Origin of the sequence: Aeoliella straminimaris (genome assembly GCF_024054565.1) — a bacterium.
GTDB classification, from domain to species: Bacteria; Planctomycetota; Planctomycetia; order Pirellulales; family Lacipirellulaceae; genus Aeoliella; species Aeoliella straminimaris.
Genome location: NZ_JAMXLR010000089.1, coordinates 1 through 57671, shown reverse-complemented (window position 1 = coordinate 57671; position 57671 = coordinate 1). Strand labels below are relative to the sequence as shown.

General features: G+C 57.2%; 34 protein-coding genes (1 of these 34 running past the window's edge). 14 read left to right on the top strand and 20 right to left on the bottom strand.

Features of this window, described 5'->3' with window-relative positions; translation table 11 throughout:
• A protein-coding gene (locus NG895_RS24660; protein WP_252855215.1) for a serine hydrolase crosses the window boundary here: on the top strand, nt 1-832 show its end. It extends 2045 nt beyond the left edge of the window; 832 of the gene's 2877 nt are visible here — the last part of the coding sequence; its start codon lies beyond the left edge, outside the window; the stop codon is at nt 830-832.
• 7 nt (nt 833-839) lie between these two features.
• On the opposite strand, the gene NG895_RS24655 is transcribed toward NG895_RS24660, so the two are convergent.
• The 4 genes from NG895_RS24655 to NG895_RS24640 form a co-directional block, all read right to left on the bottom strand.
• Nucleotides 840-2141: a sigma-54-dependent transcriptional regulator gene (locus NG895_RS24655; protein WP_252855214.1), complete on the bottom strand. Its 1302-nt coding sequence runs from the start codon at nt 2139-2141 to the stop codon at nt 840-842.
• 303 nt (nt 2142-2444) lie between these two features.
• On the bottom strand, nt 2445-3587 hold the full coding sequence (locus NG895_RS24650) for a serine hydrolase domain-containing protein (protein WP_252855213.1): 1143 nt from the start codon (nt 3585-3587) through the stop codon (nt 2445-2447).
• Between the two features lie 100 nt (nt 3588-3687).
• Nucleotides 3688-5130, bottom strand: coding sequence for a mandelate racemase/muconate lactonizing enzyme family protein (locus NG895_RS24645; RefSeq protein WP_252855212.1), 1443 nt, complete (start codon nt 5128-5130; stop codon nt 3688-3690).
• Between the two features lie 173 nt (nt 5131-5303).
• Complete coding sequence (locus NG895_RS24640; RefSeq protein ID WP_252855211.1) at nt 5304-7541, bottom strand: glycoside hydrolase family 2 protein; 2238 nt, start codon at nt 7539-7541, stop codon at nt 5304-5306.
• 385 nt (nt 7542-7926) lie between these two features.
• Here NG895_RS24640 and NG895_RS24635 point away from each other — a divergent pair, with 385 nt between their 5' ends.
• The gene (locus tag NG895_RS24635) at nt 7927-8178 is read left to right on the top strand and encodes a hypothetical protein (protein ID WP_252855210.1); all 252 of its coding nucleotides are present in this window, start codon (nt 7927-7929) and stop codon (nt 8176-8178) included.
• A gap of 87 nt (nt 8179-8265) precedes the next feature.
• On the opposite strand, the gene NG895_RS24630 is transcribed toward NG895_RS24635, so the two are convergent.
• The 10 genes from NG895_RS24630 to NG895_RS24585 form a co-directional block, all read right to left on the bottom strand.
• Nucleotides 8266-8670, bottom strand: coding sequence for a carboxypeptidase-like regulatory domain-containing protein (locus NG895_RS24630; protein WP_252855209.1), 405 nt, complete (start codon nt 8668-8670; stop codon nt 8266-8268).
• 29 nt (nt 8671-8699) lie between these two features.
• Nucleotides 8700-9812 (bottom strand): DUF1559 domain-containing protein, encoded by a 1113-nt coding sequence (locus NG895_RS24625; RefSeq protein ID WP_252855208.1) that lies wholly within the window; start codon nt 9810-9812, stop codon nt 8700-8702.
• 171 nt (nt 9813-9983) lie between these two features.
• Nucleotides 9984-13025 (bottom strand): LamG domain-containing protein, encoded by a 3042-nt coding sequence (locus tag NG895_RS24620; protein WP_252855207.1) that lies wholly within the window; start codon nt 13023-13025, stop codon nt 9984-9986.
• 62 nt (nt 13026-13087) lie between these two features.
• Nucleotides 13088-14872: a FecR family protein gene (locus NG895_RS24615; protein WP_252855206.1), complete on the bottom strand. Its 1785-nt coding sequence runs from the start codon at nt 14870-14872 to the stop codon at nt 13088-13090.
• Nucleotides 14872-15417, bottom strand: a complete 546-nt coding sequence (locus NG895_RS24610) for a sigma-70 family RNA polymerase sigma factor (RefSeq protein ID WP_252855205.1) — start codon at nt 15415-15417, stop codon at nt 14872-14874. Before NG895_RS24610 ends, NG895_RS24615 begins: the two co-directional genes overlap by 1 nt.
• A 385-nt stretch (nt 15418-15802) precedes the next feature.
• A complete protein-coding gene (gene can, locus NG895_RS24605; protein ID WP_252855204.1) occupies nt 15803-16444 on the bottom strand; it encodes a carbonate dehydratase in 642 nt (213 codons plus the stop codon).
• A gap of 652 nt (nt 16445-17096) precedes the next feature.
• Nucleotides 17097-20147 (bottom strand): PEP-CTERM sorting domain-containing protein, encoded by a 3051-nt coding sequence (locus NG895_RS24600; RefSeq protein WP_252855203.1) that lies wholly within the window; start codon nt 20145-20147, stop codon nt 17097-17099.
• Between the two features lie 137 nt (nt 20148-20284).
• On the bottom strand, nt 20285-21313 hold the full coding sequence (locus NG895_RS24595) for a DUF1559 domain-containing protein (protein WP_252855202.1): 1029 nt from the start codon (nt 21311-21313) through the stop codon (nt 20285-20287).
• 671 nt (nt 21314-21984) lie between these two features.
• A complete protein-coding gene (locus NG895_RS24590; RefSeq protein ID WP_252855201.1) occupies nt 21985-23631 on the bottom strand; it encodes a hypothetical protein in 1647 nt (548 codons plus the stop codon).
• A 97-nt stretch (nt 23632-23728) separates the two neighbouring features.
• On the bottom strand, nt 23729-24277 hold the full coding sequence (locus NG895_RS24585; RefSeq protein ID WP_252855200.1) for a sigma-70 family RNA polymerase sigma factor: 549 nt from the start codon (nt 24275-24277) through the stop codon (nt 23729-23731).
• A 684-nt stretch (nt 24278-24961) separates the two neighbouring features.
• Between NG895_RS24585 and NG895_RS24580 the strand changes: the two genes are divergently transcribed.
• Nucleotides 24962-26362 carry an alpha/beta hydrolase family protein gene (locus tag NG895_RS24580; RefSeq protein WP_252855199.1) on the top strand — a complete coding sequence of 467 codons (1401 nt, stop codon included), beginning with the start codon at nt 24962-24964 and terminating at the stop codon, nt 26360-26362.
• A 47-nt stretch (nt 26363-26409) separates the two neighbouring features.
• Here the strand turns inward: NG895_RS24580 and NG895_RS24575 are convergent, their stop codons facing one another.
• The 4 genes from NG895_RS24575 to NG895_RS24560 all read right to left on the bottom strand — a co-directional run bounded on the left by NG895_RS24575 (nt 26410) and on the right by NG895_RS24560 (nt 35250).
• Nucleotides 26410-27882 carry a matrixin family metalloprotease gene (locus NG895_RS24575; protein WP_252855198.1) on the bottom strand — a complete coding sequence of 491 codons (1473 nt, stop codon included), beginning with the start codon at nt 27880-27882 and terminating at the stop codon, nt 26410-26412.
• Between the two features lie 456 nt (nt 27883-28338).
• Entirely contained in the window at nt 28339-30504 is a 2166-nt protein-coding gene (locus NG895_RS24570; protein WP_252855197.1) for a LamG-like jellyroll fold domain-containing protein, read from the bottom strand.
• A gap of 29 nt (nt 30505-30533) precedes the next feature.
• The gene (locus NG895_RS24565; protein ID WP_252855196.1) at nt 30534-34142 is read right to left on the bottom strand and encodes a LamG domain-containing protein; all 3609 of its coding nucleotides are present in this window, start codon (nt 34140-34142) and stop codon (nt 30534-30536) included.
• A gap of 112 nt (nt 34143-34254) precedes the next feature.
• Entirely contained in the window at nt 34255-35250 is a 996-nt protein-coding gene (locus NG895_RS24560; RefSeq protein WP_252855195.1) for a LamG-like jellyroll fold domain-containing protein, read from the bottom strand.
• A 306-nt stretch (nt 35251-35556) separates the two neighbouring features.
• Here NG895_RS24560 and NG895_RS24555 point away from each other — a divergent pair, with 306 nt between their 5' ends.
• From NG895_RS24555 to NG895_RS24525, 7 genes are read left to right on the top strand one after another with little or no spacing between them, the layout of a single operon-like run.
• A complete protein-coding gene (locus NG895_RS24555) occupies nt 35557-36204 on the top strand; it encodes a sigma-70 family RNA polymerase sigma factor (protein WP_252855194.1) in 648 nt (215 codons plus the stop codon).
• The gene (locus NG895_RS24550) at nt 36201-37787 is read left to right on the top strand and encodes a FecR domain-containing protein (RefSeq protein WP_252855193.1); all 1587 of its coding nucleotides are present in this window, start codon (nt 36201-36203) and stop codon (nt 37785-37787) included. The genes NG895_RS24555 and NG895_RS24550 overlap by 4 nt, the downstream gene beginning before the upstream one ends.
• A 47-nt stretch (nt 37788-37834) precedes the next feature.
• Nucleotides 37835-38866, top strand: a complete 1032-nt coding sequence (locus NG895_RS24545) for a DUF1559 family PulG-like putative transporter (RefSeq protein ID WP_425267260.1) — start codon at nt 37835-37837, stop codon at nt 38864-38866.
• A 26-nt stretch (nt 38867-38892) separates the two neighbouring features.
• Nucleotides 38893-39342 carry a carboxypeptidase-like regulatory domain-containing protein gene (locus NG895_RS24540; RefSeq protein ID WP_252855191.1) on the top strand — a complete coding sequence of 150 codons (450 nt, stop codon included), beginning with the start codon at nt 38893-38895 and terminating at the stop codon, nt 39340-39342.
• Nucleotides 39343-39373: 31 nt separating this feature from the next.
• Entirely contained in the window at nt 39374-40651 is a 1278-nt protein-coding gene (locus NG895_RS24535; RefSeq protein WP_252855190.1) for a twin-arginine translocation signal domain-containing protein, read from the top strand.
• Nucleotides 40652-40709: 58 nt separating this feature from the next.
• Nucleotides 40710-43109, top strand: coding sequence for a PSD1 and planctomycete cytochrome C domain-containing protein (locus tag NG895_RS24530; RefSeq protein WP_252855189.1), 2400 nt, complete (start codon nt 40710-40712; stop codon nt 43107-43109).
• Entirely contained in the window at nt 43096-44562 is a 1467-nt protein-coding gene (locus tag NG895_RS24525; RefSeq protein ID WP_252855188.1) for a DUF1501 domain-containing protein, read from the top strand. Before NG895_RS24530 ends, NG895_RS24525 begins: the two co-directional genes overlap by 14 nt.
• A 231-nt stretch (nt 44563-44793) precedes the next feature.
• Here NG895_RS24525 and NG895_RS24520 read toward each other — a convergent pair whose 3' ends face one another.
• Both NG895_RS24520 and NG895_RS24515 read right to left on the bottom strand, forming a co-directional pair.
• Complete coding sequence (locus NG895_RS24520; RefSeq protein WP_252855187.1) at nt 44794-47523, bottom strand: FecR family protein; 2730 nt, start codon at nt 47521-47523, stop codon at nt 44794-44796.
• Between the two features lie 32 nt (nt 47524-47555).
• Complete coding sequence (locus tag NG895_RS24515) at nt 47556-48101, bottom strand: sigma-70 family RNA polymerase sigma factor (protein ID WP_252855186.1); 546 nt, start codon at nt 48099-48101, stop codon at nt 47556-47558.
• 815 nt (nt 48102-48916) lie between these two features.
• Here NG895_RS24515 and NG895_RS30685 point away from each other — a divergent pair.
• From NG895_RS30685 to NG895_RS24495, 4 genes are all read left to right on the top strand, one after another.
• On the top strand, nt 48917-51541 hold the full coding sequence (locus tag NG895_RS30685) for a PEP-CTERM sorting domain-containing protein (RefSeq protein ID WP_252855185.1): 2625 nt from the start codon (nt 48917-48919) through the stop codon (nt 51539-51541).
• Nucleotides 51542-51745: 204 nt separating this feature from the next.
• Nucleotides 51746-52732 (top strand): DUF1559 domain-containing protein, encoded by a 987-nt coding sequence (locus NG895_RS24505; protein WP_252855184.1) that lies wholly within the window; start codon nt 51746-51748, stop codon nt 52730-52732.
• A gap of 105 nt (nt 52733-52837) precedes the next feature.
• Nucleotides 52838-56401, top strand: a complete 3564-nt coding sequence (locus NG895_RS24500) for a PQQ-dependent sugar dehydrogenase (protein WP_279676596.1) — start codon at nt 52838-52840, stop codon at nt 56399-56401.
• Nucleotides 56402-56677: 276 nt separating this feature from the next.
• Nucleotides 56678-57406, top strand: a complete 729-nt coding sequence (locus NG895_RS24495; protein WP_252855183.1) for a hypothetical protein — start codon at nt 56678-56680, stop codon at nt 57404-57406.
• Nucleotides 57407-57671: the final 265 nt, after the last annotated feature.

The window sequence follows — 57671 nt, the reverse complement described above, 5'->3', positions numbered from 1 at the left end:
CGGCGGCTGGGACCGCGATGAGTCGTTCGATGGGATGTTCCAGTCCGTACGATTTGCACGGGCGCTGGGCACACCTTCGCCGGCGGGCCACGACGAGATCATTCGCTCGATGCTGGGCCTACCACTCGACTTTGCTCCTGGCGAGCGGTACGCCTACTCCAACTATGGCTATTGCCTGTTGGGTCGCGTGATCGAAAAGCTGACCGGCATGCCCTACGAAGAGTACGTCCGCGAGCACGTGCTGGCGCCGATAGGCGTGAACGACATGGTGATCGGCGCAACGCACCTCGATGGCCGCAAGCAGGGCGAAGTTCGCTACTACTCGCCCACGGTCACCCGATCGGTTTACGCTGAGAACCTCTTCCAGCGTGTGCCCGCACCTTATGGAGCTTGGTACCTGGAATCGATGGACTCGCACGGGGCGTGGATTGCATCGGCGATTGATCTGGTACGGTTTGCGGATGCCTTGAACGATCCCAAGCACTGCCCCCTGCTGAAGCCTGAATCGGTGACGGAGATCCTTGCTCGTCCGGACGGACGGGCTGGATACGACAAGCAGGGAAATCCTCTCGACAGCTACTATGGCTTGGGGTGGCAGATTATTTGCGACGAGGAGGGTAAGCCGCTTTACCAGCAGCACGGCGGTGCTTTGGCTGGCACCAATACCAAGTTGGTACGGCGGGCGGATGGCCGGAACTTCGCCGTGCTGTTCAATTCGCGGAAGACAGCCACGTCGAGTAACTTGGTGAATGACGCCACCGGACTGCTAAACGCCGCAATCGACAAGGTGCCAGTGGCGACCGACACGGACCTGTATGAGAACTATGAGTAGTAGAAGTTCAGCCTGCCCCATCGGGTAGCTGGATGAACCCGTACTTGTGAAGCTTCTTGTACAGCGTCACACGGCTAATGCCGAGATCCGCGGCGGTTTTCGAGCGGTTGTTGCCGTTCTTGGCCAATGACTGGGAAATTGCCAGCATTTCGGCATTCTGGCGAGATGATTCCAAGTTCGAACCGTCTCGCGCCCTGCGAGCAGGGCGCGGCACCGAAAGCGATTTGGCCACCACGGCAGGAAGATTCTCCAGCTGGATTACGCCATCGCTGCAAAGCGCTACGGCGCGTTCAATCACGTTGCGAAGCTCCCGCAGATTCGAAGGCCAGCCGTAGGCGACCATTGCCCGCATGGCCAGTTGATCGACCTGCGGCGCTGCGCCGCCATGGCGTGAGCATGCCTGTTCGATGCTTTGTTCGACCGCGGGAGCGATCAATTCACGATGTTCGGTCAAGCTCGGCAAACCGAGCTTTGTCGCATTGAGGTGGTAGAACAGATCGTCGCGGAACTTGCCGGCCCGCCGCTTCAATTCCAGGCCACGGTGCGTGGTGGCGATAATGCGCGCCCGCAGTGGAACCAGTTCGGAGTTCTGTGTTTTACTGAAACGACGTTCGATGGCGCGAAACAGGTAGTCCTGCAGTTTCAGCGGCAATACGTCGATGTCTTCCAGTAGCAGCGTTCCATCACCGGCCGCTTGAAGTCGGTTGGCAAGATGATGTTCAACGCCTTGCGTGTCGGCCATAGCTTGGCCATGTTGTTCGCTGCCAAGCAGGGTAGGAGACAGCGACATACATTCGACCACGATCAACGGCTTGTTGCGGCGCGGTGAACGTGCATGTAACTCACGGGCGGCCTGTGTTCTTCCCGAACCTGTTTCACCCACAATCAGCACGGTGGTGTCTTGAGGTGCGAGCAGTTCTATTCGCTGGGCAACCTCATTCGGCCATCGGACCAACAGTTCACCTTTTGCGGGGCGCGGCGTCGTCTTGGAGGGCGGAGCACTGGCAGGTGGTGTTTGATAGCTCCGCCAGACTAGGTAGTCGGTCAGCATCGCCAGACGCGGCACATCAAGCGGCCAGGTCAAACAATCTGCAACACCTTGCTTAAGCAGAGACGATGCCTGGGCAGGCTGGAAGTCCTCGGTGATTGCTACTACCGCTGGTTGGGAAGGATGCGCGCGGGCGAACTGCAACGCCCTTGTCAGTTGCTCTTCCTTGCCACGAGCGTAGTCCGCGAAGACAATCGCCAGACGATTGTTCGTAAGGTGCGAGGTCTGCTCTATCGAGGTGAGCCACTCGAGGTGGAGCATCCCCCATTGTGAGATAGCTTCCTGAAGGCAACGACCTAGTGCCGGATCGGTAGTTAAAAGAACAGCGATAGCTGTCATATTGCGAGTCGGCTCCCCCGCTTGAGACCGCGTCGACGCACAGCGGCCGTAGCATTTCCCTATATACCCTAGTTTAACAGGAGGTTGAGTATAACCTCAATCGAAACTGCGGCAAGCCACCAGCTTGGATTGTTTTTGTGGAAAAACACCGCGAATAGTCGTAAATCCTTTGTGGGAAATACGTTGCGAATCTCATGGCGGTTCTCCCCCTCGGGGGCGGGGCGTCTAGTCGGAGGGGTTGGTCTCCTGATCTACGGCATTCAGCAGTTTCAAAGCTAGCGGGTACAACTCGGTGTTTTCCAGATTGCACATTACGGTCACGGTGTTGCCGGTCTTTGGATTCATCAGCAGCTGAGTCGATACACCGCACTGTCCACCACTGTGACCAGTCAGCTTGGTTTGGTCGTCGTCATAGAGGCGAAATCCCAGTCCATACGATGTCTTGTCGCCATCGCTGGTTTGTTGCTCGGTCCACATCTCCTGCATGGTCTCTTTGGTGACGAGCTTTCCACCGAGCAGAGCTTTAGCGAAATTAAACAAGTCTGTTGGTGTCGAAAGCATTCCTCCTCCAGGCACCTTCATACTGGTGTCGTGCAGTGCGGCGTTGCAGAGTTCGCCCCGTTTGAAGTCTCGTCGCAGCGACATGGGAGCGTTGTCCTCGCGCTGCATTCGCATGTATCCCGCGGAGCGGTGAGGGATAATGCGAAAGTGGTTGTCAACCTGCGTGTTGGGCATGCTGGCCCTCTTACCAATATGCTGGTCGATGTAGTCGGCGTAATCCTGACCCGATTGGCGTTCTACAATCGCTCCTAGCAGGTTGTAGCCGAACGTCGTGTACTTGTACTGCGAGCCTGGATCGTGCAACAGCGGATCGTTAACAAACGTGACCAACGCGGATTGAACGTCCGGAAAGTATCGAGTTGACCTGGGCTCGTTCGACGACTTGTAGTGCCGTACACCAGCCAGATGTCCCAGCAACTGTCGGGTGGTGAAAGTCCAGTCGTTCTTATCCAACTCGGGAAAGTAGCTGGCTACCGGTTCGTCCAGATCAAGCTTCTCCTGTTCAGCGAGTTGCAGGATAGCCACCGCCGTGAACATCTTGCAGATCGATGCGGTGCGGAACACGGTGTCGGTGGTGGCTGGTACCTCGTGTTCGACATTGGACAGACCGTAGGCTTTGGCCAGCAGGACCTCGTCGCTAGAACCCAGCGCCACCGAGATGCCGGGTACTCCACGGCGCTCGATGAACTGTTCCACCATTCGATCGATCTTGGCTTCACTTGGCGTTATGGGGTTTTCTGCCGCCCGGGAAGAACAGGCAACCGAAAGGCACAACAACAGTCCAGGCAAGGAGTAGCGTTTCTGCATCACGTGTCTCGCGGTCAAGAATGAAGGGGTATGTTCGGGCTCCGCTAAAAAGGGCAGAGACCGCCGGCCACGCATGGTGCCGGCTCAGGGGCGGTGCTTCTTACACGCTCTCGAAACAACAGGCAGGATCGGGCAGCGGGCGGGCTATCTCGTCGACACGGTACCCGAAACCTGTGCCGTTGGTGGTCGATAGATCCACGCGGCCGTTCTGCCGGCAATATATACCTGGATGCACCTGCGCCTCGATTTCTGAGGCCGCAGGATAGAACTGCATCGCGTTGGTCTCGACCCCTAACAGCGTATGGCAGTTGGCAGCCAGTTGCAAATGTGGAATCTGGGCCAACATCGGGTTGGTCAAGTCTTGAACCATCAGCCGCATGTCGTGTGCCCTGGCCCAGCACAGCGACAGCAGCGCACCGGTGAGTGTCTTGCAGGTCTTCAGGGCCACGCCGGTCCATCCGAGCGACCTTCCAAGTCGGATGAGCTGCCAGTTGTGCGCAGATTCGTCCATCAATAGCAGCTTGCGCTGCGACACCGGCCGCACGTCCAGCTGGTAACGCTCCAGGTCGTAAGGAAAGGGTTGTTCGATGTAGAGGATGGCTTCGTGGATTGCTGGCTCATCACGCTCGAGTCGATCGAGCACCTCGACGACGTATTGCGGATCCGTCACAGTGCAGTTGAAGTCCGCCGTCAGGCTTGTTGCACCATGTGTAAGTGCCACCTGGCCAACCTGTATCAGTCGACGATAGTCCCAATCGGCGTCGTTTCCTCGCAGCTTCACCTTCAGGGCCTGGAGTCCGTCATGATCGATCCATTCTGACAGCAGTACCGGGTACCCATCGTCAGGTTCGTTGCCGATCAGGTCGCTCGGCACAACGGGATCGAGTCCTCCCACTAAGTGCCAAGCGGTGAGCGACTGATCGGCAGGCTTCTTCAGAAAATCCGCTGGGTAGCGGCCGGAGAAACTGAGCTGTTCGCCCTCTGCGGCAGTGAGGAAACACCCCAGGTCGCTGCTCAAGTGAGCGGAGCCCAGCACGTCCCACACGGACGCATCGCACAGCTTGGCGTAGGCGTCGTAGACGGCCACATCGAACACCGAGCAGCACAACAGTCCCGCGAGCAGGGGAATTGCGGCTCCAGGTGGCGCGGTTTGTTGCTCGGATGCCAACTCGGGCTCGAGGACTTCTTGCTGGAATCGATGTCCCAATTCCAGCGGGTGGCCGACCGCGTCGTGCTCGACTAGTTGTTCCGCCAGGCGTTGGCAGAAACGCTGAATTGTTGCCAGTCGCTGTTGATACGACAGGCTCGAGGGCCACACCCATTGCACGCTGAGAGGCGTCTCGCCCCACCCAATGGCCCGCTGTCCACGTGCATCCTCCACGGTGACCTGGGCGCGTGCGCAGACAACCGAGGTGAGCGTTTCGCTACCGAACTTCAGTGGTACGCGTGTTTCAACGGGCAGATAGTAAAGCTCGACCGCAACAACACGGACATCGGTTGGCCGGGTTGAGTGGGTGTCGGTCGTGGAGCGTTTTAAGGACAAACTTGGGAACCAAAAAAGGGGAAACGAAATGGGCGATACGCAGGAGCCAGAACGCACGACGTCCATGCGGATGCCATTAGATGGTCGGCTGCCGCCGACTCCAATCCGATTCCCCAATTCTGTGTTCAGGATTTCAGAATTCTACAAAGGTCCGGCCGAGGGTTGCGCGTCGATCAGGGGGCAAAATCGACGATGCCCACGTCGATGAACTGGTCGCCCAGGCTCTGGTGACAATGTACCGCGATGGTTACCGGGCCACGTTTGAGCAACTCTACCACATCCTCATTTAGCGGAACGTGGACATACTCGGTGGTGTAGGCCACAAGCGATGCGACTTGTTTGCCCTGAATGTAGATTTCGGCATCCTCGTCGTGATACACCCTGAGGGTAGGTCGAGAGAGGTCCTTGGATGAGACATCGACACTGCGACGAATCCAAATGTCGCTTGTGGTCCATCCGGTGCGGGGTTGAGCGTTGTGAACCTCGTTGCCACCAAAGCCCCCCTGCCCAGCTCTCCAGGACGAGTCGTCGTAGTCGGGTTGCTGCCAGTCTTCTCCAGGATTACTAAACGTGTACCGCCAAGTTTGCGGCTTTTGTTCCGAGGTTGGTACGACGTCGACGATCTCGGCTGTCGATTTGTAGAGTAGTTCGGTGAGCGTTCTGACCGAATCGGGTAGTTTACACACCTCACGGTCATAAGTGAGGATGCCGGTAAGTTCGATCTCCACATCCGCGATCTGGGTGTAGACGGCCGCCGCCAGTCCTTTGCCAATGTGGTAGCGCACCTCCGTCAGAAGCTTGCGGTAACGCTCGAGTAATTCCTCCTCGTTCTCGACGGGCACGTAGCTCCAGTTTTGCACCTCGCGCCAGGTATGTTCGGGTACGCTAAGCCCAAGTCCGCCAAATTCGCCGAGTACGGAAGCTCGCAGTTCATCTTCTTCAGGTACGGCGGGGCCGGGATAACGGTGGATGTCATGCACGTCTCCCATGCCGCGGTCGGTCCAGCCGCTGGCGTTGTTCACCAGTCGCGTGTTGTCCCATTCATCGAGCAGTTGGCAAATGCGCACGGTGTCCCACTGTCCCCATCCCTCGTTGTACGGTACCCACATCACGACGGATGGATGGTTGTAGAGCGAATGTACCATGCGTCGCAGTTCGCGTTCGAAGTTGTCCGCCGAGGCGTCCGTGCGGGTGATATCGGGCTCGCTTCCCCCGATGTACCGATCGCCGCTGGGCATGTCTTGCCAGACCATAAGTCCCATTTTGTCGCACCAGTAGTACCATCGGGCGGGTTCAACCTTGACGTGCTTCCGAATCATGTTGAAGCCTAGTCGCTTCGCCACCTCCAGGTCGTAGCGAAGTGCTTCGTCCGTTGGCGCAGTGTATAATCCATCGGGCCACCACCCCTGATCGAGCACGCCAAATTGAAACAGCGGCTCGCCGTTGAGTGTCAGGCGATTGATGCCATCGCTATCCTTGGCAACGGAGACGTCGCGGAGCCCAAAGTACGATTCGACCCGGTCGCCACTGAGGGTGGTCAATTCGATGTCGTACAGATGCGGTTGCTGCGGACTCCAAAGGACTGGATTGGGCAGGTCGAGGGTGGCCGTAATTCCCATTCGCGTGGTGCTGGTGGCGACTTGGCGATCGCCGTCGCGGACGACGATGGTCACTACTTCGTCCGTTGGGCCTCGGGGAGTAATACTGACGCTGCCTTGCAGGGCGTGTGGGACAATCTTTATTTCGCTCAGGTAGGACTTGGGGACTTTTTCCAGCCAAACCGTTTGCCAGATGCCAGTGACCGAGGTGTACCAGATTCCGTGGGGGCGACGGAGCTGCTTGCCCCGCGGCTGCGCGCCGCCATCGGTGGGATCCCAGACGGCCACGGTAAGCTCGTTGTCGCCTTCGACCGTGGCATCGGTGATGTCGAAGGTAAAGGGATCGTAGCCACCCCGGTGTTCGCCGACCTTCTTGCCGTTGACCCATACTTCGCACAGCCAGTCGACAGCTCCGAAGTTCAGTAGCAACCGTTCGCCATCGTCCATCTCGGGTCGCGAGAAGCTGCGACGGTACCATAGCAACTCGGCATAGCCCACGTACTTCTCAACGCCGCTGAGCTGCGACTCGATGGCGAAAGGCACCAAAATCTCGCCGTCGTACTTCTGAGGTTGTTCGGCGTTGTCCGGCCGGACGGCGTACTCCCACGGGCCATTGAGATTCCACCACTGACCGCGGCGAAGTTGAGGGCGAGGGTACTCGGACAGGACGTTATCGGGCGTCACTTCGTCGGCCCAGCGAGTTCGCAGTTTCTTGACTTCCTCCGACCGGCAGACCGTAAGCTGGGTGAAGGGAACAGCCGCTAGCGCCAGTAGGCATGCCGGTTTCAAGAAGTTCGAATAGGTAATGTTCATGCTGTCCAACTCCAACCATCGGTTTGCTGCGACCGGTATTCGAGGTGTCCCACTGAACTCGATCCGAGACGAAACAGAGGGACACCCCCCGACGATCGACACACCATCCCGCCGACGATAAGTATTCTCGCCATCAGTATTATCGCATCTGGTGCGGATGCCGCCAACAGTCGGCTGAATGCTTCGGCACCGCGAGAATCGTTAAAAGCTTGCTTGACCGATCGAAGGTCGGTGTAATCGTTCTGGCCATCACCATCCAGGTCGCCGGCGAAGAGGATGACGGCAGTGAAAATTGTTCCATCGAATAGCTGCACGGTGACCTGCAGGCCGTTGGTGCATCCGGTGTTGAAGTCCGTCTAGAACTGTCGATTTGCTGAAAGTCGGGGTGCAACGTCACCGCCGGGAGCCCACCATCGCAGACATTGGTGCCCAGCAGGTCGAGAGAGGCACGCTGTCCCCTTGTCAGCTGATCTTGGGCGATGATCCGACCAAGCGGAACACCATCATCGTGGAGTTCGACGATGTAAAGGGTGTTGTTGTCGCCGGGCACTTATACCATGTGGACCGGTTGAAGGAGTCCGACAGCTACCGTCTGAACGTTGTACTCAGCCCACGCGGGACAGGGGGTGGTTGGTGAGCGAGATGGCAATGCAGAAGTTGATGAACCTCAATTGCCGCCTCTTACCTCAAGGGGGATGACGTCTCGCGAAATCAGCAGTGCGAATTAATAGTCGAAGTCGAGCGAATTTCTGCCGCCGACAATGTCGACAGTCTGTCCATTCTTGGGATGGCTCAGCGTGATAAGTTCCTTGGCAGCTTGGACACCACCCTGGCGTGCTTGTTCCGCAGTAACTTGCACCGGAGGGCCATCTTCCCCGGTAATGGTTACCTCGTACTTGCCTGGTGGCACCGACGGAATGGAATACTTCCCGTTGGAGATCTCCGCCCCAAATCGCTCCCCACCGCTCCCGCTGCCTTGCAGTCCAATGTGACCGTAAGGCAGTGGCTGGCCATCGACCGTCACGTTGCCAGAGACACCAACCGTGTCCGAACAACCGGCAACCGCGACGAGGGCCAGGACCGCCAGCAAGCTGACGGGGATGTGGAGCCATTTAGTTTTTATTGCCATCTGGTTTTGCCTGTCGACGGAATCAGGAACTATTGATCATTCACAATGTCGTTGGCTGCACGAGTGCCAAGCGAACGCCAGTAGCTGATGTCTATGCCGTTGGTGTAGAAGTCGATGCTGCCATCGGCTTTGGCTGCTATCACACCACCAGGATGGTAGCTGCGGGCAGCGACCCAAACATTGGTAGCACCAGGGCCGTTGGTCGGCACTGACGGTGTACCATTGCAGGGAGCCGATTCGATGGGGTAGGCGGAGTCGGGAGGATTCGTCTGATTGGGGCAGGGGCCTTGCAGACGATCCGCGACGGACGACTCGTTCGGCGCAGTGACGGTTGTCATCAACGCTCCGCCCATGTTGCCATACAGCACCGAACCAAGAGGGCCACCGTAGGCAACCACCTCCGTGGCGGTGATGCCTTCGGACAGTAGGATCGTGTTAGAGGTTCCGTCAGTGATCTGGGCCAGCCTGACCTGTTTGGGAGCCCCGCCATACGACATTGAAATCTGGGAATTGATGCCCTGGTAGCCCTGGTTGGGCTCGACTTGGAAAGCGCCCGGACCGAACACATTTAAGTTGGGAGCACTCTTGAATGCTTGCAGCGTGGTAGTGGTGTCGCCATACATGTTGATCTCGCTACCCATCGACGCGCGATAGTTGCCTCGCCAGAAGCTGTAGGGCGCTTGGTTCATTTCATTTGGTAGCGGTGTGTTGGCACTGGGGCAATAAAATCCGGGGATCTGTGCTTCGCGAGCCGAACGCTTCCTGGAATCGGTCCCCAACGGAGCCCAGCTAGTCCACTGGTCGCCACCACTCTTGGAGGTGTCGTCAATGTCGTAGTAGTTGTCGTAGACCTGCTGCTGCTCGATGTACGGCATGATCAACTGCGTCCACGTGTAGGAGTCCCACCGATCGACTTTTCGGGCATAAGGTAGTTTGCCGTGGGTCGATTCGTAATTCAGACACGCGAGTGCCAGTTGCTTCTGGTTGTTGGTGCACGTCGAACGGCGGGCAGCTTCGCGAGCTGATTGGACAGCGGGCAACAGCAACGCCACTAGGATGCCGATAATAGCGATCACTACCAGCAGTTCAACAAGGGTAAAGGCGGTTGAGCGGTTGCGACCGCATCGGGCAGACCCAGTCATTTCATTCCTCGGGTTTTCTAGCCAGGAGGCACGCGTTCGAATCTCGTGCATCACTGTGGTATTGGGCAGCGACCATCGTGGCCGATTGTTGGTAACAGTTAATTGGCAATCACACAAAACCGTGGTGGCGACGCTGCCCGTCGTCACCACCACGGAATGCTTGGCCGTAGCCTACCGCAGCGGGCGACGGCGTAACGTGATGATTCCGACAGTCGCCATCGAAGCGAGAGCCAGGAAGACACTACCGGGCTCGGGTACCTGAACACTGGAAACTGCGCCAGACATGACCACCACGCCTCGGCGAAGTACGCCGTCTTGCGAGTACATGAATTCCAGCGTCTCGGCTCCAGATCCTGTGTAGACCGTGCCAAGTTCCCAGGAGCTGCTGGCAGCGAGAGTCGAGCCCTCTTCACCCAGGAAGTACTCACGCAACTGCGTGTCGTTAGAAGCGCCTGTAAGTTCCGTCCAGCCAAGGCCTTCACCCGAGCCGGTGGCACCAAAATTGTCTTTCCACAATTCGTAGTAAGTGGAGTCCACAGTCCCGCCCAAGGCGGCGCTGTTTGGAAGTCCATTGGTGCTACCAAGATTATTTCGCCACACAGTGTAATCGGCAATATCAACAGTTCCATCTTCGTTGAAGTCACCGTCTGGATTGCCGGTATCCGTGTCGATTCCTTGGTCTTCTAGACTGGTCCAGTTCGAGGTGTTGAACGTACTTGCCGTGTTGCTGGTGATGAAGTACGCATCGATGTTGATGTCATCCGAAACGTTGGGGTTTTCAATGGACAGTGAGTTGTCGCCACCAACAACCATCTGCAGAGGTTGTAAACCTTCGCCCAGGAAACTGGACGCCTGATTGGCAATTTCCGTGGGACTCAAGCTCGCGCCGTAGAACTTGAGGCGAGCCATGTCGGCATCGGGCAGATAGCCATTGCCACCATCGCGACGAGCTCCGATTGCAAAGTCCGAGGCGGCAACCGCAGTAACAGGGCCGCCAAAGCTGAGGTCCAAATCGTTGGCCACCTCAACTCCGTCGAGGTACAGGCGCTGCTCGAACATGTTGCTGCCGAGGTCATTCACCACAAAGTGGACGGTGTGCCACATGTCGTCGTTGATAGCGGGGCCCAACGTGCCGACGTCTGTGGCCGCGAGGCCGGTGCCGGCGGCGATGTGGGCTTGCCCGTCGCCATCCTGCTGAACCAATCCCAGCACCCAGTCGCCGACGCCTGCGTTGCCAATTTCCTTGCCGACGAACCCATTGAACAGCCAGAATTGGTTCTCACCGACGTTCGGAGCCAGGGCACCCGCACTTTCAGGCACGCGCACAACAGCGGCAATCGTGAAGTCACGTAGCCCGGCGAGAGGATGTGCCGTGTTGTTGACGTCAAATGACTCGTACGAAAAGTCGATCCAGTTGGCATAAGGATCTAAGCCGATCTGACCCTCGGTCTTTACGGGAACGCCGCCGTTGTTCGATTCAGCCAGGTTACCTCCGGAGAAAGCCGGAATTCCCGCCGCAGAGTCGATCCAAGAATCGCCGTTCCAACCGCCACCCAAGTCTTCGCCATTGCCGCTCCAGGCTGACGCGTCCCAGTCCATGATTACCTGTGCCTGAGCGGACGGAGCGATGGCGAGCGACAGCAGGGCCGCAAAAAGGACAGTCAACTTGCTGCGATACACGGAAAGGTTGCTCCTCTTCGAAATAAGTAGGGCCGCCGCGGCCAAACCTGCCAGAGCGAGAGTCGACGGTTCGGGTACCGAGGCACCGCCAATGATTGCTTCCAGAGCACCCGCTCCGGCCAAGGCGTTGAACTGACTTTTGAAACTGCGGAAATCGTCATAGTCTTGCAGTCCGTCGAAGTTCAAATCGCCAACGCGGCGAGCTTGGGCTTCGGTCAGTCCGCTGATGTTGGTGTAGGCATTAGCTGCAAACACGAACCAGTCGTCTTCGTCCACAATGCCATCGGCGTTCAGGTCGATGGGAGAGAGGGCGTCGCCGGTGTAAACAACTTCCAATGCGGTCATGGTGCCGTCCGACATCTGGCCAATCGCCTGAATGTCCTCAACCGTCGACTGGAACCAAGCACTTCCGATACTGGCTCCATCGGAGTTGGCAGGCAGCGTCACGGCGGCTCCGCCGGTCTGCATCAGCTCGGTGGCTGATTCCGTGTTGGTTGTCCACGATCCATCGATCGTCACATTGTTGTCCGTATCCAGCCCACCGGCGTTGGAAGTAAGCGTGTAGGACGTAAGCTGAAGAGCCGAATCGGTCACATTGGTGAATTGCACTTCGCCTGTGCTGCGATCGATCGATACAACAGGGATCAGCGCCGCTACGGGGCCCTGAGCGTTGTTAGCGGTGACTTCGCTTTCGGTCAACGCGTGGTCGTAGATATTGATTTCATCATAGAGCCCGTCGAACAACGGGTCGCCGCCCCATTGGGCACGTCCGAACCAGTTATTGTTGTCAATCAGTTCGGAATTGCCGCCGGAAAGGATGTCGTTGTTGAGGTCCAGATCGGCCACGATCGCTTCCTGGCCGACCATTGTGCCGTTTAGGTACAGAGTTGCCGTACCATTGGGACGTTCTGCCGTAGTGGCCGAGTGGTCGAGAGTGAACACCACGTGGTGCTTCACGTTGGTTGGCAATGGTGGTTGTTCAGGATTGGGGGGAGCGGGAACGAACTGCTCGGCACCTGAGACATGGGTGGATCCACCGAAATGCCCGGAGCCGGACTGGCCGACGCCAATCACGTACGATGTGCTACTTCCGCTGTCGGAAACACCCGCTCCTCCCTCGCTGGTGCCGATGTCCCATAACCGAGCCCAGTTGCGATTCTGCGAGACCGTGACCCACATTTCGATGGAAGCGGCACCGTTGGCACCTCCAAACGCGGCGTTGGAGAAGGCAAAGTCGTCCAAGTCAAGAAAGATGCCCGCGGCATCGACACCGATGCCGTCGGCGCCAGAGCCCTGGCCGTTGTTGGCGCTCAGATCAACCTGCCCACCGACGATGCGTCCCATGTTGGTAGGGTCGACGTAGGTAAGCCCTGGGTTGCCTATCGAGTCGCCGGTTGCTTCGTCGGCGAACACAAGTCCGTTATTGGCAACTCCATCGTTGAATGTGTATTGGTAGACAAGTACCGCCTGCACATGGTCGGTCAGACACACTGCCACTGCCAGGCAAGTCAACCTGAGAAAGCTCTGTAACATCTTTTCTCTCCACCTTTAAATTGTCGACTACTGCTGAAGATTCTATTTGGCTAGACTTCGAATTATTCGCTCATTACCAATACCGGATCGATCATGACTACCTCGTCGTGATCGAGTTGCAGATCGCTGTCGGTAACTGCGACGGTTACAATCCGACTGTGCGTTCCAAGCTCAATTTCGATCTGCTGATCACCTTGATACCAATCGAGTCTTGGCACCGTGCACCGTTCGACTCCATCGACAAAAACATGCACGTCTACGATGCTGCCTCTTCCGCCTCTGCCGTTGAGCACCGTTCCGCAAGATGCGTCGACATTGGCCAGCGTGCAGCGAAAAGCGCGGACAGCGCGGCCTTCGACGGACTGAATGGTGTGGGCGTCGAACGAAATGCCCACGTTGGCGTGCATTCCCACAAGCCCCAGCCGGCATTCGGCCAGCCGCTCGCAGACATTGCGGGTTGCCCCCAGGCCCCACTGTTCTTCTTCGTCCCCCGATCGTTCTAATACCGCGTGCGACCAGTTAGGCACGGGACGCCGTGCCCAGATGGCACTCTCGGTGCGGCTCAAGTTGGCCGGGAAATCGACGGTGTTACCATACGAATCGATGCGAGTGGGCATGTCTCGGCGGTGGGGAATAAACACTCCGTCTACGAATTCGTTGTAGACTGCGAAACGGAACCCCAATTCGTCTGCCATCCGCGACTTCCGCAAAGGCTCTTCGTCGACTTTGCCGCTGTTGGGATCGAGCGCCCCATAAAGTCGATGAGACAATCCAACGCCGCCAATGATGGCATCCACCAGGCTGATCTCGTTGGGCGGCATGGAGCTGACAGTGCGCTCCGGCAAAGTTCGCAGAAACTGCTGATTGTCCACTCGAGAAGTCAGGTCGGGCACGCCGTCGGCCGACATTCGCAAGCTCATCCCCATGGTCAGCCGGATGGGTGATGCGGTGCGTCGGGAGGCGACCGATGGGTTGACCTCCACTTCGCCATCGAACACGCAGACGTCGGTGGCCGCAGTGTCGCTCACGGCCACACCGAACTCGGTGCCCAGGTCGATCACGTCGGCGCTGGGCGTAGTCAGTCGGAAGCTTGTCATTTCGCTGCCGGAGACGCGGCCAGTCAACTTGCCTGCTGCCAGGTGACCGCTGGACGGTCCAGTGGGCGTGAAGCTGGCAGGACCGTGTAGGATAATGGTGGCGCCCGTGAAGTACTGGAGCCGGAGCAGGCCTGACTCCACGGCGATGCGCTCACCAGTGCCGACTCGCAACCCAAAATCGAAGGGAGCGGAGTCGCCTACCCAGCGGACGTCGTCGGTGGCGTCGACCACCTGGGCAATGTATTCAGTCGCGACCACAGTGATTGGTGGCTGATACTGGTCGGATCTGGGGGGCAGAATTTTGTCGTGAGACGTGGCAGTCAGATTTCCTTGGCCCTGCCGCAGAGCAATCACGCCGACGGCCACGAGCAAGCAGGCCGCGATAGCGACGGCCAACGAAAGCCAGGGCTTGCGACGCGCAAACTGGGTGGCACTCGATTCGGCCCGAGTATTTCGAACAATCATCCGAGTGACTTCGTCTTTAGCCAACTGCAATGCAAGCGACTGGCAGGAGTCAACCGGTTGATCCAGAGCATGCCTATTGGCTTCATTCGCCTGCTGCGACCAGCTGTGCATCCCTACGGCGACGTACATCATTCGCACGTAGATTTTGCGAGCCTCCTCGCTGCAGTCCAGGTACTGGCGCAATTGCTCCTTCTGGGCATCGGTGGCCGCATCATCACACACATCGTGGACCAGTGACTTGACGGTCCGCACTTCGCTGATGGTCAATGGTCGATCGACAGCCATCAGAAGCCCTCCTGGCGGGTTGTCTGCTCGATGCAACGCATCAACACGTTCCGGATTCGCTTCAAGGATTTGTACACCGCCGACTTGGTCTTACCGGTCCAGGTGGCGAGTTCCTCAACGGTCTGTCCGCTGGTGTAACGACGCTGCACAAGGTCCTTGTCGTCGGACACCAGTTTCTCAATGCACCCCTTGAGTGCGGTACGCTGCACCTCGAGCAGAGGGGCTTCCTCCAGTTGGGTGGCGGTAAGTCGTTCGATGAGTGCATCGTCGAAGATCAGAGAGGTCCCCACCCGTTGCTGGTGAAGTCGGAGCGACTGGTAGCGGGCGATGGTGCAAACCCAGCGGACGAAAGATTCGTCGGGGGTCTCGTCGGTGTAGCTAAATTCCCCCAGCTTTTCCCAGGCCACGAGCAGCGAGTTTTGCACCACTTCGTCGATGTCGCTGGTCGAGGCGAGCATCGTGGCGACGAAACCACGGAATCGCCACTCGTATTTCACTACGAGTTGGACGAATTGACCCGCGGATATCGCCTGGCTTTGGGGCATGCGTACGCACCAATTCGAAAAAGTAAAAACCGAGGCAGCGCGCAGCTCGCCGCTTCGCCGCAGATCTTCGAAAAGTACCGACCTGTTCGACTGCGTTCAGGACGAGGGAAACCCTCTATGAGCAATACTAATGGGGGCTGCTTATTCGACTAGAATCTTCGAATTTTTAGAAATATGAAGGCTGATTGCCCGAAGCCTTCGGCATACCGGCGGAAATGCTGGGCATAATTCGCGGTAAACCGCTAGCTGCGCGGCCCGCTCAGTGGTGGCACCCCCGAAGAGGTGGTTTCGGGGCACCCAGGTGATCTTCGAATAGCCGATAGTTCCTTGAGCTTTCCATGCTGGCAGCGGCAGCCACAGCCAGTTGCAGTGGGGCCCGCGGCGGCTAGACAGTGCCGGTCGCTACGCGATAGGCCTGCGCAATTTCGCGTGGTTCGGTAATCGTCACGTCCATATCGTTAATCAGGCCGTCTTCCAGGCGATAAATCCAGCCATGAACGGCCAGCGATTGTCCCTGTTCCCAGGCGGCCTGCACCACCGATGTGTGGCATACATTGTGAACCTGCTCGATGACATTTAGCTCGCAGAGTCGATCGAGTCGAATGGCGTCGGGCTGGATCGTGGAGAGGAGCCCCTCGTGTTTCTGGCGAACATCGCGGACATGTCGCAGCCAGTTGTCGATGAGGCCCAGGTGGTGATTCTCGCTGGCAGCCTTCACGCCACCACACCCATAGTGGCCGCAAACAATAATATGTTTCACCTTTAGCACCGCCACGGCGTATTCGATGACGCTTAGGCAGTTGAAGTCCGTATGAACAACGACATTGGCGATGTTGCGATGTACGAACACCTCGCCCGGGTCGAGGCCCACGATCTGGTTGGCGGGCACCCGGCTATCTGAGCAGCCGATCCACAGGAACTCGGGGGACTGCGTCTTGCTAAGGCGTTCGAAGAAGGTCGGATCGGACTTCGTGACATGGTCAGCCCACTTGCGATTGTTGTCGACCAATTCGGGTAGTATGCGCATATCCTGCTCCGCCGTTAGTATTCAGCCAGTTGGTTCAAGCCCGCCATGAGCAGGCGGCTCTATAGGTTAACGGGCCCCATCATAGCAGATGAAGCTGCCGGTTCGCATCACGGGCTGGTTTGCGGCGTGTACATTGTACCGCAGTTGGAAACTTCTCCCAGTTTCGCGTCTCCCCCAGATTCCCGGTTGTTTGGATCGCTACAAGGCAGGCTTCCCGGTCGGCCAGTCCCGACTTGATCCCGTTGTCTGTTCCGTCGTACTCGGCCTGCGCAGCATCCAACATCGAGGCAGCGTCGGCGATCCTCGTCGCGGGGCGATCGACTGGAGGATCGCGGCAGCCGCCGCCGACGCCGATGTACTCGCTGCTTCCGTCTCGAGCATTGGGCCGAGGTGGACTGCATCGTGGAGAATCTTTGTGATGCGAGACGATCACGCGTGGCTGCGAGATGGCGAGAGTTGTGTTCTGTTCTCAAGGAAGGATTGCGAGACCGACGGTAAAGACAAGCAAAACGCCATCTCCACTAAAGCGTGAAGATGGCGTCAATAGCTTCCCGTTCGTCACTGGCCACGACAACTTGCTCGGGCTGCCCCTCCGAACGTATTGCCGTCACCATGCCACACGGGGAGATTTCTGTGACGAAGTGAGCGGTGACTAAGCGCGACGTCCGAAGCGAGTGCCGAAGGCTCCGATCACCACCAGGGCGATCATCGTCAAGGTCGAGGGCTCGGGCACTGCCACTGGGCTCGTAGAAGCACTTAGCGATCCGTAAGCGGTGCCGAAGTTGTCCTTCCAGATTTCGTAGTCGGCTGTCGTTACCACGCCACCTGCACCGTTGAAATTAATCGCAGCGGCATTGCCGCCCAAGTTGTTACGCCAAACGACGTAGTCAGCGATGTCGACGAATCCATCGGCATTGAAATCGCCGGGGTCCTTGACCGATGGGGGGCCGACGTAGCGGACGATGCCATCGTACATCGAGGGAACGCCATTGGGATTCGCCTCATTGCCGAGGTTCATTTCGGCGAAACGAATCAGCACGTCTTCCGTGGCAGCGTTGACATTGTAGCCGGTACCCAGCTCAATGCTGGCTCCAGCCGCAAGTAGAGTGGTGCCCGGGTAGGTTGCCTCGGTAATGTGGAACTCGTCCGAACCACCGCCCAACTGCCAGGATGGGAAGGGGTTGCCAGCCGCACCGGTCAGTCCGAGGTAGCCGGTGGTATTCAGCCCTCCCAGGGGGCTCTCGATCTCGATCGAACGCAGGTCAAACGCCTGGGCGCTCGTGCCATTATTTTTCAGCGTCATTACTCCCGTTTGGCGGTCGATTTCGAGCACAACTGGCGAAGGACCATAAGCGAAACGGAATTCGGCCCCGCCTATGTTGTTGAACTGCTGATCCACCGATACCTCGGAGATCGTGAACTGCATGGCTGCATACTGGAAGGTGAATTGGTCTTCCGTGGCGTTGCCGAGCGGATAGGGTCTTAGAAAGCTATCCAGCAGGCGCGAATCGTCGCCATCGATATGGAACGTGGCGTCAGGGGCGGTGGTGGGAAGCTCGTTGTTGTCATCACCGAACGGCGTGTCGCTAAACCAGAATTCCCACGTGCCCACGCGGTCGGCTTTAGGGAGGTCGCCATCGCGTTGAGCAAATGAAAACGCGTTAGCGGTTATTTGTGAACCGTAGTCCATGTAGACCTGCTGTGGGCCAACACCCTGGCCAGCGTAAGAACCGCCGTTAAAGACATCCGGATTGACGTTGTTGTAGTCGCGATTGAAATGTTGAATCGTCAAGTTGGGATAAATGGGGTCTTCGATGGTGAAGTCATCGAATAGGTTTTCCACGCCACGATTGACATTGTCAGGGGCGGAGCCCGAGTAGGTAGTGGGGATTCCCAGGCTGGTGTAGGTCTGAGCTTGCGATTCACTCACGACGAGCATGCTCAGTGCGGCCAAGCCAAACGCAACTGCGCTGCCTCGGAAGCGGCGTGCCGCCAGAACGAACCCACCGGCCAAAACGAATAGCAGGCCAGTGCCAGGCTCGGGCACTGTTGTGGAAGGAGAAAGCAATGCCTCCAGACCATTGGAAGCCCGGACAAGCATCCAGAAGTCGTCCAGGTCCGAATCGAAATCGCCATCCAGGTCGCCCTTCAAATAGGCTTCGGCAATCGAGTCGCCGGTAAACGTGCCACCATAGTTGGCGATGAACAGGTTGTAGTCGTCGAGGTTGATTCCCCCGGAGGAGTCGAGGTCGCCCAAGTTGGCAGCGGCGGGGGTAAGTTCCACATTCTCTGCCAGGAGGATTCCATTCTCATCGTAGAGTTTGAGACGCAAGTCATTGTAAGGTGTCGTTAGGAAGATGCTTCCCAAGCTCACGGATTGGCCAGTAGTGAGCGGAAGCCCGCCACCACCAATAGTCTCGGCAATCATCGAATTGGAGGGAGTTCCATCGAGAGTGCCGATGCCACTGAGTTCGCTGGGGTCAAGGCTGCCATAAATCTGCGACGTAATCTCGTAGCTTCCGATGGTGACATTGGCGTCAGCCTGGATGGTTACTTCACCGGACAACGCGTTCACCGAAAGAGTCACGGGGTCGCTCTCAAAAAACTCGACGTCAGCAATCTGCATCGCACCGGTGTTGTTGGGGTCACGCAGTGTTGGAAAGACCATCATATACGACGTGTAGGCATCGCCGTTTGGATTGTTAATGGAGATCTTCGGGCTGGGAGTGTACCGGGCCACAGGCAATCCGGTGTTGCCACTGAAGTCGCCCTGGTCGATCAGTGTCCAGTCTTCCAGGCCGCCGTTGCTATGGTTGGGACTCGTAACGGCATCGTTGGTGCCGTACAACTGCCAGGATGCTGGATCGCGTTCTTCGAAGTCGTTGGCCGTGGTGATACGGAAGGACTCCAGTACGGAGGATCCGTAAGCGGGTGTAACGATAAAGCCGCTATTAGTGTCACCCTGGTTCAGGTACTTGGTTCCCGAATCACCGTCCAGAATGTTCTCCGGCGCCTCGCCAGCGGGATAGGCGCTATCGCTCGTAAGGTTGGGGACAGGTGGCAGGCGAATGGCGAGTACGTTGCTCGGATTCGTTGCTACGTCGACCCCTGTTCCGTCGGTCGACGTGTAGAAGCTCATCTCTCCCATCTGCAGCGAATTGGCAGTGGCAGATTGAATGGTCGGAAAGATCATCCGGTAGGAACTGTAAGTGCTGGAGTTGGCAAACGAAACGGGATCCGAAAGCGTATAAGTGGTTGCGGGAACCGTCAGATCGCCCTCGGAAATGAACGTCCAATTCTCTTCGTTGCCAAGGCTGTTGTTGGTGCTGGTGATGAAGTCATTGGTGCCCCAGAGTTGGTACGAAGTGGGGCTTCGTCCCAGCTCATCGTTGGCCGTGGCCCAGACGAAACTGTGAATCTCGGAGGGAGACTGGGGAGTGACAATAAAGCCAGAATACTCCTTGCCAAAGTTGAGGTATTTGGCGGCGTAGCCAACGTAGTCGGCTTCGAGATAGAGGTCGTCAAATAGCTTTGGGGCGGTCTCTTCGGCGGGAGTGTTGCTACCCGAAGTGAAAGTGGCATCCAAGTCGGCAGCCTGAATGGCATCGCCCGGGGCCAGGATGTTCAGTGCCCAGGCGGTATTGCTGAATTGACAGGCACTTAGCAGCAGTGCACATGCGAGTAACCAATGATGCATCCTCATTGAAACCAACCTCTACTTATGTAGCCCAGAAGTGATGATATCTTTTACCGTTCCGCCCAGTTTGATTGCACGCAACATTCCCTAGCCTCCACTGTGAGGAGTGGTTGACGTGGCATCGAGGGAATTGAACTACCGGCTTACCAAATGTTGACTTTGAGTATCTCGCCACCATCGCTACGGTGACCCATCTGCCGGAAGACCTGAGGATCGATGTCGAATTCGACCATGTCCACCGATCCATCGCACATCGAGAAGAGACAACCACCAGCGTGGGGAGATCCAAAAAGTTCTCGGGGGATGGCGAGTGTCAGTGGATTGATGCTGCTATTGGTAGAAGACGCATTGGGAGCGAGGTCCGTGACATCGTCCGTATCCTGGCGAGGAGTATGCGTGTTTTTTCTCCCGTTGTAGTACGTAGAGCGCACCATGTCGTCCTGGAAGCCGGTGTACATCGACCAGTCATCAGCATCCCAATGTTTCTCACCCTGGTAGACCTCAGGTGAAACCCAGCGTTCGCCGAGCGCGATGGTGTTAGAGAGTCCGTCGGTGATCTGCCGAAGCTTCACGGCGGTTCCACAAAAGGTCACTCCGTTATACTCCTGCGACTTGGGGGGCCAAGAGGCTGGCAGCGTGCCGTAGTTGGACGGACTGTGCGATTGACAGAAGCCATCGTAGCCCGTCATGTCTCCCACATTCATGGCATAGTCGCACTTGGCAACCGGGTCGGAGGCGTAGGTGGTCACTCCGCCGGCTCCGTCGCCGGTTTTGGGGTTTTCCCAAGCGGTGGCAGGAAAGGGACCGCCCTTCCGGCGAGAGGGACAATTGGTCGCGGACACCACCGTTGCGTCGCGGGAGCCGAGCGCTTGAGCACGTGCCGTACCGGAAAGTCCAGCGCCCAAGTCGCGGAGATCTGGTTGCTCCAAGTAAGGCAGGATGCTGAAAAGCCATCCCCCTGGCTGGTCTTTGCCGGTACCTCGGTCAGGATCGCCAGTCCACGACCCATACCATCCGGACGAAGGAAGCCGACCGGTAGTCGACTCCAAATTCACTATGCCGAGCGTAAGCTGCTTCAGATTGTTGGTGCACTGCGTCCGCCGAGCAGCCTCTCGAGCTGCCTGAACGGCAGGCAACAGCAACGCTACGAGTATGCCAATGATGGCAATCACTACTAGTAGCTCCACAAGGGTGAAACCAGGGAGGCTATGCTTGGCGGAGCTGGCATGGTGGAAGGGACGTCGACGCCAGGCATCTCGAGGGGAAATCGGCACTTGGTTCTCCGTTATTGGGAGGGGAGTTAGCTCACCAATGGGTTGGCTCGGAATAGCTTGCATATCTGCTGAGGAACGGACTGACTGAGGCGAGGAAGACGCTGGTACTCCCCGCCCAGGTCCGCCATGAAATAGAGCCAAGTTTGAATTAGGAACTGGAAGCAAGGGCCGACAGGCCTCTTGCCCTCCACAGTTCACTCACACGCCACCGTACTTGGCCGACGGCCGCGTTGGCCCAATGCGCTCAACACGACCTAGATATGGTCAAACCGGTAGCGCCGCCCTCGTTCCAACGCGTAATTATTCCGCACCTTCGATTTTGGTTACGTTCCACCTGTCAGAAAGCGGAAAAAAACTGCTTGGCGGGTATTCCAGTCGCGCGAAGGCCGGTTGTCCGCTGCGCCGTCTGGACGGTGAATGTTGAGCAGTAGGGTCAAATCTTCTATTGCTCCACTTATGGGTGATATGGAAGTCTACTGCTGGTGACGGTTCGCCCGCGCGGAGCTGGTCGTGAAGTGAGCTTTGCGGTTAAGCGCCGGTACTGCAATTGACGGCTATGGGTAAGCACATCATTCGAGTTTCAATAGCCGTCCGATGACATTCACGTCTTCATTGTTGTGATGAATGGGATCGCCGGGGTGGTCTTCGAATCCAAACAGGACATGACGCTCTCCGCCAGCAAAAACGCGAAAGGGGCTCGCCGACCAGTCGCTCGGCTCTTCGCCTTCTTCCGCTTTCTGGCGATGGAAGGACTGGAACTCATAAAGCACCGGTTTATCAGACAGGTTACGGATGGCAAATACTCCAAAGTCGCCTTCGGGTTGGTTGCCCGATTCATCCGGTTCGTTCGACTTCCTCCAGATGATCCGCTTCGACGGCAATTCTACAATCTGAACCGAGTTCAATGTGGAGGAGTTGCAGGCCGTGGACAGAATCAGCTCATGTCCCGGCGTTACTTGAAGCTTGCAGCCAAGTCCAACTTTCTCCGCGAAGGCCTCCTCCTCTTGAGGGAGGGGCAAGTAGTTTACGATGCCGGCGCCGAGAGGATTCTCGGGGGACTCGGGCGAGGTGAAGTGCACCGTCATCATGACGTCGTTGAAATCGTAGTCCGGCTGGTAGTCCACGGGCACGGGGCCATTGTATCGTGCTGTACCGCTATCGTCCCAACCGACCACGGTGAGATCGTCACTAGACAGGCGGACGCGAAAATCGCTTTGATACCAGCGGCGGTCGATGGTTTGTCCCGGGAGCATGTGGGAGCCGACGAAAAGGAAATATTTTGTTTGGTCGCTTGGGTTGTACTCCGAGAGGTAGCCGATCTTGCCCAATCGCCTTACCGGAAGGTTGGCGTTTTTCTCGAACAGGTTGTCAAAGGTGGTCCAACCGCCAGCCAACTCGCCTCGCTCGTCGAGTTCTACGATGCTCAAAGCATTTTGATCGTGTGCTGTGGTGTCGATATAGATATCCATCTGCTGTCCGGGCTCGAGAGCGATAAGGTAGCCTCTCTCCGGCGTGCCCTCTTCGCGATGCAACAGCGCCGTACCAGTGCAGGGTTTGTAAACTGAGCCAGTGAAATCGGATTTGCACGGTAGCTCCATGCTTTCGATCGATTCGGTGCGGGTGATGTTGCTGACCAGATTCAGCGACCTGCGGCTATTAACCATCAAGCCATTGTCGGTTACTTCAGGCGGAGTGGCTGCCGGATCTTTCGTGTCGGGCGAGGCTGATTCACCTATTTTTGCCGATTCAATGAGGTCCGCCGTGGGCACCGAGGGATGCTCTGGTGTGGGGGTGCTCCAGCTGGCGAGTTGTCTGCCCTGGCTCGACCAAATTGCCACTACGGCTCCGAGCAGGAAGGAGCAGGCGAGTCCAAGCACATAGCGCCAATCGTATTTCGGCTGCCAGCGAGCTGGCGCGAGAGATAGCGGTTCGAGGCGATCGCCATACTCCGGGGGCATGCAATCGTCCGTCAGACCGGGAATGAGTGGACTGATGGATGGGTAGAATTGGCCGCTGTCACAGCCCAATTCCGGGTGAAAGTACTTAAGCTGGTTCAGAAGCAGCAGTTGATGGCCGAGCCGCGTAGCATAATAGTCCTGCAGATCGCTGCGATCGAGCAATAACTCTTCAAAGTTCTTTACCTTCGCTTCGTCCAGATCCCCATCGGCCATGACGGCCAAGAACTCGTCGATGTGTAGCTTTTCGGTATCGTTCACAGTGTTCACCAATTGCAGGTGGAGTAGAGCAGGCTGTTCCGCCCGTGTTACTTTGAGTGGTTCCATCCAATGGCGTTCAACAATCTAAAGTGCCCCGCTAGTTGCCGGGCGACTTTTGTGCGACTTTCCGCTCAATGCAATCCAAGAGCTTGCGGCGGAGTCGCATAAGCTGCACCTTGATGGCCGACTCTTTTTTTCCAACCTTGCTCGAAATTGCCTGAATCGAGCAGCCTTCGGTATATCGTTCGTACAGTAGTCGTAGGTTGGCGCCGCTGACCTTGCTCAAGCAGTGACGCAGAGCCGACTTCTCATCGGCCTTTTTCTCAAATGCGTTTTCCCGACTTGCCAGCTGGGAAACCATGGCCGAACTGAAAACCACTTTCTCGCGTTGTCGATCCCGCAAGTACGATTGCACTTTCCAGTAGGCCACCTTACGAGACCAAGCGGAGAAGTTCGTGCCCGGAGTGAAATCCGATGCCTTGCGCCACAGGGCGATGTTAGTTTCTTGCAAGACGTTGTCGGCTGCGTCTCGATTGGGCAGCAGGGTGAGGATGTAATGCTGCAGTCGATGTTGCTCGGCAATGAGCAACTGGACGAACTCCTCATCGGCACCGGATGGCCTGTCTTGCTGGTCGTCTAAATTCATCTAGCGTCGCGTCCCCAATTGCCAATTTGGTGGTGGTTAGTACCGCCTTTAGTTGGAGCGCCCCGTCATCTGAGCGAAAACGAGGCCAACACTCGGCCGACGAATCATGTTCGCGCCTTCTGTACCGCCAGCAAGTTTGTATTGCGATGGGTGCATACACCTACGCATTCTACTATTCCATGGTGGTAGCAGGAGGTTACATAATTCTGGGCGCCTGCTGGAAGTATTTGCCTTCGACTTGCTCGGTGAAACCACGCATGCGGGTATCTGAGCGCGGGGGGCGGGCCGCCAACCCCTTGTCCGTTTCTTGCCTAAATCCGGGTAACCAATTCCAGGAGCGCGGAATTATAGGCAGTCACAGTCGCCGTGAAGATTCGTGTTGAAATGGTCCGCATGCCGAAGCGGTACTTGTTCTGGTTGGACACGGGGGGCACCGCTTTTGCCGTGTCGAGTTGCGTTGATACAAAGTCTCCGAATCGGGCTCCGCATTCCGCTGTCCAGGTACGAATCCGGAAGAGCTGTCGAGGTGTGTTCTTTCGCCGAGAGGCGGTTGGCCGCATGAAGTTGCCACCAATTCCGTTCGTGCGGATTGGCCAGGGCCGGTCAAGTTGTGAGACGCGGCGGCCACGGGAGTTTTCGCGGGAGGGTTGCTCAGGCCAACACTCAATTCAGGATAAATTGTTGATGATCCTTATGATTCGAACGTCGATAGTGGTGCTATTCTTGGCATGTGTAGCTTCCTCTTCTTTGGCGAAGCTGACCTCTGATCAGCTCGAGCAAGCGAGAAAATGGATCGCCACGCCAAGGCAGTCTCGTCCCTCGGTTGAGTCGCTAGATTTGCCCAGCGACCTCTCGAAGCAGGATGCCGCGCTGGTCAAGGAACAGTTGTGGCATCTGGTGAGCGAGCAGTTGCAGAAAGATTCTCCTCTGTCAGCGCTGCCGGATGAGGTGCATAGCAGAGTACAGCAAGGCCAGCTGCGCATCGACATCGAGACGCTTGAGCTTGGCGAGTTCACTATGCCGTACGTCGTGATTCGCCGCGAGCAGCAACATCCTCCTGCAGCGGGACGGCCACTATTCATCTGTCTGCACGGGGGCGGAGCCAATCCCGATGCGGAAGGCCCGCACGCTTGGCCAATGAATACTCAAGAAATGCAGGCTCAGATTCAATTGGCCGTGCAAGTTTATCCGTCCGAGGGGATTTACTGGATCCCTCGCATGGCCGACGACCGACTGGGGCGTTGGTGGCACTATCACAATCAGCAGGCCTACGACTTGGTGATCAACCACGCGATCTCTCAGTGGGGAGTAGACCCCAACCGCGTGTACTTCCTCGGTGTTTCCGAAGGTGGCTATGCGACTGATGTCGTGGTCCCCTTCATGGCCGATCGCTTTGCTGGTGCGAGTGCCATGGCCGCTGGGGTTGCTTTGGGTAATCCACCCGAGAACCTGCGAAACGTTGCCTTTCGGACTGACGTGGGCGCAATGGACGACATGTTCGACCGCAGGCCCCTGGCGGTGGCGTTTCATCAGGAGCTCGACAAACTACACGACGCTGACCCCGCCGGCTATCAGCATAGTATTAACGTCCAAACCGGGCGTGGCCACGGAATCGACTATCGCCCCGGACCTGGCTGGATCGCGAAGCAAAGCCGCACGCCGTTCCCGAAGACGCTCGAATGGATCGATCAGCCGCTGGAAGGTCACCGACGCGAGCGTTTCTATTGGGTCGAATGGGAGTCGGAGGATCGCACGGGGCGTAATCACATTCGTGCGATTGCAAGTCGTGAAGAGAATTGCATCGAACTCGTGGCCGAGCAACTGTCCAAGCAAACGCCGGAGGGACATCCAACGCACATCAAGCGGCCCGAGTCCAATCCGCAGTCGCTCAGTGGTGCCAGGTTGACGCTGCTGCTTTCGGACGAGCTGGTGGACTTGGACAACGAGGTCGAGGTCATAGTTAATGGCGAGGCACTTGCCTCCATTCGCCCGCACCGCAGTGCCGGCGATTTGCTGGCAACGTTGGTCCAGCGTCCTGACCCATCGATGTCTGCCACATTTCGATTCGAGGTGAAAATTCCTTAGCAGCCGCGGACGTTCGATCTCGTGGGCCGCTCGAACCACCTGACAGGTTAGTCCAGGCGGTTGGTGGTGCGTCGCAGTCTTGTATGGGTGATAGCGAGTGCCGCGATGCCCAGTAGTACCAGACTGCTGGATTCTGGCACGTTGGTGGTTCCTACGACTACACCGGTCGAAGCTGCGCTGCCGAACTGATTCTTCCAGATGGCGTAGTCCGCCGCATTCACCAAGTTGTCGTAGTTGCCATCAGCGGCAAGGTTGGCACCGGCGTCGCCAAGCGAATTACGCCACACCGTGTAGTCGGCCAAGTCAACCAGACCATCTCCATTGAAGTCCCCGGTCTCGGCAAGCACTAAAGCGGCGGCCGAAAGTTGCAGCTCATACAGTTGCATGCTGCTGGTCGAACCGCTAACACGGGCGTAGTAGGTGCCGGCCGAGGATAACTCGAGGTTTGAGAGTTGCTCAACTCCCCCAAGGCCGGTTTCGTTTGCCAGCTTGAGCAACGTTGTCCCGTCCGTATCGTACAGGGCGAGTTGCAGATCATTTCGCGAATTCGCGTCGAATGCCGATTCGGCGCCCCCCTCCACCGCCTGGCTGAATACGCCTCCCAGCGGAGTCAGCGTTAGGTCGACAAGCGAAGCGGCGTCGATCGTAAAGGAGTAATAGTCGTAATCCGTGGATTCCGAGATGCTGACGAAGTCGGACTCCGTGGCCAGTACTGTCTGGCCACCTGTTGCATCGGTTCCAATTGCAAGGTCTCCACCCGAGACCAATTGTCCCAGGTCCGTGGCCCGCAGGTAGCTGCCATTACCCAGGCCGTTGTTTGATTTTTCGTAGGCGTCGCCGTACAGGCCTTGGATTCCGCGAATTTCATCGAGCTGTGGCCCGTCGATGCTTAGATTGATGGTTGGCTCCATGAGCAGCGACTCACTGGAAGACTCAACGTGCAGCAGTCCTAATGCGTGGCCTATCTCGTGCATTAGCACGTTTCGCAGTTGTAGATAGTTGTTCGACGAATTGGAATAAAAAGTCGTCTCGCCCGTGTCGACCACCAGGTCCCCAATGTCCGGCAAGTAGGCATAGGCTAGCGTGCCATTTGTTCCATCGAGGTAAGCCCCACCGATGCGAATGTCGCCGCGGGTGCCGAGCACACCACTGGATGTCTCCAGAGAACTGCCCGTGTCGTTCGGCTCATAAACAAACGTCAGGCCCGACAAATCGGACCAGCGAGTGAACGACTCTTCCACCAATGAAAACCAGGGGCGATTGGTGAGATCCGTGCTATTGGCCGAGACATTAAATAGGTCGTCCAGGTAGTTAATTAGGTTGCTATTCTCTTCCCCAGGAATCCTAGTGCCATCGGGCACAAGGCTCCATGCCAGGGTGGCGGGATCGCCATAGTTGCCCGTACTGCCCGATGTGGTTGTCGACCAGCGATCGTCGGGCACGTAAGCCAGCGATGACGCGGCGCAGGCGAAAGTCAAGATGCCTAGTGCGACGCGTTTGTTGAAAGTGTGAGACCACATGCCTCGAGTATCCTTGTGTGAGGCTGCAATGTTTGGCCGATCTTCTCTTGCTCGGTTTCTAGGCGGATAATCGACGAAATCGCTCGTGCAACTGCGAAAAATCTCGGCCACTGGCTGCGGACTCCTTGCTACATCTCCAACAGTAGTCGTGACCCACTGGCCTTAGTGTTGTCGATACAAGGAATCCTTAGCACGAACTATGGTGGCTTCGTCGTGTTAGCCGAGACACCGTGCTGTTCGCCCGCTACCTCGCACAAACGTCAACAGGGCCCCGCTGATAGTAGGGTGTAGCGTAGCGAGTCCATCGTTTCGCATCCATTGCAGTCTGCAAGAATCTGCAGGAGTAGATGCGGCGGGCGTATAACCGAGGGTGGAATGTCTGCAACGCGGCGCAAGTCAGTCCATCCGAGAGGTTACTCACACCAATCGGACTCCATTGAAGCTACTCAGCTTGTTTTAAGGGGCAGCGCACGCCAGAAGTACGCGCCTGCCACAGAATAGAGACACGGAGATGAGTAGAAGTTGGTTGGAAACGGGCGTGGGGACCATGCTCGCCATGGACGACTCCTTCGACATCGCCACCGCACCGAAATGCAGCTTCCAAACCTCGTAGTCTGCTGCATTAACGACCCCGTCATAGTTCGCGTCGGCAGACAGTCCAGCGCCGAGTTGCCCCAAGGAGTTGCGCCAGACCACGTAGTCGGCAATGCCGACGAGGCCGTCGCGATTGAAATCGCCCGGCAGTTGGGTGGCTGCCAGATAGTGGGTCAGGAGTTCGTTGTCGGTGAGAGCCCGGTCGTATACGGCGGTTTCGTCGATGAGCCCGGGCAGTCGAAAGTCGCTGGAGGTGCTGAACTGGGCACCCAACCATAGATCCGCGGTGGCGGAATGAATCGAGCTAGGGACGCTGCCGCTTGCCTCTGTTTCCTCGTGAACTAATTGTCCGTTAACGTACAGTCTCATAAAGTCATCGGGCTTGAAGACCCCGGCCACGTGAATCCACTCTCCAATGGTAAGTGGTGTGTCGTCGACAATATCGCGAGCGGACCCGAAGGTGCCGTCGGGAGAGATAACCATGCCGAGCGCACCCACTCCACCATTCTGCAAATTGACGTACAGGTTATAGCCACGCTGGTTGCCGGAGCCTTGGTACTTGGCAACAATGCCGCCATTGCCTTCAGGATACTCGTCCAGCTTGATCCAAGCCTCCATGGTCAATTCGCCAGTAATATCGATCTGAGGCGAATCGGCGATGGATACGTACGAGATTTCACCATCAAGATGGGCGGAACGGTTGTCGCTTGACATCCCATAGAAGCCGGCCGAGGGGCGGGGGCCGGGCTGCCCTATGTTTGCCGGCCCCGCACTTGCCCCCAGACCGACGTAAAGTCCATTCAGGCTTTCATCAACCGCGGCACTGGGTGCCACGATTCCACCTGTTTGCCCAAGGCGCCAATAGCCCACGGGGCCATCGGCGAGCACCACGGACGAGTAGATCGACACATCATCGGACCCCAGTGGTTCCAGGTCGTCCGGCAGTGTTTCGACGGCCGCCGTTTGGTAGAGCTTGGGGTCGGTAAAGATGTCGGTCCATTGGCTTCCTGTGCTGTCGGGGAATTCTTCGGGCGCCATTTGATTGAGCAGTCCAAAGCCTCCGACCTTCGCCAGCGTTTCATGCATGGTTGGCCCGCTGGCCAGGAACCCATTGATACTACCGGCAAGATACACTCCGAAGTTTTCCACGGCGGAATCGATTTCAGCCGACCGATAGGTGGGAGAGTGCGACCTCATGAATTTCAAACCGTAAAGTGCGTCGAGGTCCATGTAGCCGCTATTGCCATTGCCGAATCGCCCGCTGGGCAGTTGCATGGACAAGATGCGATCGATTACCCGCTCGGGCTCGGGGAATTCACGTCCCCAGTGTTCGTAGATGGGCCAAATGTGAGCTCCTCCGCCAAGTCCCTGTACATCGCTGCTCGGTTGTTGGCCGATCCGCCACCAACCGGTGCCGGAATCAACATTGGTGTCTAGCCAGTCGAATACAGTGTCGCGCCATTCATCGCTCGCTCCGCTACTCAGACTGTAGACATGCAAGCCGCCCCAAAACTTGTGGGACTCCGACCACTGATTGGTCCAGTTGATGCTGTTCTGCAGATAGCCGCTCACCTCGTCTGGTTGGTCGAACGGAGCGTATAAGGGTGTGGCCGGATAGAGTTGCTTACCGCCCAGTGGCCCCAATGCTCCTATGGTCATTCCGTTGGCATGCAACTGGTGGTGTCCGTAGGTGGAACTGTAGGTTCCATTCGCCAACGCGAAGGAGTGCAGATGATTGATCCACTCAGTGCGCTGCTGATTAGAGAGCGACTGAGTGAAATCTTCGCCCATCAACGTTCGCGAGATCACGACATCGAGCGAGGCATAGTAGTCGGGACTGTTATCGGTCGAGCGCATCCGATACTGGCCGTAGGGTTCGGCGGCGAGTCGACGGCTCTCGAAAAAAGTCTCAAATGCAGGGCGGATTGTCGCCAGATCGACGATTTGTTCGGCCCTGGTGGACGCAGTCACCAGGGTCACGCAGCCCAGCAGTACGCAGGCTCTCCCCGAACTCTGAGATAGCGACATAGGTTCGCTTCCTCGCGCATGCAAGAGTATCAGGATCTGTTAAGAGTGGCTACCCACCTCAGCGGACGACGGTAGGTTAGCAACAGAAGTAGTGATGTTGCCGAGCCTAGTAGTAGAGAGCCAGGTTCGGGCACCGCGGTGAGCATAAGACTATTCCCCGACACGGAAAGTCGATAGCCGTTCGAGAATTCGGGGCTCAACGTGAATCCCTCATCAACGAGCTCGCCTGCCGTAAGCAAAGCATACGACTGGCCCGATGTTGGTTGGAAACTATCGGGCAAGGCGGGGGCGATCGTGCCAGACAGGCTGGCCATACCGGTGACCGAAGGCGCCTTGGTCTCTCCGAAGCCCAGCGACAACGCTCCATCGCTAATTAAATCGCCACCGATCTGGGCCGATGACGAAAGTGCAAGCGATCCGGAGTTAATGATGGTCCCTCCGTCGGTGGGCAGCACTCGATAGTCGAAACTAACGGTGCCGTCGCCTGCAATAGTGAGGTCGTTGCCATTGAGATCTACGGTGCCTTCGAAGCTCAGGCTGCCAGAAGAAACGGTCAGCGTGGTATCATCATCGAACCGTATGTTTGTCTGCAGCAAGTGGTCGCCTTGCAGCACGTTGATCTCAGCAGATCCCGCGTCGGTCCGCATGATCATCGTGGAAAAGCTGGCGATCGCATATTGTTGGGCGCTGTCGATGTTTAATTCGCCAACGACCATGGGGTCTTCGTGGTAAATCGTCTGGGGCGACGTAATTACATTCCCCAGATTCACCACCACCCCAGTTCGGTTTGGTACGGAAGCCTGCGACCAATTGGCGATGCTACCCCAATTGCCGGAGCCGTTGATGTTCCATGTGTATGCACCGGAAGAAGCACCGACGGCCGCTTCGAAATGAGACTGAATTTCACCGGCTGATAGGGCTGTGTCGTAGACGGCCACTTCGTCGATTCGTCCTTCAAAGCCCCAGAGATTATCGCCCGAGAACTGATGTCCGATCCAAAACTCCCCGACCCCGTCGAAGATCTCGGTGGTGGCGACAACCTCCTGCGCAGACAGTTCGCCGTTCACGTAGAGCGACATCGTGGTGGTGCTTTGATCGTAGGTGGCGGCAATGTAAGTCCACTCTCCCAGCGCAATGTCGGTTTCGGAGTTGATCTGGGATGTGGAGGCAAATGTCCCCGATTGTCCGATGACAAAACCAACCCGACCTGGGACCGGGTCGTAGAACAAGTTGTAGGAGCGATTGTTGCCGTCGCCGACGTACTTGGAGACGATACCCTCATTGCCCCCGCTGTCGGTCTGTGCATCTCGGTTCACCCAGGCTTCCAGTGTCAGGCTACCCGTAATGTCGAGAGGATTGGGCGTTACGGCGTCGTCTGTAACCTCGAGTCGACCGAAGCCCGAAATAGGATGGCCAAAGTGTACTGCTAAGTTGTCGGTGGCGAAGCCATCGATGACATAGCCGCCGGCAATGTCACCGGGGCGAGGTCCCACTTGCCCTATGTTGTTGGGACCGGTGTCTCCGAAGTTGTCGATGTTCTGAATTGCGGCATCGATTCCCGTCACGCTGGTCGAATTCTCGGCGAAGAAGGTCAGTCCGTCCCCTTGTTCATTCAGCTGGTAGTAGGCGGTGGGCCCGCTCGACAGCACGGTAGAGTTGTACTGGGCTCGCGAAGCGGATGGCCACATAAGCAGCAGCAGGGCGGTCGCAAGCGGGACAACTGCTCGCCGTCCGCGCCGCCAGTAGAGTAGCCCAATGACGACCATCAATCCCAGAGATGCAGGCTCTGGTACTGCTTGGGAGCTGCTGGATGCGGCCGAATTGTCCATTCCGAAGTTCTGTTTCCAGACTAGGTAGTCGTTGGTGTCGATGCCGTCTACCCCATCACCGTTGTTGTTGATGGCCGAATCGTCGCCGGCACCGAGGTTGTTGCGCCATACGGTGTAGTCGGCAAGATCTACCATGCCATCGCCATTGAAGTCGCCATCCAATGCCATGCTTACACTCAACACGAGGCTATTGCCGACGACCGACAAAGAAAACATATCGCTACTCGGTCCGCCGAGCGTGATACCGTTGTCGATGAGTGTAGTGGCTGACAAGACGGTGAACGATTCATCGCCGGAGAGCGCGTACCCGTTGTAGAGTTCTACAGCCAGTACGCCAGATAGTGTCGCTGTGCCGGTGATGTCGAAGAAATCAAACTCCCCTGCCTTTTCACCAGCGATATCGATATCCAATGTTCCCGTGCTGGTGAGGTTGGCTGCGAAGTCGACACTACCTCCAGTGCCTAGCGTGCCTTCGTTGATCACGGTGGCGCCTCCGGTAGAGGTCACGCTGTTTGAGATGTTCCACGTGCCCGACAGGATATTGAGGTTATTGCTTCCCATGTCGAGTTCGCCGGTGAGATTGACAAAGCCCTCGCTGAGATCGGTCTCGGAATCCAGCACCAGGTCGACTGCAATGGTGTGCGTGCCCGAGGCGGTGACCTGGGCGTTTTCTGAATCGGCCGAGAGCGTGATGCTGCCAGTACCGGCCAGCATGTACTGATTGCCGTTGGAAATGGTTAGGCCCTTGATGGTGATATCATCGTTGGTGAAGACGACGCGAGGTTCGCTGATTGAGTTACCTAGCACCGCGACCTGCTGATTGTTATTCGGCACTGTGTTGAAGCTCCAGTTGCCGGAGGCGTTCCAGTCGCCCGACGAATCGACGTTCCATGAGAACGAGGTAGGGATGTTGGTCGTGGCTGCTTCGTAGTGCTCGAGAATGCGCGTGGCGGTAAGTGGGTAGTCGTAGACGGCGACCTCGTCGATCGTGCCTTCAAAGGTCCAGTTATTGGCGGTGGTGAACTGCTGACCAATCCAGAAATCGGCTGCCCCAGTGTACAGGCTTGTCAGAGGCGTGGTTCGGTTGGCCACCAGATTTCCGTTGGCGTAGATGCTCATGTTGGCCGATCCTGTGCCCATGGGCTCTAGCGTTGCTGCGACATGCACCCATTCCTGCAACGGCACGTCGTAGTCGACCGCTTCGAGTACACCGTTCGCACTGTCGAAGTTGCCATCGTCGCTAATAGCGAATCCGAAGCCGTTGATGTCGTCGTCGTAATACAAGTTGTACGCGCGAGCTTCGGCGCCATCGGGGCTGGCCGTATCGTCTTGATAGCGAGCCACGATGCCCTCGTTGTCGGAGCCGGACACGATGGGAAGGTCGCGATAGATCCACGCCTCGAGCGTCAAGCCGGTGGAACCATCTAGGGCCAGGGGATTTGCTCCCTCTGTATCCCAGGGCACTTCTACACCGGGGAAGTCAGGCGCTGTGAGTGGCGATAGCCGCACTGCTTTGTTGTCCGCCCCGAATCCGTCGATTGCAAAGCCCCCGGCCAGATCGCCGAGACGTGGGCCGGCCTGAGCGATGTTGTTGACCCCTGTGTCGGTACCGAGGTTCAAGAAGGTGCCGTCCACCGCCATGCCGAGCGAGCCGCTGTTGGTCGCGATGGTCCCCGACGTCTCCTCCAAACGGTAGTAGGCAATCGGGGAATCGGAGAATACTTCGTTGGAGTACTGGCCGAATGCGACGGACGCGTTCAGTCCCGCAACCAACATGGACGCGAGCAAGGCAGAGTAAGTTCGAAGCATCGACGGATCCTTGGTCGAGACGGTCGTTGAGACCAGCGGTGGTGCGAAGCGATCAACGGTCCCGCCACTCGCGGGGCGCGAATGCGGTGGTTTGAAGTGGCGCGATATCAGACTAATTGCGAGAAGCATCGCAATCCAGTAATAATCTACGTCGCAGGCCAAATGCTGCTGCGCCGAGCACTGCTATAGCAATGGTACTGGGTTCCGGGATGGCCGCGGCATAGTGGCTTGCGACCGCTTCGGCGCTCAGTGGGTAGTCGTACACAGCCACTTCGTCGATGTTCCCCTCAAAGGTCCATTGGTCGGAGTTGGTGTACTGCCTTCCGATCCAGAAATCGGATTGACCGGTGTAGATGGAGGTCTTGGTGGTTTCCTTGCTGGCGACAACCTCTCCGTTGACATACATCGTCAACATGCCAGGATCACCCGGGTTCACGAGCGCTGGGGGGGCATAGGTGCCGACCACATGCAACCATTCATCCAACGGAACGTCGTATTCGCTCGCCATGAGCTGGTCGGCGTCGGAAAAGTTGCCAAGGTCGGTGATGATAAAGGAAAAGGCATTGTCTTCGTCGTCGTAAACAAGCAAATAGGAGCGTGCCTCCATGCCATCGGGGCTCGCGGTGTTATCCTGATAGCGCCCCACAATGCCTTCGCTGTCGTTGCTGGTTTCGATCGACTGAGGTGCACGCTTGACCCATGCCTCGAGCGTGAGACCGGTGGAGCCGTCGATGGCCAGCGGGTCGGAGGCACTCCACGGACGGACCACTGCCGGGTTGTCGCCACCCCCTTCTTCAGGATCAAGGACGATTGAGCGATTCGTGGCGTCGAAGCCGGGCAGGTCGGGGCCAGGCTGATTGTAGTCGCTGGTATTCGTCGAAGTGGCGCCGGGAATGAATTCGTAGGTGGCGTCGACGCCCGCCGCACTACCGCTACTGGCGGCTGTGGTGCCAGACGTCTCGTTGAGACGGTAGTACGCTAGTGGATTGTCGGCGAGGACAGCGTCGCTGTAGGTGCCAGCGGTACTGGAAGAAGTCGCGACCAGTAACAAAGCAAGAAAAGTAGTGGTGGCAACGGGGAGGGACAGTCGCAAATCTTGGATGGTCATTAGAACAAGGCCTCCGCTAGAGATGAACATCAGTAGAAAGGGTACATTCCGCCATCTTCTCGCAAGATTGCACTGTGGAGCTTGTGTCGAATAGCTTCCGACAGTCGGCAGCAACCAAGTGCACTAACAACTAAAAGGCGCGACAGTCTATTTCTGGACACCGAAACTGGGGAATTAAAAAGGTTAGAAAAAGTTTGCGATTTGATGCCCATCCCCGTACGCTGTTGGCGGGTGAGAATTCTGCGATTGGGTACAAATCTTCGTCCAACTCCCGTCCGACGCGCCTTATATCGTTAGGAGCTGCTGATGCCAACGAAGCCGACATCCGACGATTCGGGTACGAAGACCACCTGCGCAACCGTTCCAGCCGAGGTCACTGAAGTAATGCGTGAAAGTGCGAATGGCTTGGAAGGGGACTCGGACCACGGCTTGTCGAGCATGGATAAAGCCAATTTCATTCGCTTGTGGGCCGCACATAAGCGGAGAGTATACGCCTATGTGCTGAGCCTGGTGCCAAACTGGGCCGACGCGGATGAGGTGTTTCAGGAGACAAACATTCGTCTGTGGCGAGACTTTTCTCGCTTCGACGGCGAGACCGATTTCGGCACCTGGGCGATAAGTGTCGCTTACTATCAAGTGCTCACGTGGCGCAAACGCCAGTCACGCAATCGCCTGGTGTTCGATGACGAGACCATCAATGCGATCGCGGAGCAACATGGCAACTTGTTGCCGGTTACCGATGCCCGCTTTGGAGCGCTGCGCGACTGTTTTCAGGAACTGCATGACAGACAGCGAGAGCTTATTACCAGGTTCTACGCACCCGGGACGAGTGTCGACGAATTGGGACGCTCCATCGGCAAAACACGCGCGGCTGTATATAAGGCTCTGCAGCGTATCAGAGCTTCGCTTCGAAACTGTATAGAGCGAAGACTGAAACGAGACCACTTAGCATGAAAGAACTTCCTCAAAAAAGCGAAGGTCGCATTAGTCGGCTCGATCAGCTGCTGACATTGCAGCTAAATGGCGAGGCGACCCAGGCCGATTCAGACGAGCTGAATCGACTGCTGCAATCGGAGCCGGAGGCTATATCGGACTATGTGGAACTGGTAACCGATTCGTCCGTCTTCAGAGGATTTAGCGAAGCCGCGTCTTACTGCGCTGGACCGGGACGTGAAAGTGAGGACGCCGGTGGCAAACCGTTGACGCTGCTGGATCGATCAGTGCGATCGCGCATGCACCAGCGGGCGCCGCTGGCCTACATTGTCACAGCGGCAAGCATTTTTTTAGCGGTGGTGCTATTGCTCTCGCGCAATGATGACAACACCACTTCCGTAGCCGCTGGTGGCGAAGGTGGTGTGACCAACACACTTGTATCGGCCGACAGGTCGGCTACCGTTGGAAATGGTTCTGCTTCTCGCGGAGCGGAGGAAGGTGTGCCGAAGGCCGTAACTGGCGAAGTGGCCACCGTGATTCGAGCGGATGATGTGGTCTGGGCCAAGGACAATATCGACGTTGATGAGCTTACTCGTGTTTCTGTCGGGCAGACGCTTCACCTGACTTCGGGCGAACTCGAGTTGGTATTCGACCGCTCGGTCAGAATGAGAGTTCGGGGCCCCGCGCTTTTGGAGCTGCGCTCTCCGACGGAAGTCTACAGCCGCTTTGGTGTCCTGTCGGCCAGGGTCGGTAAAGCCGGCAGAGGCTTTGCGATTGAGACACCCAATGGCCGCATTGTCGACTTGGGTACCGAGTTTGGAGTGGCCGTCGATGAGAAAGGTTCCACGGCGGTGGCGGTGTTCCGCGGCGCCGTCGATCTGATGTACGGCCCACAGGATAATCTCTTGAAGCCCAGTGTGACGCGTCGCCTTGTGCAAGGTCAGGCTCTCACCATGGATCTGGATGGGTCGATGCGTCGCCTGGTGTCGTACGACGATTCGCAGTTTCCGACCTTTCGCAATGACCTGCCATTGGAAGCCGGCAGACCTTCCAGCATCTTCACGAACGTTAGCGATAACATTCGTGATGGAATTGGCGCGAAATCGTACCGGATTGTTCCCGGCGGTCTGCGTGAAGACGTGTTGGCCTATGTTGACCGTCAGCATCAATGGAATGGTGTCGATTCGAGCGGTATCCCATCGATTCTTCAAGGCGCCGATTACATCATGCCGTTCAACGGTGACAAAGGTCGGTCCAATTTGAGCGTGGAGGTCACGGTAGGCCGACCCTCTCGTTTGTTCGTGTTCATGAGTCCCATTGCAAAAGTGCCAGAGTGGTTGACCGACGAATTTACCAAGACCGATATGCAAATTGGCTTGGACGAATCGGGTGAGTATGCCCTGGTCGATGGCTATGAACTAGCAAGGGGGCCAGGCAAGGCGATCGATACGAAGTTCTTTGTTTGGCAACGAGACGTTGACTACCCCACCACTGTCGTCCTGGGCAGTGTCAGGCAGGCCCGGCGTGGAACGGGTTACTGCATGTACGGTATCGCGGCGGTGCCTCTCGAGGTCGCGCGACATTACGACGCAAAGAGCAACTAGCGTTGTTGCTATTGCTTGCTAACTACCAAGCTGGGAGAACTTGGATGATGCTGCGTAAACACCTACCGCATCGCAATATCGGCTTTACTTTAGTCGAATTGCTAGTGGTGATTGCCATTATCGGGATTCTAGTTGCCCTGCTCTTGCCGGCCGTGCAGGCCGCCCGAGAGGCCGCTCGCCGTACACAGTGCGTGAATAATCTGAAGCAGTTGGGGCTCGCGCTGCACAACCACCTGACCGCCAAGGGTACCTTACCAACCGGTGGCTATAAGTGCGAGATTAAAGGGTTCTTCGACTCCGTGATTCCCTATGTCGAAGACGAAGTGTTGTTCGATCAGCTCGAAAAGACGGGCAATCGCTGGGCTGGATACGGTACCCCCGGCACCAAGAATGCAGCGTTACTGCAGTCCTGGTCGCCCTCCTACTTATGGTGTCCCACCAGCACGTTGCCGCAACGCGTGGTGCTGGACGAAGACAACCTGAATCCGCTCTACGAAGGTCATGTGATGCCCATGTACGTAGCGATTTCTGGCGCCACTGACAACAAGATCAATAGCCCCGAGTATCGAGAAGTTGTACCAGTGCAGCGTGGACTGCTCTCGCGCAATGGACTGTTTTACGCGGATAGCTTGTTGAAACCCAAGCGAATTACGGATGGCCTTTCCAACACCATGGCAATGGGCGAACAATCGGGGTGGGGATTCGAGCAAAACAATCCGGAGAAGCAAAGGGACATTCGTAGCTGTGCCACGGGTGGGGTGTTTTCGAGTTCCTGCGATGGTCAGATGTCAGGCCATGGAGTGGATCCCGTGCCGTTGGATGACGTTCGAGGTACGGATGTATTCCTCTATAACATGACGACGCTACGGTACCCCATTAACAACACCGACTGGCTCAGCGTGCGACAAGCTGGCAAGTCGCACTTTGGTGAATTCAATAAGAGCCTTACCTCCGATCACCCTGGCGGAGTGAACGTTCTTATTGCCGATGGCAGCGTTCGATTCCTGACCAATGATACGTCCATGGAAGCGCTGCGACGGTTAGGCTGCCGGTACGATGGCTTGGTCTCCGTCGAATAGTTCCCTTTTTCTCTTTTGGTCCTGATATGCCCAAGCAATCGAATGTACGTCCATTCCTCGCTGCGGCGTGCGTCTGCGTAGCGTTGATGGCAGCCACCGCCATTGGTTGCGGGCGAACAGATAATGGAACTGGCGAGGTCCACGGGCAAGTCACATTCAATCAGCAGCCGATTGGCAAAGCACATATAATGTTTGAGAGTGGCGACATCGGCAGCGTCCTTGCGGTACCACTTGATTCTGATGGTTCCTTCCACGTCGACGAACTGAAGACTGGTGAGTACGTCGTGGCGGTAGTCCCACCCGATACGCAGGGCGGGCGCGAGATTGGCGATTTCGATGGATCTAAGCCCTTGGCCCAACAGAGGTCTACCACGAGGGAGAATATTCCCGCCAAGTTTAGCAGCACCCTTACCAGTCCCTTACGGCATACGGTGGTTGAAGGGGAAAGCGAGTTCAGCGTCGATCTGGCGGATTAGACGGAAACCTGTCTGAACCAGAGAGTTTGAGATGCAGCGAATCATGAACAGTACCAGTCGTCGCGATTTCTTACGCCACACCACCGCCGCCGTTTCGGTTATGGCTATGGGAGCCAGCCCGCTGCTGGCCCGCGATTCGGTGGATCGACTCCCACCGGTGCGACGCATTACCGGTGGGCCGAAGCACCACTGGTTTGGTTACTACGACAAATGGCAGTTTAGCGAAGACAATCGGTTTGTCCTCAGCAACCAGGTCGACTTCGAACACCGCTCGCCCACCGCGGATGACGTGATCCGGGTTGGCATGGTCGATACTGAGAACGGCGATGAGTGGATTGAATTGGGCGAATCAAAAGCCTGGGGATGGCAGCAGGGGTGTATGCTGCAATGGATCCCGAACAGACGCCACGAGGTGATCTGGAACGACCGCCAGGACGATCAGTATGTGTCGCACATTCTGGATGTTGAAACAAACGAAAAGCGGACGCTTCCCTATCCGATCTATAACGTCAGCCCCGATGGTAAGTTTGCCATTACCACCGACTTTGCCCGGCTGAATGATCGCCGCCCTGGATATGGCTACGCCGGGGTGCCGGACAAGAACAAATCAGTTGGAGCCCCTGAGGATTCCGGTTTGTGGATCGTTGACTTGGACAGCGGTGAGCGTAAGCTCATCATGAGCCTGGCACAAGCGATTGAAATTCCCTTTGAGGGCTCTGAGCGGCTGGGATTTGCGGACGACTCCTTGCATTGGTTCAACCACTTGCTGTTCAATACCGATGGGTCGCGCATCTGGTTCCTGCAACGCTGGACTGTTGGCCGCGGCTGGGCAACACGGGCGTTTACCATCAATCCTGATGGCACCGATCCGTACGTGCTGGATCCTTATGGGCAGACGTCTCACTTCATTTGGCGCGATCCACAGCACGTGATGGCCTGGGCATGGCATCCCTCGCATGGCAACAAATTCTATCTTTACAAAGACAGAACGAATGAAGTGCACCCTGTCGGCCCCGACGTGATGACACAGAACGGGCATAACACCTATCTGCCTAAGTCCAACAGCCAGTGGGTTCTAAACGATACTTACCCCGATTCAAAGCGGCTGCAACATCCATACCTGTACCATATCCCCACCAATCGCAAGTTGCCGCTAGGGCACTTCCCGAGTCCCGCCGAATATAAGGGCGAATGGCGATGCGATACCCACCCCCGTGCCAGCCGCGATGGCCGCACCGTCTGTATTGATTCACCCCACGATATGGGCCGACAACTCTACCTGATTGACGTCAGCGAGATCATCGGTTGATCGGCTGGCGTCGAATGCTCTTGTGCTAGTCCTTAAGTTCCCCCGCCCCGCTACCGATATGCGCCTACGCCGTCCAATCCTCGTCACGATCGCCACTGGCCTGCTGTTGGTCGCGGGAGAAGGTGTTTGTGCCGAAACGACTATCGATTTCAATCGTGATGTTCGGCCGATTCTGTCCACACATTGCTTCCACTGTCACGGGCCAGATGCCGAATCACGCGCGGCAGACTTGCGGTTGGACCTTGAGGAACATGCCAAGTCTGAGGAATTGGGCACACCAGCCATCGTCGCTGGGCAACCTGATGAAAGCGAGCTTGTACGCCGCATTGAAACCGCAGACGACGGGGAGCGTATGCCGCCAAGTGACGCTGGCAAGCAACTTTCCGCCGAGGAGATCGCGACGCTCAGGGAGTGGATTGCCGCAGGCGGAACGTATTCCGAAGCGTGGGCCTACCTGAAACCCGTTGATGCGGGACGATCGCCCCCCGGCGGTGACAAATGGGAGACGCATTGGATCGACACTTATGTCCATGAAACCATGCGCGACAGTGGCATGGCTCCTTCGCCCGACGCAGACCGAATCACATTGATTCGCCGGCTTAGCTTCGATCTCACCGGCTTGCCGCCTACTCCTGAAGAGGTTCGAGCGTTTCTGGCAGATCAGTCGCCCGACGCCTACGAAACACTGGTCGATCGACTATTGGCGTCGCCACGATACGGCGAGCGAATGGCCATGTTCTGGCTCGATTTGGTTCGCTATGCGGACACGGTCGGCTACCACGGCGACCAGAACCACCATGCGAGCCCTTACCGCGACTGGGTGATCAATGCATTTAACAACAATATGCGGTTCGACGATTTTACCGTCGCGCAGTTGGCTGGCGACTTTCTGCCCAGTGACGAAGAGCAGAACCTGATTGCTTCGGGCTACAACCGCCTGCTGCAGACCAATCACGAAGGTGGAGTGCAGGTGAAAGAGTACACGGCCATCTACGCAGCGGATCGCGTGCGAAATCTCTCTGCCGTGTGGATGGCGTCGACCATGGGCTGCTGCCAATGCCATGATCACAAGTACGATCCTCTCTCTACCAAGGAGTTTTACTCGCTCGCTGCGTTCTTCGCCGATATCGACGACACGCACCATCTAACCTACATCGTCAACCGGGAATTCACGCTGCGTCGTCCAGAGATCACAGTTCTAAGCGACGAGGAAGAAGCTGCGATCGCGCGATTGGAGAAGGAAGCGGATCGAATTCGTCAGGCATCCAAAGCAAAGGTGTTGGCCAATACCGTGAGCGTAGAATCGCCACAGAAGCGACTGGCGGAGATCGATGCCGAAGTGGAAAAGATCATGAAGTCGGCCCGGCGAATTATGATCACCAAACACACCACCCCACGCGTGACGCGAGTCCTGCCGCGGGGCAACTGGATGGACGATACTGGCGAGATTGTCGAGCCCGCGGTACCCGCAACATTTGGCCAGCTCGAGGTCGAGGGTCGGCGAGCGACGCGACTTGATCTCGCAAAGTGGTTATGTGACGACAGCCAGGGAATAGGAGGTCTGACAGCACGGGTGATGGTCAACCGATTCTGGGCACTCGCGTTCGGCAAGGGGCTAGCGCCGAATTTGGAGGATTTCGGCGCGCAAGGCGAACCGCCGTCACATTCCAAGCTGCTCGACGCATTGGCGGTCGAATTTGTCGAAAGCGGTTGGGACATCAAGCATATGATGCGTACCATTGTCCTCAGTCGGACCTATCGGCAAGCGTCCAACGTCAATGGGCAAATGTTAGAGATCGATCCCTACAATCGATGGCTCGCGCGTCAAGCACGATTCCGGCTGCCGGCTGAGATGATACGTGACAACGCGCTCTCGATCTCGGGATTGATTGTCCATGAAATTGGTGGCGCAAGCATCAAGCCTTATCAACCGGAGGGGCACTACAGGCATTTGAACTTTCCTAAGCGAAAGTACCATGCCCACTCCGACGAACGCCAATGGCGGCGCGGTGTCTACATGCACTGGCAGCGACAGTTTCTGCACCCGATGCTGGCGGCATTTGATGCACCCAACCGCGAGCAGTGTACGGCAGAAAGACCCCGTTCTAATACGCCACTTGCCTCGCTGACGCTGATGAACGATCCATCCTTCGTCGAAGCGGCACGAGGCCTAGCCGCAAGAGTCCTGCTGATACCGGCCAACAGTGACGCGGATCGGGTCGACGCCGCCTTCGAGCTGGCGACCTCTCGTCAGCCGGAGCAGGACGAGCGAGACAAGTTGCTTGACTGTCTGGCCGAGTGTCGGCAAGACTTCGCGAATCACCCCGCGAACGCCAAGCAGTTGCTGGGCGTGGGGCTCGCCCCTGTGAATGAGTCCCTGGAGACGACGGAGCTGGCTGCATGGACTGCTGTAAGTCGAGTGCTCTTGAACCTGAGTGAAACCAATGCACGGAACTGACTCCAACTGCAAATCCACTGCTGGTCGTACGTCCATCTCCGCCCGTCGGACTTTTCTGAAGCAGTCGGGCGTGGGATTGGGGATCGGCGCATTGGGAGCGCTGCTGGCAGACGATAGTCGCGGCGCCACGGCTACACGTCTGCCTACTGACGCTCTAGCGGGTTTGCCTCACCATCGCCCGCGTGTCAAGCGAGTTATCTTTCTATGTATGGCCGGTGGACCCTCGCATCTTGAAACATTTGACTTCAAGACCGAACTGGTGCGACGCGATCGCGAGCCGATGCCCACTTCGCTCACCGAGGGCCAGCCGATCGCTCAGTTGCAGTCGAAGGAGCTGAGGATCCTTGCACCCCGAGCGAGGTTTGTCCCCTGCGGTCAGAGCGGGCAGAGGATCAGTGATTTGCTACCCTGGCATCGAAAAATGGCGGACGACATCTGTGTGGTTAACTCGATGGTGACCGAGCAGATCAATCACGATCCGGCCCACACGTTTCTCAATACTGGGACGATTACGCCAAATCGGCCGAGCATGGGGGCTTGGGTGACCTACGGTCTTGGCAGCGAAACCCTGGACCTTCCTGCGTTCGTGGTGCTTACTAGCCAAGGGGGGCGTAACCCTCAGCCGATTGCTTCGCGCCAGTGGGCAAGTGGCAATCTGCCAAGCCGCTATCAGGGTGTGCAGTTCAATGCAGCCGGAGCTCCGGTGCACTATGTTCAGAACCCACCCGGCGTAAGTCAACGCGCTCAGCGCCGATTGGTGGATACGGTCGGCGATTTCGACAAACAGCTGTACCGCAGAGTGGGAGATCCAGAGATTGCGACGCGCCTGGCCGCGTATGAGATGGCGTTTCGTATGCAAACGGCCGTTCCGGAGTTAATGGACCTGTCTGGTGAGCCGCAACACGTCTTCGACGCCTACCAAGCCACGCCCGGTGACGGGTCCTTCGCCTCGAATTGTATCATGGCTCGGCGACTGGCTGAGCGTGGCGTCAGGTTTATCCAGCTATATCACCGGGGTTGGGATCACCACGACAATCTCGACAAATACATGAAGCAGTGTTGCGAGCTGACCGATCGCCCCGCCTTCGCGTTGATTAATGATCTCAAGGAGCGCGGGATGCTCGACGAGACGCTGGTGATCTGGGGCGGTGAATTTGGTCGCACACCCATGTCGCAGGGAAGCGATCGGTCAAAGATCGGGCGCGATCACCACATTAAGGGTTTTTCGATGTGGCTCTCAGGAGGTGGCATTCAAGGAGGTACCACCTACGGCAAGACTGACGACTTTGGCTACCATGCGACAGAAAATCCGGTTCACATCCGCGACCTGCACGCCACGATGCTCGACATGCTTGGCATCGACTATCGCCGGTTCAGTGTTCGATCACAAGGACTCGACGTTCGCCTCACTGGCGTTGAAGAGCCAAAGGTGTTGACCAACGAGTGGACCTAGAGGGCTTTACTCTTTGGTGTACCGGTTTGGCTTGTTGTGTCGGCCTGCTTTCGCGGGTGCAGCGGAAGACCAGTTGGCAACTTGTCGAAGCCAGGGGGCCGAAACTTCGCCCGGTTTTCATCGCCTACTCGGTCGCGCCCGCTGGGATGTCGAGGCGGTTCGTGATGACCTGCAAGCGTAGACGACTCGAGCGGACATGGACATCAGCTCCCCTCGATAGAGTCGGACGCCTCAATCGACTTCGTGGACCGATCCCTGGGGATGCTTGGCGGCGAGTGACAGTACCGAATTGATCGCATCGGCGGAAGTACCCAGCACTACTTGGTCGAAGGCGCACTGTCCCCGATCTCCTGCTTGGGACACCTCCAGGCGAAGGCGGTCGAAGGAAAAATTTTCGTAAGCTTGTTCTGTCTGAGGTGCCACTGACTCGACGCGCGAAGGGTCTACATCGCACCAAACCGACACCGTGACGTGGCCCTCACCTTTGCAGTCAATTCGCGTCACCCAGTGGTGAGGGCGGCTGTCGCTATTTAAAGGTTGTACGCCAGGTATCTGGGGCGCGATATCCAACTCGTGCTGTACTTCGTCACCTCCATAGGATTGGATGCCAAAGGTCGAAAGTCCACTCGGTTGCCCAATGAAGAGTGGCTCATCTACCCCCCGCTCGTCGCCCCGCATCATCGATAGCCCAACCCATTGAAATCGCTGGTTGGCCTGCAAGGTTGATTGTGATCTCCAGAAGAGCCAAATCTCTCCTGGCTTATTTCCGAGTTGCCCTGTGTCGTCGACCAACTCGCTCCTCGCTAGTGGTGACCGATCTGAAACATCCAAATCCAAGAATACGGAGTCTTTATTGGCGAGTACCAGAGACTGCGAGGAAGCGAAAGCGGTGCTGCCAACGGCTAAATCGGTACCGAATTTCCCTATGCCGGAAGGTCGGATATAGGGCTCGGCGAATCCAAAGGTAAACTCTTTACCTTGCGAGTCGCCATGAAAGCTCTGATACGCCAAAAGTCCTTGGGTACGCAGCATTTCGTAGAAGGCGACTTTCTCTGCTGCCAAAAGAGAGCCTTGCTCCTGCTCCACTCGCAGTTGCACCTCGTCCGGGCGAATAAACCCTCGGTCGTGCACCAGCGACTGGGGAGTAATCGCCTGCCGCGGATTGCTAGGGAGGACGACTTGGGTATTGGCCTCGACTGCCACAACTTCTGCGGCCACTTGTTCGTTGCCAGCAGAGGTCGGGGCGAGTTGTACTTCCCCCTGGTACACGGCGACAAAGGTCGTGAGGTCTTCATCGACCCCCACGCCAAATTCGGTGCCAACATCCACTACCTTTGCGTTAGGCGTGTGTACCACCAGCGGAATCTGTTGGCCACTGTTCAGGCCGACAAGTCTTCCATGCTGTAAAGTGACAGAGCTATCTTCACTTAGCGTCACGGAGATGGGGCCCTCGAGCACCCACTGGCTACCAGAAACCGTCGAAATTTGGACAATGCCCTCGGTTAGTTCGACTGTTTGTCCCGCGAACACCAGACCGCCAATCCCGTTCAAGGGATGACCATCGGGAAGATTCAGCGCGGTCATAACCGTCCCCACTACCACCGGCTGTGGCGGTGCGATAGGTTCTGCAGCTGGTTTGGGAGTCTCGACATGAATGGGAGTCTCCTCCGTAACGGTCGTGTGGTTGACGCCGCCTTGCTTCGATTTGGGCAGCAGCCATAGTGCACTCGTGGCGGCCACCAACAAGGCAGCCGCAATTGCGGCAAGCCACCCCACGGCAGCACGCGACGTAACCGGTTTAGATCGCGTGGCAAGTTTCGGGGGAGATGTGGCGGGGACGTCTTCCAGCTGGCTGACCATGTCGGTGACTACCGCATGGAACTCCTCGTCCTTCCGGGTTTGAGACTCGTTGAGCAACTGAGGCAGCGACAACTGGCGGTATAGTGCCTCGTGAATGAGAGCGAAAGTTAGCAAGCATCGGCAGTTTTGCGTGCCGCTAGTCAGCCAAGTCAACAGGCTGTCGAGCGACTTCGAACCGAAGACGCCAGGGGTGGCTTCTTGCGAGAGGGCTGCTTGTGCCGGCCCCCCGTCGAAAAAACAGTTAAGCGACGTCAGTGTCTTGTCGTGAGGTGAGACGACGGGTTGAGACGATGCCCCCGTGCAGGCTCTCCAAACAAGGTTGCGTGCTTCGGCGAGCAGGGAGACTGCACGTTGCGATGACACTGCGAGCCTAGAGGCCATTTGAGCTGGCGTTTGCTCGATCAGATAACGCATGCACAACAGTCGTAAAGAGTCAGTCGGTAGCTGGTGAGGCACAATTGCTTCGACCGACTCATAGATTTCCGATGTATCCAGTTCGACGGCGGTCTCCAGGCACAGTTCCACGATGGAGCAGTACGACTTCGCTTGCTTGTTGCCGAGGTGGCGAAGGCTTTGCGAAACCTGCGCCACGGTGGTTTTGCCAACAAGACGGCGAAACTCGTCGAGCGACATCGATGCGAGCCGTTGATGGACCAAGCTGGAGCAGATGGCGTTCGCCTCGGCATCCGCCGAACACAATGAAGGGTGGCAGAGCAACACGCACGCCCTGATGGCCGGATATAGCCGCAGCCAGAGCTGAGCGTGTTCTTCGCTCTGGCCTACACACTGGTAGACGTCGGCAAATGCTTCATCGTTGCGGAAGGACAATTCGCTGAGCAGGATGCTGGCGATTGGCCTTGGGGTGCCTTCGGCATCGCTAGCCAGCGCGCAGTCCACCTCGTGCGTGGACGCCATTCGCCAGCGAAGTTCTGCATCAATTTGCATGGCCTCCAGGAAGTAGCTTCTTGCGGAACGATCGCTTCGCAACAGGGTGTTGAGCTCGGCAAAACCTTGGTCCTGCAGCGAGAGATCGCCCGCTTGCCACGCCGCGACCAGCCGAGGCAGGGTGGGGAATTCGCATTGGATCTCGTCGGGTGACATAGGGTCAGTTCCTGTGCTTCTTTCCTGGAAAGCTACTGTACATGCCACTCACGAAGTGTCGCGGAAATACAGCGATGCAACACCCGCCTCGCTCGTGCCATGGTTCGCTGAATGCTCCGGGCGGAGCTGCCGAGTTCTCTCGACATCACGTCCAGTGTCATTCCATCCTGGTAACGAAGCTCCACCACCTTTCGATCGGAGTCGGGGAGCCGATCAACACACTTATCCAGTGCGTCGCGCCGGAATTCGAACAGCTTGGCCTCATCGATCATTTGTGATGCCAGCAAATCGAGCACTTCGTCATTAAACCATAACCTTTCAGTTGCAGTTTTTCGGCGGTGACGAAGTACTTGAATGTGGGCGACTCCACAAGCCCACGAAAAGAAGTCTCGCTCCGGATCATAGTGTTGCCGTTTTTCCCACAGAGCAAGACTCGTGTCCTGCATCACATCGTCTGCATCTGCGTGAGTGGGGACAAGCGAGCGGATAAAGGAGTTCAAGTGTCGTTGGTGCTTGGACAGCAACTGCACGAATGCGGCTTCGGACAGTGGATTGCGAGGGGTGTCTGCTGCAGACATGGGATACCGCCCAGTAGAGTTGCTGGAGAATCTAGTGGCTGCGCGCCGGTGGCGCACGTCAGTCGTTGCCAGAGTAGTTCGACAAGATTCATTTACCATCATAGTGTCTCCCCGAATCTCGTCTAGCTCACCCAGCAGCGCGGTAGTCAACGAGGCGTGCTGGTGGGTTGCGGGTCGGCTGCTACGAGCGAGGCGAGCGGTTGCCGGACGCATGCGATCGAGGTGGCACCACCAGCGCGGTGGAAGTTGACGGGGTGGGCGTGTTGCTGTCAGACTGGGGGAGCCTAGAAAACGCAGATGCAAAGACGTTTTGGACTTTTTTGGATTTTTAGTGTCGTGCTTTCGGGGCCTCAGACGGAGAAGAGTGTGCGAGTATGTAATTGGCTCGCGTAGCAAGTGTACTTTTCATTATTTCCGGAATATGAGTGTCGCGGTATGCCCATCCAAAGTGGAGAGTGAGCATCGGAGCACCTCCGTACAGGCCTTCCCCCAACTACATCGCGCAAGCGTTGCGTCGTGGGGCGTTGCAGTCAAGTGTGATTGCCCGTTGCTCGCCAGCCGTTTTCGCGGCATGCTGGCGCACTAGTTTCCATTACTTTTCAGTTCATTAACTAAGTCATTTTCTTAAATGCCAGAACGTGGGCGCAACGGAATTTCCGTGGCAGCGCCGCTGAGCAAGTGTGTCTTTGTCGACAGTAATCGATTCAACCAATGCGAGTAACGCAACGAGGAGCTTTTCGATGCTAAGGACGTGGAGAATTCTAGTGGTGTTGTCAATCGCGTGCGTGGCCTGCAGGGGAGCCTCTGCAGTAGTCGTGGCATCCGATGACTTCAGTGCCGAGTTGGGCGGAACCGGCTTCAATGCGACGGATGAATGGGGCAACCTCGAGAACGGCGTCAGCACTACAGCCGTGGCAAGCCCAGCGTTTCGGGCATTGGATCCCGCCTTGGACTCCGTCGGACTTGGGACGGTCTACGTTTCCTTCGATTTTTCCACCAGCCAGACGGTCAACTGGGGCGGATTGGCGTTTTTTGAGGGAGTAGACGGAGGAGATGAAACGCTTTTCGTTGGCATGCCCAATGGCCAGCAATCCTACGGCATCGACCTCAAAGGAGGTCAGGGCGTGCTCCTGTCCGGCGTGCCGATAGACACCCAGGTTCATCGTATTATTGCGCAAATCGAGTTTGGCTCCAGCGACGACACCTATCGCCTGTGGGTGGACAATCTCAACGAGTCGATGCCAAACGGCGAAATTACATTGGATGGATTTGTCGTGGACGACGCTTGGCAGTCCGTCCGTGTAGCATCGGACGTAGGTGCCGGCACTATTGTAACAGTCGATAACCTCGTAATTGCGGACTCAGCAGCCGATGTCGGGATGACCCCGTCGGTGGATGCCACGTTGACGATCGATCGCGGTACCGGCGAAATCAGCCTGAGTAGTGGTAGCAATCTGCCGAACGTTGTTGGGTATACCCTGAGATCCAATGCTGGCAGTTTCGACCAAGCCACCTGGAATACCATTGACGGACGCGATGCAACCGATGCGACGCCTCCTGGCGATGGCAGTGTTGATGACAATGACTGGGAGGTGCTCACAGGGGCCGATAGTACGACCGATTTAAGCGAATTCACATTCGACGTCAGCCCCGGTGACGGGTTGGCTCTGGGAACTACCCCGCTTTCGTTGGGCACGCCCTGGATGCGTTCGCCTATCGAGGACATATCTGCGGTAGTGACCATCGACGACAACGGTACGGAGGTGCCTCTGGCGATTGAGGTCGTTTACACCGGGGATGCAGTCGTTTCCGGCGATTTGAATGGCGACGGCGATATCGACCTGGACGATTGGGTAGACTTCAAGGCAGGGCAGGGAGTGGTTAACGGCGGCATGACGGCGGTCGAAGCGTACAGGATGGGGGATCTGGACGGGAACTTTGTCCACGATCTCGAAGACTTCGATTTGTTTGCCGAGGCCTATGACTTGGCCAACGGTGCAGGCGCTTTTGCGGCGGCGATCACTAGTGTCCCCGAGCCTTCAACCATCGCGATGTTGGCTGGCGTTGGCATTCTGGCATGTACAGTCCGTCGTAGGACTGGCCTCTTCGTGCACTTGGTGGCGGCGGTTTTCTTGGTGGCGAGCCTTGGATCCACCGCGAAAGCCGTGGTTTATGCCTCGGACGATTTCAGTGCCGACGGCTCGGGAGTCGGCTGGGCTGGTGGCGATATATGGGAGACTCGCGACGATGGTGGATTCCTTTCCACGTATCCCAATGGATCCCCCGACAACACATTCAGTAGCCGGAACTTTGCTGCACCGATCGATCCGCAGAACAACCTCACCTACATTCGGTTCGACTATCGCCAGGGCGAGGCCAGTGGGCAGGATTGGGGCGGTTTCGCATTCTTTGAAGGATTGGATGCAGGCAATGACGAGTCCTTCTTCGCTGGTGCTAACCCGGGTGGAACCGAGAACTACGCCTTCGATACGAAGGGTGGGGGCAACCTTGACTCCATGGTGCCTTTCAATGCCCAGTACCGAACCATCATCGGTGCAATTGATCAGACGGGTGCCAACACGATCTACAGCATCTGGATCGACAATTTCGATGTGCAGAACCCCAACAATACGTTGACCATTGACGGTCAGGGGGCCATCAACGCCCCTTGGCAATCGCTCCGCTTCAATGGCAGTGGAACACATGAGTTTGCAGACAATCTGCTGATCACCGATGGCAGCGAGCAGAGCATGATCTTCGAGCCGCCAGCGCTCGAAACGTTGAACCTGTTGGTCGACAAATCTACCGGCGAGGTGATGATCGAAAACAGCACCGGTGCTGATGTTGATATCAGCGGCTACAGCATTACCAGCGGCTCGGGCATGTTGGACGCCGGTGGAACGCCGGGTGATTTCAACATCGACGGGGCGGTTGACATTGCTGACTACACAGTCTGGCGCAACCATCTGGGCGGCGACGCAGCCGCGCTGGGAGGAAATGGATCTGGTGGAGCTACCGTGACAGCGGCCGACTACGAGTTGTGGAAAGCTAATTTCGGCAATATGGCAACTCCTGGGGATGGCTGGGAGAGCTTTGCCGAACGCGACACGCCTGTCGCAGGTTTCCCGCAAGGCAGTGACAACGGTCTCGGCTGGGAGGCTGGTGGCAACCCCAGCACCTTTGAAGTCGCGGAGTATTACCTGCTCGGCGAATCGGCGGTTGGCTCAACATCCCTGTCTCTTGGCCCCGCGTATCGCGGCGGTCCGGATGGTACGCAGGACCTTAGTTTCTCATATCGTTCGAACGGTGAGCTCGTCTTCGGCAGCGTCTACTATGTTGCGGCCGGTTCGCTGGCAACATCGGCCGTTCCCGAACCGTCGAGCCTGTTGATAGTTTGTGTTGGCGCGGCGATGGCTCTCATTTCAAGGAGGTGCCGCTAACACGCGCACCTCGTTCCGGTGGCTACGCGATGGGCAGACGCGTAGTCACCGGCCTTATTCACCGGCATCGTCGGCTCGTAAAAATAAAAGGAATGGAAAATGTTGCGAAACGAGGTTAGACGCAGTTCACTCCGCACTTCGCCGTGCAGGGTTTCATGCGCGAAGTTCGGGAGTGCGGGCTTTACGCTGGTCGAGCTGCTCGTGGTGATAGCGATCATTGGTATTCTGGTTGCGCTTCTGCTGCCGGCTATTCAATCTGCTCGAGAGGCTGCTAGGCGGTCCGATTGTAAGAATAAACTCAAACAGCTTGGTATCGCTGCTCTCAATCATCATGACGTTCACAAGCATTTCCCCACCGGTGGCTGGGGATGGCGCTATGCCGGCGACTCCGATGGTGGATACGGCCGCAAACAGCCTGGTGGTTGGTACTTTAACATCCTGGAGTTTGGCGAACTGGGGTCGATTCGCGACCTGGGCTCGGACGGAGACTACAGTGCCATCACGCCCAATCAGAAGTTGATGGCAAAGCAGCGAATTGAGACGACTGTTAGTTTATTCATATGCCCCTCGCGACGTGGCGGCGGAGTCTATCCGTATGTTCGTACCGATGGCAGTGAGTACTACAACGCCGATCGACCAGAGGTGCTGGGCCGCAATGACTTTGCCGCGAACTCGGGCAGCAAGTTCCCTGGGTCTATTTGGGAAGGACCGCGGCAACGAAGTACCACCATGCCCGAACCACCGGACTACAGCGACTTTACCACGTATTCAACCACCAAGGGGCACGTTTCGCTGCGCGGCAACGGTGTCGTGCTCGGGATGAGCGAGGTGAAGATGGCACAGATCACGGATGGAACCTCCCAAGTGCTTCTGTTTGGCGAGAAGCACATTCCGTACGGCGAGTACGATACCGGTACCTTCCCCGGCAACGACCAAGGATGGGACCTTGGGTTCGACACCGACGTGTGCCGCTGGACAAAGTTCCCGCCGCTGGCGGACGGGACCGACTTCCCACCCAATATCACGGGTGAAGATCGCGTGTCGGTGTTTGGCAGTGCTCACCCTGCCGGTTGTCAGTTCGTGCTCTGCGACGGATCCGTGCACACCGTTACTTACGACGTGGATCCAGATACGTTCGTACTGCTCGGGTCTATCGCCGATGGCCAAGTGGTCGACCAAAGCGAGTATTAAACCGCAGCGTCGATCGTCGGGTATTTCTAGAACACCACTGTCTTTGCAACACCTCGACGTGGTTCGCTATTTCCGTGCGACCTCGGCAGATCAGAGATTGGCAGCATGAGTCTATTGCGACCGGGCGGTCGGACGTCCACCGATTGGCGAAAGCACCGCGCTGCGTCACGTCTCACCTTAGAGCCCCTCGAGCCAAGGCAGCTCTTGGCGGGGGATGTCTATTTGTTCAATTTCCAGCCGGAAGCCTCCTTTGTCCCCAATCGATTTCTGGTCGATTCGGGTGAGGTTTATGGTCTGAGGGGCGATGGGCTGAGCTATGGTTGGACGGCCAACGAGAGCGGCGGCGCCTTTGAGCGAAGTTTGCAACCCGATCAACGCTTGGACACCGGGATCGCCATGGGGACGGATTCGGTCTGGGAGTTGGCGCTGCCCAATGGGAACTACGAGGTCACCCTTTCGGTTGGCGATCCGTCCAGTGCAACCACCAATACTGTTGGCGTCGAAGGTCAAGTCGTATTTGCCGACGAGTCTGCGCTGGCCAACGAGTTCCGGACGGCCACTGCAAACGTCACCGTAGCGGACGGCCGACTGTCGATCGATGCTATCGGTTCCGCTAGTGGTTCGACCAGGCTGAACTACCTCTACGTTATCGGCAAACCATCCGGCAGCAATCAGCAACCTGATGCGGCACTCATTCAGGAACCCACTTTCGCGGGGCAAATCGTCAATCCCAGCGATGTCCATATGGAGGCCGTGGGTTATTTCGACAGCGATGGCGATTCGCATGTGAATTCCGACTGGGAGATTTGGACAACCGATAGTGCTGGAACTCCGTTGGAGCTGGCCTGGACGACCATCGGAATCGTTGGAGTCGAGAAGTATCACACACACCTGGGTGACGGTATCTTCGTCAACACGCACGCCGGGCGGGGCGATTTGCAGCATAGCACCGGCTATACAATGCGGGTTCGCTTTCGCGATAGCGCTGGTTCAGTGGGCGAGTGGGCCTCGCGACCGTTTACCACGGGTTCGGCCACCGAGGCCTTTCCGCTCGAGTTGGAGGATGTTGCTGCGACACCTGCCCCAACGTGGAAAGACGAACTAGCCAACAACATAGTTCTCGAGCCGGCGTCCACCGTGCCACACCTGAAACTCGAGTCGCCCGAGGGCGACGAGTTGCTCACCATTGCAGCCAACAACGGTATCATCAACAACGTCACCAATCCTCCGGCCGTCGACGACCATGTGGCCATACGAGTGAGCTTATTTGGCGGCTCTGCGGGATTACAGTTGGGGCCGAGCGATCTGGTGATCTATGACGACGATGCATCAAAGCGCGAGATCTACCTGCCGGAAGTCGACCTGGGCATTGGTCAATTCTTGTACCTCTGGGTAGCGTCGGATGGCTCGACCTACTACGCGAATCCGGAACAAACGCAGCCAGATTTTTCGAATCTCGCCCGTAGCTCCATCCTGGGGTTCGTCGCCTTGGAGCCGGGGTTTCGCGTCGAAGTAGCAGCCGAAGGTTTGCAATTGCCGGTCAACATCGCCTTCGTACCGAATCCTGGAACCGATCCGAATGATCCTCAGTTCTATGTCACCGAGTTATATGGCCAAGTGAAGGTCGTGCTCAACAACGGCGACGTGTTGGACTATGCGACGGACTTGCTCAACTACAACCCTACCGGGAACTTTCCTGGGTCTGGTGAACAGGGAGTGGCCGGGATCGTCGTCGATCCTGGCACAGGCGACGTCTTTATCACCCGTGCCGCGGACGCCGATGGAGTCGAAGGCGGCCCACACCACGGTCAGGTGGTACGATTGCATAGCACGGACGAAGGCCGCTCGTCTACAGGCGAGACGATCGTCTTGGACATGGTCGGCGAAACTCAGGGGCAGTCACACCAGATCTCCGACATCTCTATTGGGCCAGATGGCAAACTCTATGTGCACAATGGCGATGGGTTCGACTCGTCCACCGCACTGAACCTCAACTCATTCCGCGGAAAGATCCTGAGGATGAATCTCGATGGCACTCCCGCCGTCGATAACCCTTACTATGACGCGGGCGATGGACTGACTGCCACTGACTACATCTATGCTTACGGGTTTCGCAATCCCTTTGGCGGTGATTGGCGAGCAGCCGATGGCATGCTGTACGAGGTGGAGAACGGTCCGGGGAGCGACGATCGATTTGCGCGCGTCGAAGCGGGCGCCAATTACGGCTGGAACGGTTCGGCCGCGTCCATGCAGACCAATGCAATTTACAACTGGACTGCCCCGCACGCCCCCGTCGACATCGCATTTGTTCAGCCCGAAACGTTCGGTGGCAGCCAATATCCGCTCGCGTATCAGGACGTGGCGTTCGTCACTGAATCCGGCCCCACTTGGGCGGCTGGACCCCAGGAGAGAGGCAAACGAATTGTTACCTTCGAGGTCGATGCCAACGGCAACCTTACTAGCGGGCCGACCCCCTTTGTTGAGTACCAAGGTCAAGGTCGCGCTACCGCGGCGGGCATCACGGCAGGGCCCGACGGACTGTACTTCTCAGATCTGTATCCCGACACCAACATGCAGGACCCCACCGCTGCAGGGGCACGTATTCTTCGTGTCCGTTATGTGGGCGTGGCGGGTGGGTCGGCAAATTTTGAGGCCGACGTTCGCGCGGGATTGAACGATCTCGACGTGCAATTCACTGATACCTCGACCGTCGGTGGCGCGACCTCATGGCAGTGGCAGTTTGGCGATGGAGCAACGAGCACCGAACAGAACCCGCTGCACACCTACACCACGCCGGGCGTTTACGACGTGCAACTTACGGTCGTCGGCGAAGATGGAGCTCGCACTTTGGTGCGTTCCGATTACATTGTTGCCGGGTACTTGCCAACGGATACCAACCAGGATGGCGTCGTTGAAGAGAGCCAGGATGTGCAAAATTTCATCAATGGCTGGCTCAGTAATACCAGTGGCATGACCACGCAGCAAGCCTTGTTTGCAGGCGACAACAATCTCGATGGATTGGTAGATAGCTCTGACGCTTTCCGATTGCGTCGTGCGCTGTTCGATGCAGCGAATCAGCCTGTGAGCACCCCTAGTGTGACCTACCCGCCAGGTGACTTCAATCACGATCTGGTGGTCGATCAGCTAGACTACTCCGTTTGGAAGGCCGATTTTGGGCTCACGCTCGAAGATGCAGTAGAGCTTCGATCGGATGCGAACGGAGACGGCGTCGTCGATCTGGCAGACTACACGGTATGGCGCAATCATCTGGGGGTGACACTTCAGGCGGTTCAAGTGGCAGCCGCGTTGTCGATCCCTGGTGCCTCGGAGGTATCGATATCGGAGGCCGCGGTGACCGCCGGCGATGAACAGCAACTTACGCCACAACCTTTGAGAGATGTTGCACGCAACCGGCTTGAGCCTCGAACGCATCGATCACCACGCGACGCAAACGGGGAAGCGGTCGATGCCCGAGCCAATGTAGGACCGGTGTTGTGGCGAATCGACCAGCAGGACGGTCGGCTGCAGCGAAAAGAAGCTCGCTGGTTATATCGCACTGCGAATGATGCGGATCGCAGCCATTCAATCGAAGCTTTTGACTTGGCCTTTGGAGAACTGGAGGAGCACGAGATTCGAACGCTTAATGGCCGGAGACACGAAGCTCGGTAGTGAACCTGCCGGATTGTGAGTGCTTGTGGGGTTTGGTTGTGTTAGAATAAATGTGACGATTTTTCCGTTTTTACCGTCGCATCGTGCGAAACTAATGCGGATTAACAACAGGGGAGGTAATCTCGTCTGGTCATCGCAGAGTTTATGCGCCTTGTCTGCGGTAGTTATTTGCCGTGGGCGAGGTGTAACGGGTAGCGGCATTTCGGTTTAAGCTGTTGCCTTGCTATGAAAGTTGCAAGCGGATATCTGATTTTTCTCTTCTGGGAGTATGAACCAATGATTGCACTGAGTCGCTACTTCTATTCTCTCGTTGCCGTTGGGCTTATCGCCACAGCTCTACCGGCATCAGCGGCCCTGGTTGCCGCTGACGATTTTGACGATGCCGATGGGACTCTGCTGGACGGCAAAGCTCCCGATGTCGGGGCAAACTGGCGGGTTACCCAGGGCGGTGGCGACCTCGATGTGCAAGGCGGTGTACTCGACACGACGGGCGCCGGACGCACTGGTTTTCTCGATTTCGCAGGTGGGAAAGCCCTCGGGGCAGGCGAATTGCTCACGATGCGACTGACCACTCAGGATCCGTCCGGCAGCAATTTCTTTAGCGGTGGCTACGCGGGATTCTCGTTCTTCGAGGGAAGTGACGCCTCAGAAGTTATGTTCATCGGCGATACCGGTGGTGGCGAATTCTGGGGGCTCGATCAAACGCTGGTGGGAGGCACAACGCTTTCAACCAACAATGATCCGGATGCCACGGCGGTGTTTACCTACTCTTTCGATTCCGGTGCTTATGCTTTGACGATCGATGGCGCTGTCGAGCTATCGGGCACAGGGACCGCCAATCTGGCGGTCGACCGTTTTCGCTTTGTCAATGGTGGCGGCGGTGACCTGATTATGGACTCGCTGGCGGTGGACATCTCCACTGAAGTTCCTGAGCCGGCTTCAGTCGTCACTGTGGTCCTGGCCTTCACGGGCTTGGCTGTAGTACTTCGTGGTCGCCGGGCATAAGGACTTGGTTCTGAATCGAACGAGGCCTCGTCTGACGTCACCGGCAGGCGAGGCCTCGCTGCTAGAGTGGGCTACCTTCGAGGGCAGCGTCCTTTCATTGCAAAAGGCGGTGAGGACGCCGCTACTAGGCGATCTTCCCAAGGAGATACTGCCATCCAAGGATGCCCCACGCGACTCTGTTGATGGAGTCGGACTTGGCAATCCAGATGCTTGAGCCGGGCTACGGTATATTTGATGTTTGCCGTTGCGGCGGTCTTGCTTCACA

Bases quoted from the DNA above. Each gene is read 5' to 3' on its own strand.
- NG895_RS24655 (WP_252855214.1), bottom strand. From the start codon at position 2,141: ATGCTCCACCTCGAGTGGCTCACCTCGATAGAGCAGACCTCGCACCTT.
- NG895_RS24650 (WP_252855213.1), bottom strand. From the start codon at position 3,587: ATGCAGAAACGCTACTCCTTGCCTGGACTGTTGTTGTGCCTTTCGGTT.
- NG895_RS24640 (WP_252855211.1), bottom strand. From the start codon at position 7,541: ATGAACATTACCTATTCGAACTTCTTGAAACCGGCATGCCTACTGGCG.
- NG895_RS24630 (WP_252855209.1), bottom strand. From the start codon at position 8,670: ATGGCAATAAAAACTAAATGGCTCCACATCCCCGTCAGCTTGCTGGCG.
- NG895_RS24625 (WP_252855208.1), bottom strand. From the start codon at position 9,812: ATGACTGGGTCTGCCCGATGCGGTCGCAACCGCTCAACCGCCTTTACC.
- NG895_RS24620 (WP_252855207.1), bottom strand. From the start codon at position 13,025: ATGTTACAGAGCTTTCTCAGGTTGACTTGCCTGGCAGTGGCAGTGTGT.
- NG895_RS24615 (WP_252855206.1), bottom strand. From the start codon at position 14,872: ATGGCTGTCGATCGACCATTGACCATCAGCGAAGTGCGGACCGTCAAG.
- NG895_RS24610 (WP_252855205.1), bottom strand. From the start codon at position 15,417: ATGCCCCAAAGCCAGGCGATATCCGCGGGTCAATTCGTCCAACTCGTA.
- can (WP_252855204.1), bottom strand. From the start codon at position 16,444: ATGCGCATACTACCCGAATTGGTCGACAACAATCGCAAGTGGGCTGAC.
- NG895_RS24600 (WP_252855203.1), bottom strand. From the start codon at position 20,147: ATGAGGATGCATCATTGGTTACTCGCATGTGCACTGCTGCTAAGTGCC.
- NG895_RS24585 (WP_252855200.1), bottom strand. From the start codon at position 24,277: ATGAATTTAGACGACCAGCAAGACAGGCCATCCGGTGCCGATGAGGAG.
- NG895_RS24580 (WP_252855199.1), top strand. From the start codon at position 24,962: ATGATCCTTATGATTCGAACGTCGATAGTGGTGCTATTCTTGGCATGT.
- NG895_RS24575 (WP_252855198.1), bottom strand. From the start codon at position 27,882: ATGTGGTCTCACACTTTCAACAAACGCGTCGCACTAGGCATCTTGACT.
- NG895_RS24570 (WP_252855197.1), bottom strand. From the start codon at position 30,504: ATGTCGCTATCTCAGAGTTCGGGGAGAGCCTGCGTACTGCTGGGCTGC.
- NG895_RS24565 (WP_252855196.1), bottom strand. From the start codon at position 34,142: ATGCTTCGAACTTACTCTGCCTTGCTCGCGTCCATGTTGGTTGCGGGA.
- NG895_RS24560 (WP_252855195.1), bottom strand. From the start codon at position 35,250: ATGACCATCCAAGATTTGCGACTGTCCCTCCCCGTTGCCACCACTACT.
- NG895_RS24555 (WP_252855194.1), top strand. From the start codon at position 35,557: ATGCCAACGAAGCCGACATCCGACGATTCGGGTACGAAGACCACCTGC.
- NG895_RS24550 (WP_252855193.1), top strand. From the start codon at position 36,201: ATGAAAGAACTTCCTCAAAAAAGCGAAGGTCGCATTAGTCGGCTCGAT.
- NG895_RS24545 (WP_425267260.1), top strand. From the start codon at position 37,835: ATGCTGCGTAAACACCTACCGCATCGCAATATCGGCTTTACTTTAGTC.
- NG895_RS24540 (WP_252855191.1), top strand. From the start codon at position 38,893: ATGCCCAAGCAATCGAATGTACGTCCATTCCTCGCTGCGGCGTGCGTC.
- NG895_RS24535 (WP_252855190.1), top strand. From the start codon at position 39,374: ATGCAGCGAATCATGAACAGTACCAGTCGTCGCGATTTCTTACGCCAC.
- NG895_RS24530 (WP_252855189.1), top strand. From the start codon at position 40,710: ATGCGCCTACGCCGTCCAATCCTCGTCACGATCGCCACTGGCCTGCTG.
- NG895_RS24525 (WP_252855188.1), top strand. From the start codon at position 43,096: ATGCACGGAACTGACTCCAACTGCAAATCCACTGCTGGTCGTACGTCC.
- NG895_RS24520 (WP_252855187.1), bottom strand. From the start codon at position 47,523: ATGTCACCCGACGAGATCCAATGCGAATTCCCCACCCTGCCTCGGCTG.
- NG895_RS24515 (WP_252855186.1), bottom strand. From the start codon at position 48,101: ATGTCTGCAGCAGACACCCCTCGCAATCCACTGTCCGAAGCCGCATTC.
- NG895_RS24500 (WP_279676596.1), top strand. From the start codon at position 52,838: ATGAGTCTATTGCGACCGGGCGGTCGGACGTCCACCGATTGGCGAAAG.
- NG895_RS24495 (WP_252855183.1), top strand. From the start codon at position 56,678: ATGATTGCACTGAGTCGCTACTTCTATTCTCTCGTTGCCGTTGGGCTT.